Here is a 57,671-nt window from a genome sequence, read left to right on the forward strand (position 1 = left end):
GTCAGTTTCGAGCAACTCGACGCACACTTCACAGAATTGCTGACGGCTACGACCCCGTTGCTTCATCTCTTGGTCACCGGAGTCCACCACGACGACGGCTCGCACACACAGCTCTGGGTCGATGTCCTCCAGCGCCTGCTCGATCTCAGGCAGACTCACACCGGCAATCCGACCCTTCTCCCGCTCCAGCGCTACCCTGCGCTACTGGCCCTGCAGACCATGAACCTGGTTGCTGTCGAGCGCGGCCGGGACGATCTGTTCATCGGGCTGCTCACCGCGCCGAAGTGGGCAGATGTCGGCCGGGAGCCGACACCCTCCTTCGACGTCCTGCATCTGCAGCGTGTTCTTGAGGAAGGAATGGTCAATGGGCTTCCTCAATGGGGAGCCAACCACCCGGGGGGCATTATCCCGGCAGCCACATCATCCGGCACGACCTACAGACCATCTTCGCAGACCACCTCACAGAAAACGGACAATTCCGCAGGCTGGTGGACGACGTCGAATACCGGACGGGGCTCGTTCAGCACGTCCTCAACGTGCCGTTGACAAGCATGTTCCAAGCCAACTCGGGAGAGTTCGTCGGTGAACGCAATCGAACGCCTGATGGCAACACCCCTGCCGAGACGCGCTTTCAGGAGCATATTAAAAGTAAAGAAGACTCTCGGTGGCACACGATAGGGCCCTCCGGGGTTCTCGGCACTGCAACCCTCAATGCCTACCGTGAAGTTTTGCAGCGGCACCACCGCTACTGAAAGCCCGCCAGGAGACCGGGCAGCCGCATGAAGACCCACCCCAACACCTGACATTTCTCAAAGCAGAGCTACACCACGGTCCAGCCCCCGCTCCGCCCGAGGACTGGGGTCGAGCTGATCCGTCCCGGCATTTCCGGAGGGCTCATTGCGTGAGTGCCTCCTCCGGATTGAGGGTGCGCGTCCGATCGTAGTGGAGTTGCTCGGCGTGGTCGGGCGTGAGGTCATGGCAGTAGCTGTGGGGGCGAAGATCAGGCTGATCAACGCCCGAGGCTACGGCCACCATTCTGCCGCATCGCTGAAAGCAATGATCTATCTCAACCTCGGCGGAATCGAGGTCAAGCTACCCACACAAAGGTAAGGAGGGGCACATGTGTGCGTGCGATCAGAGGCGACGCCCACGTCAGCAAAGCGAGGACCGTAGCACCGATGGTGCCCGCGACCAGGCTTTGCGGCACGGTCGTGACGGTGACAGGACCGATCACCGCAGAGTCTCCCGTGGCAGCGAGATAGGGGCTGTACAGTGCGACCAACGATCCGATCACGGTGAGCAATCCCGACACGGCCAGGGCGCCACCGACCGTAAGCATGGCGACACTGTAGGCAAGCGGACGAACAAGCGTCTTTGGCTCACGAAGTCGGACTTCCGGTCGATTCGGCATCGCGCCGGCTTGTAGCGCAGAAGCGCCGGCCCAATCCGTGTGCGCAAGCATGGCTGAGACGACCGGCAGGCCGAGTCCCAACAGGGCGAGTCCTGCTGTCGCGAGCGCTGCTGCGTGTTCTGCGGGAAGGCTTCGGTCGGTAGTCGCTGCCAGGATAGGTGCCGCAAGCAGAGCCGAGACAGCCACCGCCAATACTGTCCGAGTCATCACCGCGGCGACATACGATGCTGCACGCCAGTGCGGGAGGGTCTCTGGCGCAGAAGCTATCGTCACTCGGCTCACATGCGCATTCTAGGTTCAGACCTTCAATCGCACGGTAGACCCAGCTATACCTTGCGTTCACGGTTCAGGTCGACTGACGCAAAGCGCTTGGTGCGTTGAAATGAACAGAATGATCCCACCGGAACCGTCCGACACTGTCCTGCAGCTCCAGGACGTCACACGCACCTTTACCGCTGGCACGAGTGCATTCGTCGCACTCGATCGTGTCACTCTTGGATGCCGCAGAGGTTCGTGGACAGCCATCATGGGGCCTTCGGGGTCCGGAAAGTCCACGCTGATGAACTGTGCCGCTGGCCTCGACAACCCGGACTCGGGTCGAATCGTTCTCAACGGTAGTGACATCAGCGCACTCAGCGACGACACACTGACCCGCCTACGCCGCAGCGACATCAGTTTCGTGTTCCAGCAGTTCAACTTGGTAGCCGCATTGACAGCACTGCAGAACGTCAGCCTCCCGCTCCGGTTGCTCGGCGATTCGCAAGCAGACTCGACAGCACGAGCTGCGCTTGGCGTACTCGGTCTGGCCGAGCACACCGATCAGAAACCTCGCGAACTATCAGGCGGTCAGCAGCAGCGTGTGGCAATTGCTCGAGCTTTGGCAACGCAGCCCAGCATCTTGTTCGCCGACGAACCGACTGGCGCACTCGACAGCGCGTCGGCAAGAGTTGTACTCGGACTCCTTCGCGAGCTCGTCGATCGAGGACAGACAATTCTCATGGTCACGCATGACCCACACGCGGCTTCTTACGCCGATCACGTCGCGTTCCTACGCGACGGGTTGCTGGTTCGCACCCTCGACGGTGCAAGTGCCGCGGACATCGCCTCTACCCTCACCGACGTGGAGGTTCAGCGGTGATCGCGTTGGCGGCTCGCACATTCTTGGATCGATGGACGCTGTTTGTCGGAACGGTTCTCGCGGTTGCGTTCGGTGTTGGAATCGTTCATGCCGGTATGACAATCATCCTCGGTGTGGAGAACGCTGCGCCACCGGTCGATGCGAGTCCAGCCGCAGCCGAGGCATTCCGCCAGGCAGCCAGTGGTGCGAACACCCTCTCCGGATTGACGGTCATGTTGGGCGCATTCTTGACCGTGTTCGTGGCCGCGTCGACAATCGGCTTTGCAGTGGACCAGCGTCGTCGCGATCTCGCAACACTGCGGATCGTGGGTGTCACCGCCGCGCAGATTCGTCGGCTGCTGCTCGGTGAGGCATTTCTGGTCGCGGTGGTGGGTTCGGCCACCGGGATACTCTTGGGGATCGGCCTCACGTCGGTTCAGCGCATGATCCTCATCGGCTCGGGTGTGTTGCCGGTCGAGATCGAGACCCCAATACAGCCCGCAGTGCTCGTACTAGACATCGTTGTCGCGGTAGCGGTCAGTATCTCGGGTGCGTGGGGGAGTGCTCGTCGCGCAACGCGCGTTCGACCATTGGACGCGCTCCGCCGCACCCAAGAGGAGATGCGGGAAATGGGGCGTCGGCGTTGGCTGGTCGCGGCAGTCGCACTGCTGCTTACGGGAGTTCAAGTGTTTTACTCAGCTTCCAGTGGAGGGATTCTGATCCCCTTGCTGTTGGGGCTCGGCATCATCATCACCGCCTCCGCGGCGATGAGTCGCCTTGCGCCCCTACTGGTGCCTGCCGTTGCGGGTCTCGTGTCCGCAATTGCTCCGCGACATCCTGTCTCGGCAACAACCGTTGCCAACCTACGTGATTCAGTACGGCGGACCGCCTCGTGCGCAGCGCCGATGATCGTACTCGTGAGCATAGTGATGGGACTGCAAGGAATTCTCGACACCCAAACCGCAGCAGGAGAGACCGAGAGGGCCCTGCTTCGAGCCGATCTCGTCGCATCTGGGCAAGCATTCGACTACGGACTAGCCGAAGAGATCGACGGTATTGCCCTCGCCGCACCTGAAACCGTTGTCCCCCTCGCAGTCAGACTTGTCCGCAACAACGTTGCCCTGGACGGCCCTGGAACGGTTGTCGCAGTTGATCCGGATCGGTTTCAACAAATCAGGACATTGCCACCGGCATCCGGCAGTCTCGAAGACTTCGGGCCCAACACAATCGTATTCGGTAGCGGACTGGACAGCCTGACAGTCAACGGAGAGTACGACGAGGTATCGCTGCAAGTCGAAGGACGAACCATTCCCTTTGGGCAAGCCGCCCGCCTACCGGAGACGCTGGCCGGCACAGACGGTTTCTACATCGACCGCTCGATTCTCCCTGCTTCGATGCTCGACCGGAACACATCCGTCCTCGTGCAGCTGGAACTGGACGCCGACGTCGATTCGGTTCGCTCCGAACTCGCTGCTCTGGGCGCAACCAGTATCGAAACACCATCGGCCTTGGCGCACGAGGACAAATCGACGAAGGACGGCGAAAACCGGGCGGTGATGGGTGCAATCGTCGGCCTGGGAAGCCTGTATGCACTGATCAGCGTGTTGAGTACCGTCGCGATCTCCATCGGGCAGCGAAGCGCCGAGCTCGCGACGTTGCGATTGTCCGGCATGACGAGACTGCAAGTCCAAGGCTCAGTGGCCGCTGAAACACTCGCATCGACGCTCATCGGACTGCTGCTCGGTGCGGCAGCTGCGATAGCTGCACTGGTCGGGCTGTGGATCGCAACGTTCCGCGCGTACGGCACTCCGGTCATAGCCATTCCATGGACTCTTTTAGTAGGAATCACTGTGCTGACCACGGCGCTCGTCGCTGCCACCTCGATCATCTCGACGCGATCTGTACTTCGCGTCAGCGCGGTCAAGGCGGTCGGAGCCCTGGAGTAGTCGACCTCGCCGTCACCAGTCCTGAGATGAAGAGCCAGCAAACGAGAGGTGGTCACGGTGGCAAGGCGCCCGGTATGGCAGTCGCTTCCCGGACCGCTCACGGTAACTGTGGCGAGATCTGTCTAGCCCGGATCGACGGATTGCACGCGCGCGGCGAATGACTGGGCAGCGGCCGCGTGCATGACACCCCAAGGGACGTGCAAAGAATGAGCTCCCAGTGTCTTCTCGAAGTCCTTGTAGTGCAAGGCTGTCGGCGCGGCCAGATTGAAGGGGCCACGCGCGGTGGTGCTCAGCGCAGACACGATGGCTTCGACCACATCTGCTGTGGCGACTGCGGGCAGCAAGATCGATCGGTCCATCGGGGGGCACGGGCACCTTGTCCACCACCTGACACCGCTCAACCGTTCACCGAATGCGAACGCCCCGCACATCCGTTTCGGATGTGCGGGGCGTTGGCGTCGATCGGTTCAGCTCACTTCAGGTCGAAGCGGTCGTTGTCCATGACCTTGACCCATGCGGCGACGAAATCGTCGACGAAGCGCTGCTGGGCGTCGGACTGTGCGTACACCTCGGAGAGTGCGCGTAGCTGCGAGTGCGATCCGAAGGTGAGATCGGTGGACGTTGCAGTCCACGTCGGCTCGCCCGTCTTGCGGCTCGTTGCCTGGTAAATGTGCTTGTCCGACTCCGATGGTGCCCACTCGTTCTCGAAGTCGAGCAGGTTGACGAAGAAGTCGTTGGTCAACACTCCGGGGCGATCGGTGAACACCCCGTGCTTGCTTCCACCGTGGTTCGCGCCCAGTGCACGGAAACCGCCGACCAGAACGGTGGACTCCGGTGCCGTCAGCCCCAGCATGTAGGCCCGATCGAGAAACAGCACCTCGAGTGGGGTGTCGGAATCCTCATCGGTCGGGATGAAGTTGCGGAATCCGTCGGCACGCGGTTCGAGCCACGAGAACGACTCGACATCGGTGTTCTCCTGTGAGGCGTCCGTGCGGCCCGGGGTGAACGGAACCGTCACAGAATTGCCTGCATCCGCGGCTGCCTTCTCGACGGCTGCAGAACCTGCGAGCACGATCAGGTCGGCCAGTGACACCTTCTTCGAACCCGAGGCCTTGTCGTTGAACTCTGCCTGGATCCGTTCGAGCACCGGGAGTGTCTTCGCCAGCTCGGCGGGCTCGTTCGCCTCCCAGTTCTTCTGCGGTTCGAGGCGAACCCGAGCGCCGTTCGCGCCGCCGCGCATATCGGTGCTCCGGTAGCTGCTCGCCGATGCCCACGCGGTGTTGATCAGTTGGGTGGTCGACAACTCGGACTCGAGAACAGCCTTCTTGAGCGAGCTGATGTCCTGGTCGTCGATCAGATCATGGTCGACGGCCGGAACAGGGTCCTGCCACAGCTGTGCCTCGGGAACCCACGGACCCTTGAAGCGGGAGACCGGTCCCATATCGCGATGCAGCAGCTTGTACCAGGCCTTCGCAAAAGCCTCTGCCAGCTCCTCCGGGTGATCGAGCCAGCGCCGGGTGATCTTGGCGTAGGCCGGGTCCTCACGCAGGGAGATGTCGGTGACCAACATCGTCGGCGCGCGTCCGGGGCCTCCGAACGGATCGGGGATCGTTCCCGCACCGGCGCCATCCTTGGCAGTGAATTGCCATGCGCCAGCGGGACTCTTGGTGAGCTCCCATTCGTAGCCGTACAGGTTCTGGAGGTAGCCGTTGCCCCACTGGGTGGGTGTGGACGTCCAGACGACCTCGAGACCACTGGTGACGGTGTCCTCGGCCTTGCCCTTGCCGTGCCCGTTCTTCCAGCCGAAGCCCTGCTGCTCGATGGGGGCACCTTCGGGCTCGGGGCCGATCTTGTCCGCGGGACCTGCACCGTGGGTCTTGCCGAAGCTGTGACCGCCGACGATCAGTGCGGCCGTCTCCTCGTCGTTCATCGCCATCCGAGCGAACGTCTCGCGGATGTCGTGCGCAGCCGCGACGGGATCGGGCTCGCCCTCCGGTCCTTCGGGGTTGACGTAGATCAGGCCCATCGTGGTGGCGCCGAGCGGCTTGGCCAGCTCGCGCTCACCGGAGTAGCGCTTGTCGGTGCCCAGCCACGCGTCCTCCGGGCCCCAGAACGTTTCCTCGGGCTCCCACACGTCGGCGCGACCGAATCCGAAGCCGAACGTCTTGAATCCCATGGATTCGAGCGCGACGTTGCCGGCAAGGACCAACAGGTCTGCCCAGGAGATCTTGGTGCCGTACTTCTGCTTGACCGGCCACAGCAACCGACGAGCCTTGTCGAGGTTGGCGTTGTCGGGCCAGCTGTTGAGCGGGGCGAAACGCTGCGCGCCCTGACCTCCGCCGCCGCGGCCGTCGAATACACGGTAGGTCCCGGCCGCGTGCCAACTCATGCGAATGAAGAGACCGCCGTAGTGCCCGTAGTCGGCGGGCCACCAGTCACGCGACTGTGTCATCAGCGAGACCAGGTCGGCCTTGAGTGCGTCGACGTCGAGCCCCTCGAGCGCGGCCGCGTAGTCGAAGTCCGCGCCGAGCGGGTTGGACTTCGAGGAGTGCGCGTGGAGGATCGACAGGTCGATCTGTTCCGGCCACCAGTCCTTGTTCGTCATAGGAGCGTGCCGTTTGGGCTTCGGCGACTCGATGACCGGGTTTTCGCTCTCGCTGGTGCTGTCGGTCTCGGTGGCAGGGGTGGGCGGGCGGCTGTCGGAGGTCACAGTGTTCCTTTCCAATTGCGATGTCCGGCGAAGTGATCACGAACGTGATCAGGTATCGAATGAGTCGGCGCAATCGACACCGGCGATGAAAGCCGATGTACTGCAAGGGAAAGGCCTCGCGCAAGTGTGAGGTGGGTGTTCGCCTCGCGCTTGCGCGGGCGAGACGAACCCGCCTCGCGCCGTGGCCGTTGCCTGACTCATGTTCCCCACGATAAACACGTTCAGCGCTTCGCGCGAGCCTTTTCTGGAATTATTCCAAAAAAAGTTTTCGCGCTACGGACACACGACAGTCGGCGGCGTGTCAGTCGTCGCCGCGGGGTGGGGGAGCGACGTCGACGCCGCCCGAGTTGTGCTCCGGACCGGCTGCCGGATGGCCGGCCGGAACTCGGCTACGCGACCTCGCGGCCTCGCTTTCCGCGGGCGTCTCGTTGAACTTGCGACGCCATGCTTCTTCCGGCCGGTAGGGGCCGGGCTTGGGCCGGGCCTTGCCGCCTGGCAGCGCGAGTCGCGCGATGGTGCGGTGGACCATGCCCCACTGCTGCATCAACGGCCCCGAGTTGTAGGGCAGTTGGTAGCGCTCGCAGATGTCCTTGACCTTGGGGGCGACCTCCGAGTACCGAGTGCTGGGCATGTCGGGGTAGAGGTGGTGCTCCACCTGGTAGCTGAGATTGCCGCTCATAAGGTGGAAGAAGGGGCCGCCGTCGATGTTGGCGGCGCCGACGAGCTGGCGGACGTACCAGCCTCCGCGGGTCTCGTTCTCGACCTCCTCCTGGCTGAAGGTGTACGCCTGATCGGGAAAATGTCCGCAGAAGATGATGCCGTGAGACCACACGTTGCGGATGATGTTCGCGGTGAAGTTGGCAGTCAACGTCGACAGGAAGGTGCTTTCGACGCCGCTGAACCGACGATCGAGCAGGCCTTCGATTCGACTGGTATTGCCGAAGCGGCCCGACCGACGCAGGCGCGAGGCGATCCGCGACTTCTTGCTCTCGCGAAGGCGGCCACCACTTCCGAGCTGTGCCAGCGCGAACGCGCCGGCGCTGACGACCGGCCAGCCGACGTAGTCCTTGACGAACTGTCGACGTGCCTTGCCGGCGATGCCCTTGAGATCGCGGGCCAAATCCTTGAGCGGCTTCTCGCGGCGCCGGATGGCCTCGATGTCGAGGTCGTGCAGCGCGACACCCCATTCGAAGAACGCCATCAGGAGCACGTTGTAGAAGGGCTGCGCCAGATATATCGGATGCCACTTTTGGCGCGGATCGATGCGCATGATCTCGTAGCCGAGATCTTTGTCCTTGCCGCGGATGTTGGTGTACGTGTGATGCACGTAGTTGTGCGAGTGCTTCCAGGACTGTGCGGTCGAGGCCGTGTCCCAGTCCCATACGGACGAGTGGATTTCAGGATCGTTCATCCAATCCCACTGCCCGTGCATGACGTTGTGCCCGATCTCCATGTTCTCGAGAATCTTGGCGATGCCGAGGCACGCGGTACCAGCCACCCAGGCGGGCTTGCTGGTGGAACCGAGTAGCAGAACTCTGCTGGCGGCGAGGAGCTGACGCTGCGCTGCGATCACCGAAGTGATGTAGTTGCGGTCCTTCTCGCCCAGGCTCGCGTACACCTCATCGTGGATGGCATCGAACTCTTTGGCGAGCTCGGCGATGGTCTCGTCGCTCAAGTGCGCGAGCGGGTTGGCGGGATCTGCCCTGGTGGTGCCGTCTATGGTCATTCGATATTCCTTTCCAAGTGCGACCGAGTCACAGTTCGATCTCTATGTCGCCCTCTGCGGTGTTGACGCAGATGCGCACCGCTTGCCCGGTCGGTTCAGAGACTTCCCCGTTTCGCAGGTCCCGCAAACGCCCCGTTTTCAGCGTGCCGACGCATGTGTGGCAGATGCCGATTCTGCAGCCGTACGTGAGATCGAGGCCTGCTTCCTCGCCTGCGGCAAGGATGGTGGTGCCGCCGTCGCACTCGACGTCCTTCTCGCTGTTGACGAACCGGATGGTTCCGCCCTCGCCGTCGCCGTGATCCCCACCGATGACCGGCTGGAAACTCTCGTGATGGAACCGATCGAAGTCTCCCTGCTCTTTCCAGTAGGACTTCAGGTCTTCGAGGTGCTCGCCCGGCCCGGAGCAGAATGCTTCTCGCTCCCGCCAATCCGGTACCAACTCGTCGAGTTCCGAGGCCTTCATGCGGCCCTCGTCGCTGGTGATGCGCAGTTCGACCCGCAATCCGGGGTGCTTGGACTCGAGTCTCTCGAGCGTTTGCGCGAACATCAACTGCTCGCGTGTGTGTACCGAGTGGACGACGACGACATCGGTCATCTGATCGTGATGATCGAGGCTGCGCAGCATCGAAATGATCGGGGTGATTCCGCTACCTGCGCTGATGAAGACCATCTTGTCCGGAATCGGTTTCGGCAGCGTGAAGGTGCCCTCGACCTCGCCGAGACGGACGACGTCACCCTTCCTGATCCTCCCGACGAGATAGGGCGAGACCTTGCCGTCCGGCACGAGCTTGGGGCTGACACTGACCAGGCCGTCCACCGGATCGGGATCGGAGGTCAGCGAGTAGGCGCGCCAGTGGTAACGCCCGTCGATCAACACACCCAATCGCACGTACTGTCCCGGGATATGGCCCGCCCACTCGAAGCCCGGCCTGATGAAGACCGAGACGGCCTCGGATCCCTCGGGAACGATCTTCTCGACTTGCCCACGTAGCTCGCGGGTCGTCCACAGTGGATTGATCAGCGCCAGGTAGTCGTCCGGGCGCAGCGGATTGAACAACAACCTGATTGCGCGCAGGAACGACCTGCGAACCAGTGATACCTGGGGTTTTGCCCCGCGCTCTGCCACATATGCAACCTAACCGGCACCGAGTGCCGGGGTGCGGGAATCAGCGAGAAAACTCGAGAAAGTATTCCGAACACTATGATGTGCAAGGGTTTTGGAGTGTGGCAGATCCGTCGAGCGGGCACGTCTGAACATGAGCACGCCAGGCCCCTGGATGAGTGTTCCTCGGCACCTGCAGTACCAAACATGGAAAATGCCGAGAACAAGGCCAGGGCTCGCCGTCCGCTCGACCAGGACGGGAGTGAGAGACTGATTGCGTGGATGTGCGAGTCAAGAACAACGTGAGAGTCGTGGGCGCCGAAAACGGGCCGACGGTCATGCTCGCGCACGGATTCGGATGCGATCAGCACCTGTGGCGCGGGGTGACCCATCTGCTTGGGCCCACCTGTCGCGTCGTCCTGTTCGACCATGTCGGAGCGGGCGCCTCGGACAGAAGCGAGTGGGACGAGGAGAAATACTCCACACTCGAGGCCTATGCCGCTGATGTCGTGACCATCGCGCAGGAACTCGGGTTGCATGGCGCGGTCTTCGTCGGCCACTCGGTAGCGGCGATGATCGGTGTACTGGCGGTCGCCGATCAGCCCGATCTGTTCAGCAAGCTCGTTCTGTTGACCCCATCGCCCCGGTACCTCGACGACACCGACTACCGCGGCGGTTTCAGCCGCGAAGACATAGACGAACTGCTGGAATCGCTGGACAGCAACTACCTCGGCTGGTCTGCCGCCATGGCCCCGGTCATCATGGACAATCCCGAGCGACCCGAGCTGGGCGAGGAGCTGACCGCGAGTTTCTGCAGAACCGACCCGGCGTGCGCCCGAGCCTTCGCGCGCGCAACGTTTCTGTCCGACAACCGCTCGGACCTCGCGCGGGTCACCGTGCCGACGCTCGTCATCGAATGCGCGAACGATTCGCTCGCTCCCCGCGGGGTAGGCAAATACGTCCACGACGCCATCGCCGGGAGTGAGCTCGTCACCTTGGACACGAGCGGTCACTGCCCGCACTTGAGCGACCCCGAAGTCACGGCGGCCGCCGTGTTGGCCTTTGTCGACGCTTCATGAGTGACATCGATCCGCTGCTGCAGGACTCCGCAGAGGACCTGTACGAGTTCGCTCCGTGCGGGTATCTGTCGACGTGGCCTGACGGGACGATCGCGAAAGTCAATGCAACTCTGCTCAATTGGCTGCAATTCGAACGCCGGCACATTCTTGGCCGTCGCTTCGTCGACCTCCTGACCGCCGGGGGCCGGATTCACTACGAGACGCATTTCTTACCTCTGTTGCTCACACACGGCAAGATCGACAGTGCGGCCGTTGATCTCGTGAACTCGCACGGAGAGAAGCTCCCGGTGTTCATCACAGCAAATGTGCGAATGGGCAAGGACGGGGCGCCGGCGCTGATTCGCATCACCGCTCTCGACGCGCGGGACAGGCGCGCGTACGAGCGTGAACTGATTGAGGAACGGCGGCGCGCCGAACTCGAACGCGAACGCGTACAGGTGTTGGCCACCACCCTGCAGCGATCGCTGCTACCACCGTCGCTGACCCCACCGCCGGGCATCGAAGTCGACGCGTACTACCACTTCGCTTCGAACTTCGATGTCGGCGGAGATTTCTACGACTTCTTCCCGCTGACGGATCAACGGTGGGGATTCTTCCTGGGCGACGTGTGCGGGAAGGGCGCCGATGCAGCCGTCGTCACGTCCTCGACCCGATACACCCTCCGCGCAGCAGCAGTGTACGAGCGCGATCCCGTGGCGATTCTGCGCAACCTCAACTCGGTGCTCGTTCGAGAATTCGGAGCCGAGGCATCTCGCTTCTGCACAGTCGTGTTCGGCACTCTGACGTGCCGCGAAGGCGGTGCCGATGTGGAATTGGCCAGTGGGGGTCACCCGCCGGCGCTGGTGTTGCGTGCGGACGGGACCGCCGAGTATGTGGGAACTCCAGGAGGTCAGTTGGTCGGAATTCTGCCGGATGCACGCTTCGTCTCGGCGCGGGTGCGCTTGAGCGTCGGCGACACATTCGTGCTGTACACCGACGGGTTGACCGAAGCGCGAACCGGGACCGGGAGTCACCGATACGACAACGAAGGCGCGCTGCTCGAATTCGCGACCAAGCACGCACCGACTACCGCGTCGGGGATCGTCGGCGCGCTCCGCGAGCTGATGGAGAGCTTCGGCAGCGGGCTCGAGGACGACGCGGCGATCATGGCACTGGGAATCCCGCCGCACGGGAGTCTTTGAACGCATCCCTCCTACGCCGAACAGCTTTACCAGGAGAAATAGCGGAGGTCAGCTACTCGATCCGCCCGAAAGCCACCGCGCCGAGGATGGTGTGCGCGCCGGCGATGGTGCTATCCAACGGCTCGGATGTCGGATCGAGCAACCACTGCTGAGTCATCATCAGCACAGCCCCGACCAGACCCACCGCGAGCGTGCGCCGATTCGGCCCGGCCAGGCCGTTGGCTTTTCCGGCGGACTCGGCGACGGTAAGGACCGCGTCGACAAACACCGAGGTGGTCTGCCGGTAGAGGGCATCGACCTCGGCCGAGACGCCCAGGACTTCGAGCAGCACGATTCGTGCCGATCGGGGATCCTCGGCGATGGTGCCGAAGAAGTTCGACAGCGCCTGCTGGAGAACCTCCTCCGCAGTCATCTCCGTACCCGGTGGCACCGGTAAGGGCGCACGGATGCCGTCGAGCAGCGTTGCCGCCGCCCGCGTATAGACAGCCTTCAGCAAATCCTCACTGTCGGAGAAAGATTCGTAGAAGTATCGTTTGGTCACTCCGGCCGCCCCGCAGATCCGATCGATCGATGCGGTTCGATAGCCGCTGGTGCCGAATATCTCGACTGCGGCGTCGAGAATTTTCTCCCGTCGTTCCTCGCGTCGTCGACCGGGCGGTGATCCCCGGTACGGCCGCCCGTCGGGTTCGTCGATACTCACCCGACGATCTTGGCATTGATTCGATTTCGAACCGTCCTTGACACCGGGGCCCGCCGACTGGAAAGTGACACGTAACAGTTCCCGATCAGGGGGGAACGGAAACTGGAGGCCACGCGCGATGTCGACGCTGTCGAACAAAGTTGTGTTCATCACCGGTGCGGCGCGGGGGATCGGCGCCGAAACCGCCCGCGCGCTGGCAGCGCGCGGATGCCGGCTCGTACTCACCGACGTCGATGCGGTCCCGCTGCAAGAACTGCAGATCGAACTCGGCGCAGTCGCGGTGACCGTCGTCGCCGACGTCCGTGATCTGGATGCGATGAACCGCGCGGTCAAACAGGGGATCGACGCGTTCGGTGGGATCGACCTGGTACTCGCCAATGCCGGCATCTCCAGCTACGGCTCGGTCATGCAAGTCGATCCGGCCACCTTCGCGCGGGTCCTCGATATCAATATCCTCGGGGTCTTCCACACCGTCCGCGCGACGCTACCCAGCCTGATCGAGCGCAAGGGGTACGTCCTGGTCGTGTCATCGCTTGCGGCGTTCGCAGCATGCCCGGGGCTGGCCTCCTACAACGCAAGCAAAGCGGGCGTCGAACACTTCGCCAACGCCCTCCGTCAGGAGGTCACGTACCAGGGCGTCGGTGTCGGCTCGGCCCACATGGCATGGATCGACACTCCGCTCGTGCGGGACGCGAAGAGCGACCTGGCTTCCTTCAGCGAGATGCTCGCGGTGATGCCCGGACCGCTCGGGGCGACCACCTCGGTGGACAAGTGCGTGAACGCATTCGTCGAGGGACTCGACAAGCGCAAGCGCAAGGTCTACGTGCCGAGATGGGTCGCCGTCGCCGAGTTCTTCCGCGGAATCCTCAACTCTGCCATCGGCGATCGTGCACTGCTCGAGCATGTTCCGCGGCTGCTCCCGAAGATGGACGCCGAGGTGGCCGAACTGGGCAGGTCGACGAGCAAACGCAATACCGCACTGTAAATCCACCCGCCCACACGAAAGACGCTCCTGTCGATGACAACAACATCCACCTCGGAAGCCTCGAACCAGACCGGTGTCGAGACGGTCGACTACCTCATCGTCGGCGCGGGACTGTCCGGTATCGGCGCCGCACACCACCTGCAATCGACACTCCCGGACAAGACCTACGCGATACTCGAAAGCCGCGCGGCGATCGGCGGGACGTGGGATCTGTTCCGCTACCCCGGAATTCGTTCCGACTCCGACATGTACACCCTCGGCTACAACTTCCGGCCCTGGGTCGGTGACAAGTCGATCGCCGACGGCGCGTCGATACGCGAATACATCGAGGACACCGCCCGTGAGGATGGGATCGACGCGCACATTCGGTTTCACCACAAGGTAGTCACCGCCGAATGGTCCTCGGCCACCTCGCAGTGGACGGTCCGCGCCATCCGATCCGACACCGGTGAAACAGCGACTTTCGTCGCCTCGTTTCTGATGTGCTGCAGCGGCTACTACGACTACGACAAGGGATACACACCGGAGTTCGCCGGTATCGAGAACTTCGGCGGAACCGTCGTGCATCCGCAGCAGTGGCCGGAGGACCTCGACTTCGCAGGCAAGAGGATCGTCGTGATCGGCAGCGGCGCCACGGCCATCACCCTCGCACCGAATTTGGCGGCCGACGCCGCGCACGTGACTCTCCTTCAGCGCTCGCCGAGCTACATCATGTCTCTGCCGGCGAAGGATCCCATCGCACTGGGGCTGCGGAAAGTTCTGCCCTCGCGCGCCGCGTACTCGGTCACCCGTATGAAGAATGCAGTGACGGCGATCGGCATGTACGTCCTGTGCCAGCGCTATCCAGAGTTCATGAAGAAGCGCATTCGCGCACTGCAAGAGGGCTGGTTACCGAAGGGCTACGACCTCGACACTCACTTCACACCGAACTACAACCCGTGGGACCAGCGACTGTGCCTGGTTCCGGACAACGATCTGTTCCGGGCGATCCGCAAGGACCAGGTCGAACTCGTCACCGACCACATCGACCACTTCACCGACACCGGGATCGCGCTGAAATCCGGCAAGCACCTCGATGCGGACATAGTTGTCACGGCCACCGGACTGAACCTGGTGGCATTCGGTCACGTCACCCTCACAGTGGACGGGCGAGCCGTCGACCTCACCGAGACGATGGCCTACAAGGGCATGATGCTCACCGACGTTCCGAACTTCGCGTTCGTCGTCGGCTACACCAATGCTTCGTGGACACTCAAGGCCGATCTGGTGTCCGACTACATCGCGCGTCTGCTCGAGTACATGGACAAGAACGGCTACCGCGAGGTGCGGCTCGAACGGGATCCGTCGATCGAGGAGGAACCGTTCCTCGATTTCGCTGCCGGGTATGTCCTCCGCGCAGTCGACTCGTTCCCCAAGCAGGGCTCGAAGGCGCCCTGGAAGCTTCGGATGAACTACTTCCGGGATCTCCCGGCGCTCCGATTCGGCAAACTCGTCGACGAGAACATGAGCCTGCGCTGACGAATGCCGTAGCCGAGACGTCACCGAACCGACTGTGACGTAACACCAACCGGGGACCGGACGATTGGTACTCGAACGTTACTCGAAGAACAGCCTGTGCGGTTGGTTGGTTGCGGCCAGGCCTGGCATCATCTGCCTCACGTGTCCGCTCGAGTCGGCGCAAGAAAATCGGTAGTTTCGGGAGTGGAGTGTTCATGGGTATCTCGCGCGGGGTCGTACTGACCGCGGTGGTCACGTTGGCAGCGACAGTCGTGTTGTCCGGCTGTGGAACCGACATCGAAAGCACGGCCGACGTGGCCCCTATCGACTCGAACCCGATTGCCGAACTGCTCAAGCCCAAGCTGACATCCTCCGTCGCCGACGGCGCCGTCGGGTTCTCGCCGGCAGACCCTGTCACCGTGAACGTGGCCGACGGCAAACTCGCGCGGGTCACCATGCTCAACCCGGAGGGCGAACCGGTCTCCGGGGCCATTTCGCCCGACGGCTTGACGTGGAGCAACACCGAGCCGCTCGGCTACGACCGGCAATATCGGATTCAGGCGGACGCCTACGGACTCGGCGGTTCCACCACTACCGTCAGCTCCTTCACCACGAGCCAGCCGGGCAACTTCACCAAGCCGTACGTGATGCCTTTCGACGGTGCAGTCGTCGGTGTCGGTCAACCCGTTGCCGTTCAGTTCGACGAGAACATCACCGACAAGGTTGCCGCCCAGAACGCGATCGAGGTGACCACCACGCCGGCCGTCGAAGGGGCGTTCTACTGGGTCAACAACCGCGAGGTTCGCTGGCGGCCGCAGAACTACTGGGCGTCGGGCACCCGGGTCGAGGTCGACGTGAAGGTGTACGGCCGCGACCTCGGCGGCGGAATCTTCGGTCAGGAGAACGCGAGCACCTCGTTCACCATCGGTGACGCCGTCGTCGCCACCGCCGACGACAACACCAAGCAGGTCACTTTCAACGTCAACGGTGAAGACGTCATGACCATGCCGACGTCCATGGGCAAGAACAGCACACCCACCGACAACGGCGTCTACATCATCGGTGATCGTTTCGAGCACCTGGTGATGGATTCGTCGACCTACGGCGTGCCGGTCAACTCTTCGTCGGGATATCGCACGCCGGTCGACTGGGCCACCCGGATGTCCTACAGCGGCATCTTCTTCCACTCGGCGCCGTGGTCGGTCGGCCAGCAGGGCTCGGTCAACGTCAGTCACGGTTGCCTCAACCTCAGTCCCTCGAACGCCAAGTGGGTTTACGACAACACCAAGCGCGGCGACATCGTCGTCGTGAAGAACACCCTCGGTGGCACGTTGTCCGGAGTGGACGGTCTCGGCGACTGGAACGTGCCCTGGGAAGAGTGGAAGGCCGGCAACGCCACCTCGATGTGAGCGAGGCCGGACCGTTCGGTCAGTCGACTTCAGGGCTCTGGTAGCGGGTGGGATCGATACCGAGCGTCTTCAGGTAGGCGAGCGGTTCGACACTGGACCCGTTGTTCCTGACTTCGAAGTGCAGGTGTGGGCCGGTGGAATTGCCGGTGCTCCCAACGGTGCCTAGCTGATCGCCCGCTTGAACGGTGTCACCGACGTTGACGGCGAGCGTGGACTGGTGAGCGTAGTAGGTGACCGTGTTACCGCTCTTGACGCGGACCAGGTTGCCGTAACCGTCGCCAGCATTTCCGGCCTGTTCGACGGTACCGCCGGTGACCGCGTAGACCGGTGTCCCCGACGGGGCGGCGAAGTCGACGCCCTGGTGGAACTGGTTGCCGTTGCCGGTCGGGCTGTTGCGGTTGCCGTAGTGCGATGAAACCCGGTAGGTCTTCGGTGGCAGCGGAAGGATGGATCCGCCCAGGCCGATGGCCGGGGGAGCGAGATCGATCTCGGGTACCGCCTCGGTTGTGTCGGCATCGGGAGCCGTCCCGAGTTCCGAATCGAGGATTGCGGCTGCGACCTCGTTGATGAGCACGCCCGTCGCGTCCAGGACGGCAGCGAGGATCGCTGCGCGCTGCGCAGCGTCGGGCATCGGGAACGATGCTGCGGGGAGTTCGATGGTCGGCTGCGCCGCGGCAGTGGCGGGATTGATCAGACCCGTCGTGCCCAGGCATAACGCAGCCGACAACACCGAACCCGCGATGACCCTATGAACTCTTCGACCCACTGAAATGTCTCCTCGTCTCTGCCCGACTTGCGTATCCCTCGTGGGGCTTCGAACTGCTGATGGCGCATTTCGGGGCGCGTCGAATCGACGCTGCGAGTTCACAGCTTCAACATCGGTACTTTTCTTCCCCAAAAGTGCCGTTTGTAACCGTACGTCACATCAATCACATAAGAAACTCTGGTTCGCGAATTACATCATCGTAATTCGTTGTGGGACTTCGCCGTCCGTGCGGGCACTGGTGCCGACGGGGTAGTGCGGGCGCTCTTTCGCGGTGAGGCGACTCGACTGGACGGCGCGGGCGCACAGCAAAAAACCCGGCCTCCGCGAGGAGACCGGGTTTCTTGTTCAGGTGGGGTGAGTGACGGGACTCGAACCCGCGACCCCCAGGATCACAACCTGGTGTTCTACCAGCTGAACTACACCCACCATAACTACGTCAGCTCCGCCCTCTCGGGCTTTCGCATCAGCAGCGGAGGTAATACTAGCGGTTCGAATTGCCAGTAGCGAATCGCCCTCAGGAAGGGGTGTCGAGACCCTCGACGACGGCTGCGATGTCGCTGGTCGACGGGCCCGGGGGAGTCGCGAAGACAGTCTGGCGGTAGTACTGAAGTTCCTTGATCGATTCCTGGATGTCTGCCAGCGCGCGATGCGCCAGACCCTTCGGTGGCTGACCGAAGTACACCCGCGGGTACCAACGGCGCGCCAGCTCCTTGATCGAGCTCACGTCGATCATGCGGTAGTGCAGATACGTGTCCAGCTCACTCATGTCCCGGGCGATGAAATTTCGATCGGTGCCGATCGAATTGCCGGCCAGCGGGACCGTCCGCGCAACGGGGACATGTTCGCGGATGTAGGCAAGGGTCCGCTGCTGCGCTTCCTCGAGGGTTACGGTCGAGGCCCGTACCTCCTCGGTCAGCCCCGACTTGCGATGCATCTTCTTCACCACGTCGGGCATGTTCGCCAGCGCCTCGTCATCAGCGTGAATGACGATGTCGACACCCTCGCCGAGCACATTCAGGTCGCTGTCGGTGACGAGCGCCGCAATCTCGATGAGTTTGTCCTTCGCCAAATCCAGGCCGGTCATTTCGCAATCGATCCACACAAGTTTGTCCTGCACAGCTCACACCCTAATCCGACCGCGTACGCCGCTAAGGTTTGCGGTGTCGATGCGAAGGCAGAAGCCACGGGAGGAACAGCAGAAGATGATACTCGATCCGGAGTCCTCGGCCGAGAAAGCAAAAGTCGCCAGGGCCGCGGCCGTCGAAGCCGCCCGTGTCGCCGCCGAAGCTCTTGCTGCCGCCGAAGCCGCCGAAAACGAGGCCGCTCGCGCTACCGCGGCATCATCGATGCGGCCCGACGGCGCCGCCTCGGAGCCGACAGGCATCGCTCGCGAAATCGCGGCGGGATACGCCTTCGACGGTGCTGCCCTCGAACTGGGTTCGGTCGTATTCGACGGCACTGCCGACCCTGGCGCCAGGATTCGCATCCCGCTCGCCACGCTCAATCGACACGGACTGGTTGCGGGGGCCACCGGAACAGGCAAGACCAAGACGCTCCAGGGCATCGCGGAGCAGCTCTCGGCCGCAGGCGTTCCAGTCGTCATGGCCGATGTGAAGGGCGATCTGTCCGGGTTGTCCGCACCTGGCATCGACAACGAGAAGATCCGCGACCGCGCCGCCGCCACGGGCGAAACGGACTGGCAACCTACCGGATACCCCGTCGAGTTCCTCTCATTGGGCACAGATGGGATCGGGATACCGGTGCGGGCGACCATCACGGCGTTCGGTCCCATCTTGCTCAGCAAAGTGCTGGGACTGAACAAGACTCAGGAGTCCACGCTCGGTCTGGTGTTTCACTGGGCCGACAGCAACGGGTTGGCACTGCTGGACCTGAAGGATCTGCGGGCCGTCATCGCACACCTGACCTCTGACGAGGGCAAGGCAGACCTGAAGGGCATCGGGGGAGTGTCCACGGCGACAGCGGGTGTCATTCTGCGAGCGCTGGTCAACCTCGAAGCCGACGGCGGGGACACGTTCTTCGGCGAGCCCGAGCTCGAGACCGAAGACCTTCTGCGTCTCGACGGCGCCGGGCGGGGCGTCATCTCGCTGTTCGAGCTTGGTTCGCAGGCAGCGCGTCCGGCGATGTTCTCCACCTTCCTGATGTGGGTTCTCGCCGATCTGTTTCAGACGCTGCCGGAGGTGGGCGATGTCGACAAGCCCAAACTCGTCTTCGTCTTCGATGAGGCGCATCTGCTCTTCGCCGACGCGTCCAAGGCGTTCCTCGAACAGGTGGAGCAGACCGTCAAGCTCATCCGGTCGAAGGGAGTCGGCGTGATCTTCTGCACCCAGCTGCCGACCGATTTGCCGAAGGAGGTTCTCTCACAGCTCGGTGCGCGCATCCAGCACGCGCTGCGCGCCTTCACACCCGACGACGAACAAGCTCTGAACAGAACGGTGCGTACGTATCCCACTACCGATGTCTACGACCTGAAGAAGGCACTGACCTCGCTGGGGACAGGCGAAGCAATCGTGACTGTCCTCGCCGAGAACGGTGCCCCGACTCCAGTGGCCTGGACCAGAATTCGGCCCCCGCGATCGCTGATGGATACCGTCGGAGAAGGCGCGATTCTCGCGGCCGCCGCGTCGAGCACATTGGACTCGCGGTACCGCATCACTGTCGATCGCGAGTCTGCCTACGAGAAACTGACGGCCCGACTCGCGACCGCGCCGAACGAGGCAGAGAAGTTCGATATCCCCCCGCTACCGCCCGAGGGGCCATCGGCCGCGGAGCGGATCATGGCCAATCCAGCGGTGGAGAGTTTTCTGAGATCTGCGGCCTCCGCTGCGGGACGAGAGATTTCGCGGAGCATTTTCGGGACGGGCCGCCGCCGCCGTAGGTGAGTGGAAATACGTGTCCCACTATGTATTTCCACTCACATGCGCGAAGCGCCTACCCGCCGAGCTTCTTGTAGAAGCTGCCGACGATAGGAGCGGAGATCGCCCTCGGGCTGTACTGCCCGGCGACCGACATCCCCTTGCTCAGCAGCCCGGGGACGACGCGCATCTTGTTCTTCGCGAGCGAATCGAGCGAGAGTTTCGCGGTGTACGCACTGTCGATCCACAGGAAGTCCGGCACCAGCTTGTCCACGATCGACGCGTCGGCGGGGTCCGGAGTTTCGGTGCGCACCGGCCCCGGCGCGAGCAGGGTGACGTGTACGCCGCTGTCGGTCAGCTCGAGGCGCAGTGACTCGGAGAACGTGTTGACGAACGCCTTCGTCGCGGCATAGGTGGCGTTGTTGGGGATCGCCATGTTGCCTGCGGCAGATCCGGTGATGAGGATGCCGCCGCTACCTCGGGCGATCATTCCGGGTAGGACGGCGAGCGTCAGATCGTGTACTGCCACGGCATTGAGCTCCACCTGGGCGCGCTCGTACGCCGGGTCGAGCCCCGCGACCGGGCCGAACGTCGCAATCCCGGCGTTGTTGCACAGGATGCTGATCTCGCGATCGGCAAGTTCGGCGGCGAACGGCTCACGCGCCGCACGGTCCGACAGATCCACTACGCGGATTTCGACGCTCACGCCGTGCGCGGCTCGTAGTTTGGTTGCCAACGTTTCCAGTAGCTCGCCGCGACGGGCGGCGATGATCAACGAGTGACCTCGGGCCGCCAGCTCGGTGGCCAACGCCTCACCGATTCCGGAGGATGCGCCGGTGACTACGGCTCGGGCTTCGGGTGCAGGACTCGGCAGGCTCACGGTCAGCCAGGGTAGTGGATGGAATCAGATCTTCGCCGCGAGACGGGTGCCCTGCTCGATCGCGCGTTTGGCGTCGAGCTCAGCAGCGACGTCGGCACCGCCGATGACATGCGTGATCGTCCCGGAGGCCGTCAACTCGTCCACGAGATCACGTACCGACTCCTGACCAGCGCACACAACGATGGTGTCCACGGCCAACGTCCGAGGACGCTCGTGATCTTCACCGAACGTGATGTGCAGACCATCGTCGTCGATGCGCTCGTAGTTCACCTCGGTCAGCTGGTGTACGCCCTTGGCTGCAAGTGAGGCCCGGTGCACCCAACCGGTCGTCTTGGCGAGCCCGGCGCCGATCCTGCCCTTCTTGCGTTGCAGCAGGTAGACCTCGCGCGGTGAGGGCGCCGGAACCGGCGTCGTCAGTGCCCCGGGGGCTGCCTCCAGTTCGGTAACGCCCCACTCCTGCTTCCATTCCTTCAGATCGAGGGTGGGCGAGGAGTCGGTGGTGAGGTACTCGGAGATGTCGACGCCGATGCCACCTGCGCCGATCACCGCAACCCGATCGCCGACGGGCTTTCCCTCTTCGACGAGCTCGGCGTACGAGAGCACCGATGGATGATCGATGCCGGGGATGGAAGGAATGCGCGGGACCACCCCGGTTGCGAGGACGACCTCGTCGAACTCGGCCGCCAGCAACTCCGCTGCGGTGACCCGGTGGCCGAGTCGAACCGTCACGTCGGCCTCGGCGAGTGCGTTGGTGAAGTAGCGAATGGTCTCTGCGAATTCTTCCTTGCCCGGAATGCGTCGAGCGATGCCGAACTGCCCGCCCAGTGCAGCGCGTGCTTCGAAAAGGCTGACCGTGTGTCCGCGTCGCGCAGATTCGAGCGCGGCCGATAGTCCTGCGGGCCCGCCACCGATGACGGCGACCTTCTTGGCGCGGCGCGTCGGGAGCAGCTCGAGTTCCACCTCGCGGCCCGCCCGAGGGTTGACCAGGCAGGACACCGTCTTGTGCGCGAACGCGTGATCGAGGCAGGCTTGATTGCACGCGATGCAGGTGTTGATCAGCGCTGCCGCGTCGGCCTCGGCTTTGCGAACCCAGAACGGGTCGGCCAGCATCGGGCGCGCCATCGAGATCAGCTGCGCATCGCCGCGCGCCAGGATGTTCTCCGCGACATCGGGCATGTTGATGCGATTGGACGCGGCGACGGGAATGTCGAGGTGTTTGTCGAGCTTGCCGGTGATGTCGGCGAACGCCGCCCGCGGCACCGATGTCACGATCGTCGGCACCCGCGACTCGTGCCAGCCGATGTCGGTGTTGATCATGTCCACGCCGACGCGTTCCAATTCCTGTGCGAGAGTTGTGATCTCGTCCCACGTCTGTCCGCCGTCGACAAGGTCTGCCATCGACAGCCGGAAGCTGATCAGGAAATTCTCACCGACCGCCTCGCGGATCTTTCGTGAGATCTCCACGGCGATTCGACGCCTGTTCTCCGGGGAACCACCCCACTCGTCGCGCCGGCGGTTGGTGCGTTCGGCAAGGAACTGATTGAGGAAATATCCCTCGCCACCCATGATTTCGACGCCATCGTAGCCCGCACTCTGCGCGAGCCGAGCGCAGCGAACGAAGTTGCGGATCTGCCAGCGCACCCCTCTGGACGTGAGTCGACGGGGCCGAAAGGGATTGATAGGGGCCTTGATCGAGGACGCGGATACACTCAGGGGCTGATACGAGTAACGACCCGCGTGCAAGATCTGGAGCGCGATCTTGCCGCCCTCTCGATGCACGGCTTCGGTGATCCTGCGATGTCTGCGCGCCTCGATGCGGTTGGTCAATTTGGCGCCGAGGGGGAGTAGCCAACCGGTACGGTTCGGTGCGTAGCCGCCGGTGATGATCAGTGCCACACCGCCGCGGGCACGTTCGGCGAAGTAGGCCGCCAATCGGCCCGTGTTCCACGCGCGATCCTCGAGACCGGTGTGGATGGACCCCATGATGACACGGTTGCGGAGGGTGGTTGCACCTACGTCGATAGGGGACAACAGAATTGGGTAGTTCGTGGGACCTGTCACAGCTTCTCCAATACTTCGTTGCACCATTGTGCGTACCCCTCCTCGACGCGGATCCCACCGCGTAAGACGAGATACTGATGCAATGCGGGCCCGTCGAGATCACCGGGCGAAGGAAAGTCACGTTTTTCGATGAGTCGGTACATTTCGAGCCGCTCCTCGTGGACGGAGCGGTGACGGCGGACCTCGGCTTTCAATGCCTGGAGGTCGCCACTGGTGGCTCCGCGGATTTTGACGGCGAGTTCCTCGCGCAGAGCGCTGGGGTCGGTGGGCGCTGCGATCCAACGATTGAGTTCGTCCTCGCCAGCCGGGGCGACGACGAACACCTTCTTATCGGGCCTGCCGTCTTGCGGGACGGTCTCGCCGACCACCCAGCCGGCGTCTTCCATTCTGCGTAGGACGCGGTAGATCTGCTGGTGCGTGGCGCTCCAGAAGAACCCGATGGATTTGTCGAAGCGCTGCGCGAGTTCATAACCCGAGCCCGACAGCTCGGTCAACGAGACGAGCAACGCGTGTTCCAGGGCCACACCGAAGAGTATGACTGCAACGAGGTGTGTATGCAACCAGGTGCATAGTTGAGTCGCACAGTGACCAGGCGCCGCACCAGCGAATCCCACTAGGCTTCGCCTCATGAACGCAGACGTGGTGGGTGTCGCGACCACGCGAAAGCAGGTCTTCGCGTGGGCCATGTGGGATTGGGGATCGGCAGCGTTCAACGCCGTCATCCTGACCTTCGTGTTCTCGGTGTACCTCACCGACGCGGTCGGCGACGACCTCCCAGGGTCGATCTCGGCAACGTCGTACTTCAGCTGGGCGATCGGTCTCGCCGGTGTCGTCATCGCCGTCCTGGCACCGATCTCCGGTCAGCGGTTCGACGCCAGGGGAAGGCGCAAGCGCTCGCTGGCTCTTCTGACGGGATTGACCATCGCGACGATGGCCGGTCTCTATTTCGTCAAGGACGACTATCACTATCTATGGCTGGGGCTGGTCCTCCTCACCGCCGGGTCCATCCTCTTCGAACTGGCGAGCATCCCTTACAACGCGATGCTCCGGCAGGTCTCGACGCCGACCAACATTGGTCGGGTATCCGGATTCGGTTGGTCGATGGGGTATTTCGGCGGGATCGTGCTGCTGCTCCTGTGCTACGTCGGCTTCATCGCCGGAGATGGAGACACGCGCGGTCTGCTCGGCTTGACCACCGACGACGGTCTCAATATTCGGCTTGTCGCGCTGCTCGCAGCCGTCTGGTTCGCGGTCTCAGCCATCCCGGTTCTGCTGTCGGTGCCCGAACTGCCCGCCACCGGCGTCGACTCCGGGGCGGCCAAGGCGGGCCTCGTCGAGTCCTACCGGGTGCTCTTTCGCGACCTTCGTCAGCTCTGGGTCACCGATCGCAGAAGCGTCTGGTTCCTCGGCGCGAGTGCGCTCTTTCGCGACGGATTGAACGGCGTCTTCACCTTCGGCGCGATTCTGGCCGTGAGTGTGTACGGGATCAGCGCCGCTGACGTGCTGTTGTTCGGCATTGCCGCGAACGTCGTTGCGGGCGTCGGAGCTGTGACGGCCGGGCGCATCGACGACCGCGTCGGCCCGAAAGCGGTGATCGTGTTCTCCCTCGCCTCGATGATCGCGGCGGGAATCGTATTACTGTTCGTCTCGGGGCCGACCCTGTTCTGGGTATTCGGTCTGATCCTCTGCCTGTTCGTCGGTCCCGCTCAATCATCGTCGCGTTCCTACCTCGCGCGGCTCGCCCCACCGGGCCGGGAAGGGCAGTTTTTCGGCCTGTACGCCACGACCGGGCGCGCGGTGTCCTTTCTCGCCCCAACCCTGTTCGGTCTCTTCGTCTGGATGTTCGACGCCGACCGCGCCGGTATCGGCGGCCTGCTCGTCGTCCTCTCGATAGGGCTCGCTGCACTGCTCGCGGTGCGGCCGCCGGACAAGGCCGCGACGGAGAAAGCCCGCTAGGCAGCGCGGACGCGCGCGATGATTTCGGCCGCGAGGCGGGCGGGCGCTTCCTCCGGGACCCAGTGCGAGATGCCGTCGAGTTCGACGAAGGAGTACTCGGCCGAGGTGAACTCGCCGCAACGTTCGGCCGCGGCGCGGCCGATGGCGGAATCGCCGTTGCTCCACACATACGTGGTCGGAACCTTCACTGGGCCCAGTCGGCCGAACTCACTGGTCATCGCTCGGTACCACTCGAGGGCCGCGGTCAGAGCGCCGGGCTCGCTCAAGTGCGCGACGTACCGATCGTCGGGGCTGTTGCTTCCGAACATGGCGCGAAGGCGCTGGGCATCGTTCTCGAGGAGGACTTCCTCGGCCTTGCCCTCCTGCCGGAGCAGGTTGATGTACGTCGAGCGCTCTCGCTGATCGGCGTCCTCGCGCAGGGCCCATCCGAACGCCGCCGTGTGCGGCACGGAAACCGCGGTGAGCGAACGTACGTACTCGGGATACTCCACTGCCGTCTGCCAGGCGACGGCCGCGCCCCAATCGTGTCCGACGAGATGGACCGATTCCAGGCCGAAGCCCTTCACCAGGCCGATCACGTCCTTCACGAGCAACGCCGAGCGGTAGGCCGCGGTGCCGACCGGCCGGGCGCCGGGGGAGTACCCGCGCTGGTTGGGGGCGATGGTGCGCAGACCTGCCTCGGTCAGGTGCGCGACAACTCCGTCCCAGCAGAGGAACGTTTGCGGAAATCCGTGCAGCAACAGCACCGGTGTCCCGTCCGCCGGGCCTGCCACCGAGACATCGAAGGTCAGGTCGTCGACGGTCATCGTGGTTGTGCTCGGCATGCGCGCCCTTTCAGTTGCGTTTCGGTCTCCAGGCTCCCATGCCGAGGACGATCAGACGCACCTGCTGCTCGGTCTTTCGGAGAAGTTCGCGTTCGTTCTCGCTGCCTGGCCGGTCGATCTCGAGCAAGCCGACCGTCGCGGTCAGCATCGTCGACACGATGAGGTCGGCTGCCATTTCCAGATCGGCAATGTCCCAGGTCTCGAGCCCCGGCATGCGTGAGAGGTCGATGGTCAACTCGCTGACGAACATCCGCAGCTCGGTGGCAAAGGCCTTACGAACCTCGGCGACGCCGCCGTACCGTTCACGGGCCAAGAAGCGGAACTGGTCCTCGTGGCTACGCACTTGCCGAACCAGGATTCGCAGCGATTCGGTGGCGTTCTTGACGCTCGGATCCTTGCGTGCATCGCGCAGCATCTGTCGCAGCATGCGCATCGAATCCTCGACGAGCGCTACGCCGAGGTCTTCCATGGATGCGAAGTGGCGGTAGAAGGCAGTGGGAACGATGCCGGCCGAGCGTGTGACCTCACGCAGACTGACGCTGGCGAGCGAGCGGTCGCGCAGCAGGTCCAGGGTGCCATCGATCAGCGCCTGCCTGGTGCGCTCCTTGCGCTCGGCGCGCGTGCCTGTCTCCGTCACGCCGTCGAGCTTATTGCTGTCCACTTTGTTGCTGTGCACTGGTTGCATACCTCCGGTTCCGAGGTTCGGCCGCATTCAATGTGACGTCAGTCACTACATATTCTTGCATGTCACGCATGTCACATTGGCGTTGACAGTTCTGGGTGCCGATCTGTCACACTCATTCTAGTGCACATACGTACACTGAAACGGATTCGTCATTTCGACCGAACTCGGGAGGGCATATGACACTCCAGCAGCAACCGCGCCAGGGCGGTGTTTTTCGCAAATTCTCATTGCTATCGCTGATCGAAGCCATGGCGACGCCGCATCAGCTGGACCGCTACCTCGAGCTCGTCGACCCGATGACGACCGTTCGCGATCTGCGCGCCGAGGTAACCGCCGTGCACCGATCGACCGCTGACACAGTGACGCTGACACTGCGGCCCACTCATCAGTGGCAAGGTTTCCAAGCCGGCCAATTCGTGCAGGTAGGCGTGGTGATCGACGGTGTCCGTCACACTCGCTGCTACTCGCCCGCATGCTCCCAATACCGCAACGACGGACGCATCGAGCTCACCGTCAAGGCTCATCCCGAAGGACGCGTGTCGCAGTACCTGCACCGTCATGCGCATACGGGACTCGTCGTCAGCCTCTCGCAGGCCGACGGCACCTTTCACCTGCCCAGCCCGAGGCCGGATCGCATTCTGCTCGTCAGCGGCGGAAGCGGAATCACCCCGGTGCTGTCGATGCTGAGGTCGCTGCTGGACGAGGGGTACAGCGGCGACCTCACCTTCCTCCACTACGCGTACACCGAAAACGACGTTTCGTATCGGCAAGAGCTCGCCGACATCGCGGCCGAGCACGACAACGTCCGGATCGTTCTCGCCTATACCGAGCAGAAAGAGGGCGGTGACCTGCACGGCTTCTTCGGGACCGAGCATCTCGACGCCGTCGCGCCCTGGTACGCGGACGCGGAGACGTTCCTGTGCGGGCCGCCGGGGCTGATGCGCGGCGTCAAGACCCTCTATGCGGACCTCGGTCTCGGTGAACGGCTGCACCTGGAGGAGTTCGCGCCACCGACGGTGGAAATCTCCGAGGACGTCGACGGTGACGTGTCCTTCACCGAGAGCAACGTCGTGGCGGTCAACTCGGGGCGCACGCTGCTCGAGCAGGCCGAGGATGCCGGTCTGACGCCCGCCTACGGGTGCCGGATGGGAATCTGCTTCACCTGCACGTCGGTCAAGACCTCCGGATGCACCAAGAACGTGCAGACCGGCGAGACGGACAGCGAGCCGGACAAGAAGATTCAGCTCTGCGTCTCGGTTCCGGTCGGCGACGTCACCGTCGAGATCTGACGTCCCCGGAATCGCCGCAACCCGATCGCATCCGAAGAAACGCCAACATCGATCCGAAACGGAGAGTGTTTCAATGTTCGGAATACCTTTTCCATCAGTCTCTTTGCCCCTCTTCGGCACCAGCGCCAAGTCCGAGGAGCGGGCCCCCACGGTCCTTTCGTACGAGCAGGTCCAGGAGTTGGGCCGTGAACTCGACGAACTGCGCGCCCGTATCGTCGCAAAGCTCGGTGACGAGGACCGCGAGTACATCTACAAGATCGTCAAGACGCAGCGCGGATTCGAGATCGCCGGCCGCGCAATGATGTACATGCCGTTCCTGCCGCCCGTGTGGCTGGCCGGCGTCGGCGCACTGGGAGTGTCGAAGATCCTCGACAACATGGAGATCGGGCACAACGTCATGCACGGTCAGTACGACTGGATGCGTGAGCCCGGCTTCAACTCACAGGTGTTCGAGTGGGACACGGTGTGCCCGGCCGATCAGTGGAAGCATTCGCACAACTACATGCACCACACGTTCACCAACATCGTCGGCAAGGACCGCGATATCGGCTACGGAATTCTGCGGATGGACGAGGGGCAGAAGTGGAACCCCTACTACCTGGGCAACCCCGTCTACGCGTTCCTGCTGATGACCTTCTTCGAGTGGGGCGTCATGCTCCACGATCTCGAATCGGAGAACATCATCCAGGGCAAGCGCAAGTGGCACGACGTGAAGCCGCTGCTGCAGGGAATGTGGCGCAAAGCCGGGCGTCAGGTGCTCAAGGACTACCTCATCTTCCCCGCACTGTCCGGGCCGTTCTTCGTCTCCACGCTGGTGGGCAACGTCGGAGCGAACCTCATGCGCAACCTGTGGACGTACTCGATCATCTTCTGCGGTCACTTCCCGACCGGAGTGCAGACGTTCACCGAAGAGGAAACAGCCGACGAGTCGCGCGGCGAGTGGTACGTGCGGCAGATGCTCGGGTCCGCGAACATCGAGGGTTCGCCCCTCTTTCACATCATGTCCGGCAACCTCTCGCACCAGATCGAACACCACCTGTACCCCGACCTGCCGGCGCATCGCTACCCGGAGATCGCCCCCGAGGTCAAGGCGCTGTGCGAGAAGTACGATCTGCCCTACAACACGGGCGGATTCTTCCAGCAGATCGGATCGGTGTGGGGCAAGATCTTCAAGCTGGCCCTGCCGAACTCGCTCACCGGATCCGATTCCACGGTCGGTGTTATCGTCGAGCGCAAGAAGGTCGCTGCGTAGATGACCGCCAAAGCCGGTAGGGGCGTCGATGCCGCCGAATCGGACAACGAATCAGGGGTGATCGTGGTGGTAGGCAAGTTCGAGCGCAACAAGGACACCGTGCAAGAGATGACGGAGTCGGCGGCCAATCACGTCGGCAAGATCGCCGTCATCATCGCCGGCGCGGTCCGCGACGTCACCCGGGAAATCGGTGACTGGGTTTCGGACGGAATCGAAATGCGCGAGGCAGCGAAGAAGGCAAGTGAGGACAGGCCTGTCGGTCAAGTCATCAACGGCGAGTTCGAGAACCGCTGACGTTCGAGAACCGCTGACGTTCGATTTCTGCGGCTCTAGGAGCCGCCGAAATCACACGTCCTACCGAGGGCCACCCGTTGTACGACGGGTGGCCCTCGGTTTCGTACGGGGCGAGGGTTTACGCTTCAAACAAACTTGATGAAGGTTTTTTGCACCCTTTTCGAACCCATGGACGTGATGTGGGTTACTGTTACGGCACGATTCACGCAAGCGGTAGGAAAGGCGGCTCGACATGCGGGTTGAGACCTCGATCGCACATTCTCCCAACACGGCTCAGGTTCTCGATCGGCGTCGGCCCGAGCGTCAGCGGCCATCCGGCGATCGGACGTCGGTGCTCGGCGCGACAACGGCCTTGGAGTCGCTTTGCGGGAAGCTCGTCGGCGCAAGCTGCCGCGCCGAAAGACTGCCCGCACGAGAAGAACTCGACGAGGTACGGCGGGCGGCGCAGAAGCTGGCACGTCAAGCTGTCAGTCTTCGAGACGCACAGCGAGCCGTCCACGAGGCCGTCAGCGCAGGTTTGAAGGGGAGCGTCGACGGCGCCCGAGGGTCGAATGTCGTCGACAGTGCGGTTTTCATGATGCGTGTGCTCGAGCTGCTCGGCAATGCAGTGTCCTCGGCCTACATCGATCAGTGCCAGTTGGATTCGGGGTCCGCCGGAAGACGGGTCACGCAGCTCGTGGAGTTGCTGACGGCCGATGATGCCGACGCGCGCATGGTGGGTGAACGACACGGGATCGACATCGCCGCCGCGTACGACGTCGTCGTCGTTCAGTTCGTCGGGGAAGTCGACAGCAATGCACTCGCAGCCGCTGAAACCGCACTGACGGCACACAGCGCCGGGTCCCGACCTTTGACTGCGTTGAACAAGCACGGTGGAACGGTCCTGGTGCCTTGCGATGCTGCGGGCGAGGTGGACGACATTGTCGTGCGCCTGTCCGCGAAGACGGGAGTCGACATCGTTGCGGCTACCGCCAAAGCAGCACCCGGCGCCATGGCAGATGCGGTGGCGCACTGTCGCGAACTCGTCGAGCTGGCAAGATCGCTCGGTAAGGAACCCCGGTTGTACCGGACCTGCGACCTCGCGCTGGAATACCAACTCTCACGTCCGGGCCCAGGCCGGTCCAGGCTGCGGTCGGTCATCGCACCGCTGGCGACATTCCCGGAACTGCTGCACACGCTGCGTACGTTCATCGCGAACGAGGCCAACCGTCGCGTCAGTGCCAAAACCCTCTTCGTGCACCCCAACACCGTCGACTACCGCCTCAAGCGGGTCGAGCATCTCACCGGTGTGGACCCACTGAGCTCGGCGGGCTTGATGTCGCTACATGCCGCGCTGGTCGTGGATTGCCTGGCGCGCGCGAACGGCGCCGGTTCCGCTCTCCCGGCGTCCGTCGCGGAAGCCTCGTAGCGATCGGTCTTGCTTGCGAGGCCCAGCCGTCACACAGGCAGGTGTGGGTACTCGGCGGCTCGATGCTGAAAGGCGAGAATATTCGGGTTGGCGACTGTTCCTTCGCGGATCTCGATCGACTTTCTGATCGTCTCGTTCGCGTCCCACGCTTCGGGGCCAGACAGAACCACACGAATGAACGGAAGCAGCGACTCGCTGATCTCCCACGTCGCGGAGTCCCACAGATACGACGGGCTGTGATCGACGGCGTAGTACCGGACGTTCTCGCCCACGATGAACATCGGATCGGTGAACGATGTAGGCCGCGCCCACTCGAACCCCATGCCCTCGTCGCACGAGACATCGACGATCAGTGTGCCCGGAGCGATCGAATCGAGATCGGCGTTCCGGAGGAAGGTCAACGGCGCGTTCGGGTCCTGCAGAACACAATTGACGATGATGTCGTGGTCGCCGAGAAACTGCGACAGTGGGACTCGGCCCTGGTCGGTGAGTGCTCGACTCTGCCGAGGGTTCTCACCGTCGAGATCGAAATTGACGATGCGCGCCGAGTGGATGGGTGAGCTGACAGCTGTCACACCGCGCTGAGTGAGAACGTCGACCTCGTGTATTCCGTGCGCATTGAGAGCGGTTACCGCTCCGCGCGCAGTCGCGCCGAAGCCGATGACCGCGGCGCGGAGGCGGCGTCCGTAATCTCCGGTGCTGCCGATCAGTTGCAGGGCGTGCAGCACCGAGCAGTAGCCGGCCAGTTCGTTGTTCTTGTGGAAGACATGCAGGCTGAAAGCGCCTTCGGCGGTCCAATGGTTCATTGCTTCGAACGCCATGAGCGTCAGTCGACGGTCGATTGCCACCTGGGTGAGGGCCGCGTCCTGAACGCAGTGCGGCCACCCCCACAGAACCTGTCCGACTCGCAACGCCTCGAGGTCGTGAACCTGAGGCTTGGGAAGGAGGATGACATCGCATTCCTCGATCAGCTCGGCGCGAGTGCGAACCCCTCCACTCGAACTGGCGATGCGGGCATCGGAAACTCCGAAGGGCTCGCCGTAACCGGCCTCGAAGTAGATCCGGGATCTGATGTCCTCGGAGATACGATCGAGGTGAAGTGGATGAATCGGGAGGCGGCGTTCGTTCGGCTTCGATGACCGTGACGTGACGCCGAGGGTGGACTGGTGCACTGTGGCCCCTTCGGTTGTCATCAAGTCAACCACGAAGCAGACGCCGTGCTCGACGAGTTCACCACCGCTCGGCCCTCGTCTCGCTGCTTGCAGTCGAGCCGTTCGAGTGTGATGCGGTCGAGCGGGTACACTCGTCCACCGTGCTCGGGCGCGGTCGAGAGACCGGGCCGGGGCGAAGCCTCCGTAGCTCAGGGGATAGAGCAAGGGCCTTCTAATCCCTTGGTCGCAGGTTCGAATCCTGCCGGGGGCACTCACGACCGGGAGGCACTGTGCGCGATGTCCTCGCTGATCTCGTCGCAATCTGGCGCGGCGGTGGCACAGCAGGTCTGGCAACGGTGGTTCGCACGTTTCGTTCGGCACCGCGACCGGCCGGTGCCTCGATGCTGGTCGCACTCGAAGGTTCGGTGAGCGGTTCGGTTTCCGGTGGCTGCGTCGAGGGCGCGGTGTTCGACATCGCGACAACGGTTGCCGCCAACGGTATTCCGGTACTCGAACAATTCGGAGTGTCCGACGAAAGTGCATTTGCCGTCGGGCTGACCTGCGGTGGAACACTCGAGGTTTTCGTCGAAGCGGTGTCATCGTCGACGTTTCCGGAATTGGGCTTTGTTGCCGAGGCGATTTCGGCGGACCAGCCCGTGGCAGTGGCAACTGTGATCGCTCATCCGAATCCGGCGCGGATCGGTCGACACCTGATTCTCGACCGGAGCGGGTCGACCGGCTCGATCGGCTCTGCGCGCAGCGATGCGGCGGTGACCGACGACGCACGAGGACTGCTCGCTGCGGGCGGGACCGCTGTACTCACCTACGGGCCGGACGGTGAACGGCTCGGCGATGGGATGGAGATCTTCGTCGCAAGCTACGCACCGCGCCCTCGGATGCTGGTGTTCGGCGCGATCGACTTCGCGGCAGCGGTGGCCGAACAGGGCGCTTTCCTCGGCTACCGGGTCACCGTGTGTGATGCACGCCCCCTTTTCGCAACTCGGCAGCGATTCCCGTCAGCGGCCGAGGTGATCGTCGACTGGCCTCACCGCTACCTCGCTGGTGAACTCGCCGCGGGCGCGGTCGATCGACACACAGTCGTGTGCGTGTTGACACACGACCCCAAGTTCGACGTGCCGGTGCTCGATATCGCGTTGCGTCAGGGGTTCGCCTTCGTCGGGGCAATGGGATCGCGGGCCACGCACGAGGACCGGCTCGCACGGTTGTCCAGCGCCGGTCTCACCGCGGCGCAGCTCGCCGGGTTGTCCAGTCCGATCGGTCTGGACCTCGGGGCGCGCACCCCGCAGGAAACAGCGGTCTCCATCGCTGCGGAGATCGTCGCCAGGCGCTGGGGCGGAACCGGTGAACCACTCGCGGCACGTCGCGGCCGAATTCATCGAGACGAACTAGGTACAGAGTGACGTGTCGTAGGACATAGCGGGATCGATTATCGGTCCGGTGCGAGGACCTCCTACTCTGGACGGCATGGCAGCACCGCACGTGGAGACCACCGAACCGGCTTCGACGACGCCGCCGGGGCAGGCGTCGGGCTCCGTTTTCGCCACCGCAGGACTGATCGCGGCCGTCGTTGCTGCACTGGTCATCAGCTTGTCTGCCTCGGACGCACTCGTGCTGCTCGGAATTCCCGACCCCGGTCCCGCGACCACCTACGGACTTCCCGCCGTTCGTGCTGCCGGTGAGATCGCCGCAGCGATTGCAATCGGCTCGTTCCTGCTCGCTGCCTTCCTGGTGCCGCCGCAGAAGAGCGGTGTGCTCGACGTCGGCGGATACCGAGCGGTTCGCACCGGATCCGTCGCGGCCATCATCTGGGCCGCATGCGCCCTCGTCCTCGTGCCACTGACGCTGTCGGACACATCCGGGCAGCCCTTCACCGTGGCAATCCAGCCGAGCAACCTGTGGGTGGCCCTCGACCAGGTCGAGATCGCCAGCGCCTGGCGCTGGACCGCCATTCTGGCCGTGGTTCTCGCGATCGGATCCCGGGCCGTACTGAGATGGTCCTGGACGCCACTGCTTCTCGTCCTCGCGCTCGGCACGATGATGCCGATCGCCGTCACCGGTCACTCGTCCTCGGGTGGGTCACACGATGTGGCCACCAACAGTCTGATCTTGCATCTCATCGCGGCCACACTGTGGGCGGGTGGGTTGTTCGCCGTACTGGCGCACGCACGGCGCCGCGGGGCTTACACCGATGTCGCGACTCGGCGGTTCTCGGCCATCGCCACCGTCTGCTTCGTCGTCATGGCGGCGTCCGGAGTCATCAACATGCTGGTACGGGTGTCGGTGTCCGACCTGTTCACCACCGTGTACGGGCGGCTGGTACTCGCCAAGATAGTTGCTCTCGTCGTTCTCGGTTTCTTCGGATGGGTACAGCGCCGACGCTCGCTCCCTGCGCTGGCAGCGAATCCCGAATCGCGGGGGGCGCTTGTCCGCTTCGCCGGTGGCGAGGTGTTGGTGATGGCCGCGACCATCGGTTTGGCCGTTGGGCTCGGACGGACGCCTCCGCCGTCGAACATCGATCTCGATCTTTCGCTGACCGAAGCGTCTTTGGGCTACGACCTCGACGGGCCTCCCACCGTGGCGCGACTGATGTTCGATTGGCGCTTCGACCTCATCTTCGGGACCGCCTCGATCGTGCTCGCCGTGCTGTATCTACTGGGTGTTCGCAGGCTTCGTAAGCGCGGTGACGCATGGCCGATGGGGCGCACGGTGGCCTTCGTGCTGGGCTGCCTGGTGATGCTGGTCTCGACGTCCTCCGGTGTCGGCAAGTACTCGCCCGCCATGTTCAGTGTGCACATGAGTGCCCACATGGCGCTGTCCATGCTGGTGCCCGTCCTGCTCGCACTCGGCGGTGCGTTGACGCTCGCTCTACGGGCATTGCCGGTCGCAGGCAAGGACGGTGTTCCCGGTCCCCGTGAATGGCTGCTCCAAGCTCTGCACAGCCCGGTCTCGAGATTCCTGACGCATCCCATCGTGGCGGCGGCGCTCTTCGTCGGCGGCTTCTACGCGCTGTATCTCGGCGGGGTGTTCGGGTCGGTCCTCGACAGTCACACCGCGCACTTGCTGATGAATGCGCACTTCATCCTCAGTGGCTACCTCTTCTACTGGGTGGTCATAGGCGTAGATCCGTCGCCGCGACACATCGAGCCGATCACCAAGCTGGCGATGGTGTTCGGATCGCTGCCGTTCCACGCGTTCTTCGGTGTGGCGCTGATGAGCATGAACACTGTGATGGGTGGCTGGTACTACCGTTCGCTCGGTCTGGACTGGAACGCCGACCTCATGGCGGATCAGAAGCTGGGTGGTGGCATCGCCTGGGCGACAGGTGAAATTCCACTCGTGCTGGTGATGCTTGCGTTGCTGATTCAGTGGTCGCGTAGTGACGATCGGACTGCCAAACGTTCGGACCGCGCAGCGGACCGGGACCACGACGCAGATCTCGCCGCGCACAACGCAATGTTCGCCGAGCTTGCGCGTCGTGATCGAGGCGACGGGGACTGAGCCTCGTCGTGTGCGTCACTGCTCGGCGGTGATCTTCGCCAACAGTCTTTGCAGTTCGGCTCGCTCTGCGGTGTCGAGTGCGTCGAACAGTTCGACGCCGACCTTGCTCCGTGCCGAATCGATGGCGCGCAGGCGGGCTCGACCGGCCTCGGTCAACGAGACCAGCACCGCCCTGCGGTCTGCGGGGTCGTCCTCGCGCGTGACGAGATCGGCAGCCTCGAGCGAATCGACCACGTCCGTGGCCGATCGCGCCACGATTCGAAGATGGTCGGCGAGGGCGCGAAGCCGCATGGGTTGACCTGCGCGAGCGAGAACGTGCAGTGCCCGGCTCTGCGAGGGGTTCAGGCCGAACGGCTCCAGCGCAGCCATGTGTGTGTGACGGATCCTTCGCGCCACCGCCATGAACGAGTCGGCGAGGTTCGGATTGTCTGCGGCGTGCATACCCGTCAGCATAACGCCGTTGTCGACAACCTCATAATGAGGTAACCTCTGCTTATGTTGCTCATCGATTCAGGAGGCCTACTTGGCAAGACCACCCACGAACCCGCCATCGACTACAGCTGACCCCGCGCCCGTCCGACGGGTCCTGCGTCTCTTTCGCCCGTATCGCGCGCGCATCGCCGTCGTCACGGCGATCATCGTCTTCAGTGCCGTCATCGCACTCGCGTCCCCGTTTCTGCTGCGCGAACTGCTCGACCACGCCATACCCGATCGCGACGTCACCCTCGTCACGCTGATCGCCCTGGGCATGATCGCAGTCGCAGTCATCACCAACACCCTCGGTGTCCTACAGACCTGGCTCTCCAACATCGTGGGCCAAACACTCATGCACGACCTCCGTGTGTCGGTGTACGCCCACCTGCAAAAGCAGTCGCTCGGATTCTTCGCCCGCACCCGTACCGGAGAAGTTCAGTCCCGCATCGCCAACGACATCGGTGGCATGCAATCGGTCGTCACCAACACGGCCACGTCCATCGCGCAGAACGCCACCACCGTCGTGGCCACCGTGGTGGCACTGTTTCTGCTGGATTGGAAGCTTGCGCTCTTCTCGCTCGTCATCCTGCCGGTATTCGTTCGTATCGCCCGCCGCATCGGAAACGAGCGCCGGAGGATCTCGGGCACGCGGCAGCGGTTGCTCGGTGAGCTGTCGGTGCAGATCGAAGAATCACTTTCGGTCAGCGGAATCCTGCTCGGCAAGACCACCGGATCGTCGAGCGTGCTGACCGAGCAGTTTGCGCGGCGGTCGGACGAGGTCGCCGACGTCGAACTCGCGGCGATGATGGCAGGCAAGTGGCGGATGGCGAGCATGCAGATCAGCTTCGCCGTCATGCCCGCGCTCGTCTACTGGTTCGCCGGCATCACCATCGGCAACGGGAGCGCGCTGACCGTCGGAACCCTGGTCGCGTTCACGACCCTGCAGACCCAACTCTTCCGTCCCACCATGCAGTTGTTGAACACCGGCGTGGAAGTGCAGAGTTCGCTCGCCCTGTTCGGGCGCGTCTTCGAGTATCTCGACCTGCCGATCGACATAGCCGAACCGGTCCAGCCGAAAGCGCTCGACCGCAACGACGTTCGCGGAGATGTTCGTTTCGACCACGTGGACTTCGCCTATGCCGGCGCGAACCAGTCGACGCTGCACAACATCACGCTCGATGTTCCGGCCGGAAGCACCCTCGCTCTCGTCGGGTCGACCGGATCGGGAAAGACGACACTGGGATACCTCGCAGCACGGTTGCACGATCCGACACAGGGCCGAGTGAGCATCGACGGCATCGACCTGAGGGATCTCGCGACCACCACGGTCGCAGACCTCGTCGGCGTCGTCTCGCAGGAGACCTACCTGTTTCATGCGACGATTCGCGAGAACCTGCGCTTCGCCAAACCCGAGGCCACCGACGCCGAAATCGAGCACGCCGCAAAGATCGCGCAGATCCACGATTTCGTCTCCGCACTCGACGACGGCTACGACACCCTCGTCGGCGAACGCGGATACCGGTTCTCCGGCGGTGAGAAGCAGCGTCTCGCCATCGCGCGGACAGTACTGCGCAACCCGCCCATCCTGGTGCTCGACGAGGCGACCAGCGCATTGGACAATGCAACCGAAAGGGCACTGCAGGTAGCCCTCGACGAACTGATGAAAGATCGCACCACCATCCTCATCGCCCACCGACTCTCGACCGTCCGGGCAGCCGATCGCATTGCCGTACTCGACCACGGACGTGTCGTCGAATCCGGCACGCACGAGCAGTTGCTGACTTCGGCAGGCCGGTACGCCGAACTTCTCCGATCCTCGCAGGACGATCCCGCCGAACCGGACCCATCTCGAGTCGCCGCGTAGCGTCGGCACCGAAGACCGAAACCACAGGGGGACGGGTGTTCGTCACTATCGCCGGTTCCGTAGCCGCCGAGGCCATCGTGAAGAAGTCGAGATTCCTCGCTCTCATCGAGCGTGCGGAGTCCGAGGACGCGGCTCGCCGAGTGGTCGCGTCCGCGCGGTCGGCACACCCCGGAGCAGGTCATCACTGCTCCGCTTTCCTCATCGGCGATATCGCAGGCGCGCGGATCGAGCGCAGCAGTGACGACGGAGAACCGACAGGGACGGCCGGACACCCGATGCTCGAAGTGCTTGCCGGGCGTGATCTGACCAACGTCGTCGCCGTCGTGAGCAGATACTTCGGCGGTACCAAACTCGGTACCGGGGGACTGGCGCGCGCGTACTCGGGAGCAGTAGCGCAGGCGCTGACCGATGCCCGGCTGGTCCGGCGGGAGAGGCGAGAACTCGTACGCGTGGAGTTGAGTCACACCGACGTCGGTCGAATCGAATCCGAACTCCGCACGCGCGGAGTAGAGGTGGTGTCGATCGAGTATCTCGCGCGCGCTGCGGTCACCTTCTCGACGGTGAACCCCGACCTGCTGGAGGGACTACTCGCGAGCTCGACGGCGGGGGAGGCCCGGCCCGAGCGTCTCGGTTCGCAGTACGTCGACGTCGCCTTGTAGTCAGCAGCCCGTAGCACGGACGCCCGACGACAGGGCCGCGAAATCGGCCAGTTTCGGCACTTTGTCCACAGCCTTCGCCTCTATCCACAGATTCCGCTCGCGGCCGTTTCGCGTCTCGTTTTCGAGGCAGAGTTGGCACACGGGTCGAGCACCGTTCGACCGAAACAGGCGAGGGGGAACAACATGTACGAGGCGCAATGTGCAGTGGTGGGGACCGTCATCACCAATCCGGTCAAACGGTCGACCGCATCAGGCGACGAGGTGCTGAGCTTCCGGATGGCGAGCAACGCCAGACGCCAGGACCGTGCGACAGGTGAATGGACGGACGGCGGCACACTCTTCCTGACCGTGACCTGCTGGCGGAGGCTCGTCAAGGGCGTCGGAGGCTCGCTGATGAAGGGTGACCCCGTGATCGCGTACGGGCAGCTCAAGACCAACGAATACACGACGAGGGAAGGCGTCGAACGCTCCGGTGTCGAGATGACCGCCAGCGCGATCGGCCCGGACCTGGCCCGCTGCATCGTCACGGTCGCACGCGCGAGGCCGGTGCAAGCCTCGACTGCGGGCGAGGATGTCGACCGGGAGAACAGTGATCAGGAGAACGACGGGGCAGCGGGGTCCTTCGAGGCGAATGGAGACGGCGACAACGACGAGTTCGGATTGTCCGACTCGGAGGTGGCTGAGGACGTGGAGGTGGGCGTCGGGTAGCACCGTGCTGCCGTGTCCGGACCCGTCGGCGAAGAGTCGGGTCCGGACGCGCGGCTGGTGAGCGCGCTGTGTTCGCAGCGAATCGGGCGATGGTGTCGGTGACGCTCCGGACCGATAAGCTGGCCGGCATGGCGGAATTCATCTACACCATGAAGAAGGTGCGCAAGGCGCACGGCGACAAGGTCATCCTCGACGACGTAACGATGAGCTTCTATCCGGGAGCGAAAATCGGTGTCGTCGGCCCCAACGGCGCCGGCAAGTCGAGCATCCTCAAGATCATGGCGGGGATCGATCAGCCCGGTAACGGAGAGGCTTTCCTCGCGCCCGGCGCGTCGGTGGGCATCCTCATGCAGGAGCCGATCCTCGACGACTCCAAGAATGTCCGGGAGAACGTCGAAGACGGGCTCGGCGAGACGATGGTGCAGCTCAAGCGCTACAACGAAATCGCCGAGCTGATGGCCACCGATTACTCGGACGAGCTCATGGAGGAAATGGGCGATCTGCAGGAAAAGCTCGATCACGCCGACGCGTGGGAGATCGATTCTCAGCTCGAGCAGGCGATGGATGCTCTGCGTTGCCCGCCGCCCGAGTCGCCCGTGACCAACCTCTCCGGTGGTGAGAAGCGCCGCGTCGCACTCTGCAAGCTCTTGCTGAGCAAGCCGGATCTTCTGCTCCTCGACGAACCGACAAACCACCTCGACGCCGAGTCCGTGCTGTGGCTCGAGCAACACCTCGCTGCGTATCCCGGCGCAATTCTTGCCGTGACACACGACCGGTACTTCCTCGATCACGTCGCACAGTGGATCGCCGAGGTGGATCGCGGTCACCTCTACCCGTACGAGGGCAACTACTCGACCTATCTGGAGAAGAAGGCAGAGCGCCTCGAGGTCTCGGGCAAGAAGGATCAGAAGCTGCAGAAGCGGCTCAAGGACGAACTCGCATGGGTTCGCTCCGGCGCAAAAGCCCGGCAGGCCAAGAGCAAATCGCGTCTGGCTCGCTACGACGAAATGGTCGCCGAGGCAGAGAAGACCAGGAAGCTCGATTTCGACGAGATCCAGATTCCCAACCCGCCGCGGCTCGGCGACATTGTCGTCGAGGTCAAACATCTCGACAAGGGCTACGACGGTCGGGTCCTCATCAAGGACCTCTCGTTCACCCTTCCGCGTAACGGCATCGTCGGTGTCATCGGCCCCAACGGTGTCGGCAAGACGACGCTGTTCAAGACCATCGTCGGACTCGAAGAACCGGACAGCGGAGAGGTCAAGATCGGGCAGACGGTCAAGCTCAGCTACGTCGACCAGAACCGCTCCGGAATCGACCCGAAGAAGACAGTCTGGGAGACCGTCTCCGACGGACTCGACTTCATCACCGTCGGGACTTCAGAGTTCCCATCTCGCGCCTACATCAGCTCGTTCGGGTTCAAGGGACATGACCAGCAGAAGCCGGCGGGAGTGCTTTCCGGTGGTGAGCGCAACCGTCTCAACCTGGCGATGACGCTCAAGCAGGGCGGAAACCTGATCCTGCTCGACGAACCGACCAACGACCTCGACGTCGAAACACTCGGTTCGCTCGAGAACGCACTGGAAGAGTTCCCCGGTTGCGCAGTGGTCATCTCGCACGATCGCTGGTTCCTCGACCGCACCTGCACGCACATCCTGGCGTGGGAGGGAGGCTTCGGCGACAACGAAGCAGCCTGGTACTGGTACGAGGGCAACTTCGAAGGCTACGAGGAAAACAAGGTCGAGCGACTCGGACCCGATGCGGCTCGCCCGCACCGCGTCACGCACCGCAAACTGACCAGGGACTGAAGTCTTTGTCGGGCAAGGTATTCGAGTACTCGCTGCAGGTTCGGTGGAGTGACTCGGATCGACTCGGGCATGTGAACAACACCCGTTTTGTCGAATACCTGCAGGAAGCGCGGGCGCATTTCATCACGCAAGTTCTGATGGAAGCAGTGGGCAGCAGGGGAGCGACGGTCGTGCGCAGGCTGACCGTCGACTTCCTGCGGCCGATTTTCGACGAATCGGGTCCGCTCGTCATCGAGGTGTCCATCTTGCGCATAGGCCGGACGTCGTTCCAGGTGAAGCAGCGTGTTCTGGATGTGAGCGGCGCACTGTGTTCCGAGGCGGAGGCAGTCATGGTGGCTTTCGATCTGGAGTCTCAAACGCCGCGTGCGCTGACAGATCGAGAGAAGTCGGTCCTGGCCGAATACGAAATCGCCGGCTAGGCCCCTCGAATAGGGCGGTTCCGGAGATAGGCTCGTCCGGGTGGCGGCGAATCGGGACACGTTGCCGCACGGACTTTCGCCGCGACAACCCTCACAGGGAGTGATTCGAGAACATGCCGAACTCGTCGGACAGGCACACGGCGGATACGCGCACGGTGGACAGCGGTGCGACGGATGGGGATTGGACGAGGGGACTTTCGGAGGAGCTGGTGGCCTCGCTCCCCGAGGTCAAGGCCGCCTACTTCGCACATGTCGACCTCGATGATCTCGACAGCTCCATCCCCGAGCCCGAGCTGGGCATGTTTCGACTGCATCTTCAGCTCGCGGCGCACAGAGGCGAGGGCGAGGCGAAGGTCCGCGTCCACGTTCCCGACGACGCGGCGAGCGGCGCGGCAACCGGCGTTGCGCTGCAGATCGTCACCGATGACATGCCTCTACTGGTCGAGTCCGTGGTCTCGCAGCTCTCCCGACTCGGCGTCGAGATCACCGATGTAGTTCATCCGATTCTGTCGGTGGCTCGCACCGCTGAAGGGGTCCTCGTTGCGGTCGCGCCGAGCAACGGTGCCTCCAGCTCTCTCGGTGAGTCGCGGTCTGTTCGAGAGTCGTGGATGCACGTTCAGCTCGAATCCTCGGTCTCGGAGGAGATCCTCGACCGCCTCGGCGATGCAATCGTCGAGGTGCTCAGCGACGTTCGCACAGTCGTCACCGACACCGATGCCATGCGCGCGGTCCAGAGTGACGTGGCGGCAGCAATGGACAGTACGGCGCAACAGCGTGGCGAAAGCTCTGCTGCCGAATTGACCGATGCGGCGAGGCTGCTGAGGTGGCTCGCCGACGGCCACTACACGCTGCTCGGCTACCGCCGATGCAACGTCACCCGGGATGCCGAAGGTGATCTGCGTTCGGAGCCGGATGAGACGAGCGGCCTCGGAATGCTTCGAGACGACGACCGACTCGTCGCCGACTCGTGGGCGCTGAGCGACCGGTCCGCGATCGTCGACCTGACCCAGGGCTCGAGCCCGGCGAGAGTGCACCGCGCGGTGTACCCGTACTTCGTTACGCTGTTCGACTCCGAGGCACCGGAGTGGGGTGAGCATCGGTTCGTCGGCGTCTTCACTGTGACGGCGCTGCACGAGAACGTCTTGGACATCCCGGTGATCGAGAATCGTGTGCGCACGGTCATCGAACGGGCCGGGTTCGATTTGGCTTCGTTCTCGGGGCAGGCAATGCTCGAGGTGCTGCAGTCGATGCCTCGGTCGGAGCTGTTCGCAACTCGTGTCGATGCACTGTACGAGCGGGCAACTGCGGTGATGGCCATGGGACGCAGACGCAAGGTCAAGGTGTTCCTGCGAGCGGATTCGGGCGGCGCCTTCGTTTCCGCTCTGGTGTATTTGCCACGTGATCGCTACACCACACGGGTACGACTGGCGGTACAGAACGCTTTGCTCGAAGAATTGCGCGGCACGGGGCTCGACTACACCGCGCGCGTCACCGAATCCGATCTGGCCCTGTTGCATGTGACGGTGCGGCGCAGCGCCGACGAAGACGTGCCCGTCGATCTGTCCTCGGCGAACATCGCCCGTATCGAGGGGCTTCTGAGCGAGACGATCAGAACGTGGGAAGACGGACTGAGCGAGGCGGTCTCGCTGAGCGAGGACACCGATCGGGTGGTTGCCTCTCGCTACGCCGAGGCCTTGCCCGAGGCCTACAAGCAGGATTTCACCCCCGAACGTGCCGTGTTCGACATCGCACGGTTCGAGTCGTTGACCGACGGTGCGATTGACATGCAGCTCTACCGCAACGACGACTCCGACGTGGGTAGCTGGAGATTCAGTCTCTACATCGGTGGACGTGGTGTGTCGCTGAGCCAAGTCCTCCCGGTGTTGCAGAGCCTCGGCGTCGAGGTGGACGACGAGCGCCCGTACCCGGTGGTTCGACCGGACGGAATACAATGCTGGATCTACGATTTCGGTGTGTCCGCATCTCGCGAGATGCTGATCACCGCAATCGACGACGATCTGCACGCGGAGCTGCAGGGTGCCGGCGCTCCCGACCGGGAATCGCGCGTGCAGCTGCGATTCACCGATGCCTTCACCGCGGTGTGGCATGGCCGCGCGGATGCCGACCGGTTCAACGAGCTGGTGATGCGTGCCGGACTGGATTGGCGGCAGGCGCAGGTGCTCCGGGCCTACGCGAAGTATCTGCGCCAGGCGAACTTTCCGTACAGTCAGTTCAACATAGAGGGCGTGCTACTCGCGCATCCTCATACCGCCCGGTTGCTCGTCGGGCTCTTCGAGGCTCAGTTCGATCCCGATCGCGAGTCCAAGGAGCGTTCGAAGGAACTGCGCACCGAACTCGGTTCTCTCATCGACGACGTGATCAGTCTCGATGCAGATCGCATCCTCAGGGCGATCTTCGAGCTGATTCGCGCGACGCTTCGAACCAACTTCTATGTCCTCGACTCCGAGGGCGCGCCTCGCGAATTCCTTTCCCTCAAACTGGATTCGCAGCGGATCGCCGAATTGCCCAAGCCAAAACCCACCTTCGAGATCTTCGTGTTCTCGCCCCGGGTCGAGGGTGTACATCTTCGTTTCGGTGAGGTCGCCCGCGGTGGGTTGCGATGGTCCGATCGGCGCGAGGACTTCAGGACCGAGGTCCTCGGCCTCGCGAAGGCTCAGATGGTCAAGAACGCAGTTATCGTTCCGGTGGGAGCCAAAGGCGGATTCGTCGTCAAGCGGCCGCCTGCGGTGACCGGTGATGCGGCGACCGATCGTTCGGCTACAGCAGCGGAAGGCCAGGCGTGCTACCGGTTGTTCATCGCCGGTCTGCTCGATGTCACCGACAACTTCGAACGTGCAACGGGGACGGTGATTCCTCCGAAGCGTGTGGTGCGACGCGACGGCGACGACACCTACCTCGTGGTCGCCGCGGACAAGGGCACGGCGACCTTTTCCGATATGGCCAATGCTGTTGCGGCGGAATACGACTTCTGGCTGGGCGACGCCTTCGCCTCCGGTGGGTCGGCAGGCTACGACCACAAGGCCATGGGTATCACGGCCAGGGGTGCATGGGAGAGCGTCAAGCGGCACTTCCGTGAGATCGGAACCGACACTCAGACTCAAGACTTCACGGTTGTCGGTGTCGGCGATATGAGCGGCGACGTCTTCGGAAACGGAATGCTGCTGAGCAGGCACATCGGTCTCGTCGCCGCCTTCGACCACCGCCACATCTTCCTCGATCCCCATCCGGATCGGGCCACGAGTTACGCAGAACGTGAGCGGCTGTTCTCGCTCCCGCGGTCCTCCTGGGCGGACTACGCTTCCTCGGCTATCTCCACTGGTGGAGGGGTGTGGGAGCGGACGGTGAAGTCCATTCCGATCAGCCCCGAGGCCAGGGTGACGCTCGGCCTCGACGACAGGGTCACCTCGATGTCGCCACCGGAACTGATGCGCGCGATCCTTCAGGCGCCGGTCGATCTGTTGTGGAACGGCGGGATCGGCACCTACATCAAGGCCTCGACCGAAACGAACGCCGAGGTCGGTGACAAGTCGAACGACGCAATTCGAGTCGACGGCAACGAAGTTCGCGCAACTGTCGTCGGTGAGGGCGGCAACCTCGGAGCCACAGCGCTGGGGCGAATCGAATACGACAAGTCGGGCGGTCGCATCAATACCGACGCCGTCGACAACTCGGCCGGTGTCGACTGTTCCGACCACGAGGTCAACATCAAGATTCTCCTCGAATCGGCCATCGCCGACGGCACGCTCGACCGTGATGATCGTGACGAACTGCTGGCGTCGATGACGGACGAGGTTGGACGACTCGTGTTGTGGGACAACATCATGCAGAACGAAGTGCTCGGAACCTCGCGGCGCGACGCGCCTGCCCTGGTCACCGTGCATCGACGCGTCATCAAGGATCTCGAAGTTCGGCGGGGGGTGGATCGTGAACTCGAAGCACTTCCGAGTGACTCGGACCTTCGTAAGCGCAAGCACAACAATCGCGGACTGACCTCACCGGAGCTGGCGACGGTGATGGCCCACGTCAAGCTGGGGTTGAAGAGCGACCTGCTGGCCAGCGAACTGCCCGACAGTGACGTGTTCGCGCCGCGGCTGCCCAAGTACTTCCCTGCACCTCTGCGGGAGCCGTACGCGCACGCCATCACCTCGCATCCGCTCCGTCGGCAACTCGTCGCAACCGCCTTGGCGAACGAGACGGTCGATTGCGGCGGCATCACGTTCGTCTACCGACTTGCCGAGGATGCCGGGGCCACGGGCACCGACGCGGTGCGCGCTTTTGCCGCGGCGACAGCGATTTTCGATCTCGACGCGTTGTGGGACGAGATCAGGTCGGCCGATCTCACCGCGGAGTCCTCGGATGCACTGTTGCTCGAATCGCGGCGTGTACTCGACCGCGTTGCGCGGTGGCTGTTGGCCAACCGGCCGCAGCCACTCGCCGTCGGAGCCGAGATCAGCCGTTACGCAAGAAAGGTCGCCTTGCTCAGGGGTCGGGTGAGTGGATGGATCGACGGCCATCAGGCCCGAGATCTCGACGACAGGGTCTTTTCTGCGGTCGAGCGGGGTGCGCCGCATGCCCTCGCCGCCAAGGTGTACCAGTTGCTGGATATCTTCTGCCTTCTCGACATCATCGACGTCGCGGACATCACCGATCACGACCCCGCCGAAGTGGCCGAGCTGTACTTCGCGCTCGACGCGCACATCGGCATCGACTGGTTGTTGACGTCGGTATCAGGCCTGGCACGGGGGGACCGCTGGCATTCGTTGGCGCGGTTGGCACTGCGCGATGACCTCTATTCCTCGCTCCGCGCCATCACCAAGGAAGTACTGCTCGGTGGTGAACCGCACGAGAGTGCCGCGGAGAAGATAGCGGAGTGGGAATCGACCAACTCGTCGAGACTCGCTCGCGCACGCGCGGCTCTCGGCGAGATCGCTGAATCCGGGCCGCTGGAGCTGGCCACGCTGTCGGTTGCGGCCCGCCAAGTCCGCAGTATGGTTCCCTGACTGCGGACCACGAGAGAAGGAAGCAACGTTGTGAGTGTGCCCGAGGGCCATCTGTCGGACAAGCGTGCGCCGAACGAGCGCATAGGATTTCACACCAGCGTCGATGTCCGCTGGTCGGATATGGACGTGTACCAGCACATCAACCACGCCAGGATGGTGACGCTTCTCGAGGAAGCACGCATTCCGTGGCTGCTGGTCGATGGTAGGCCGACCGCCGATCTCCGCAACGGAGCGGTGATTGCGGATCTGCACGTCAAGTATCGGGGACAGCTGCGGCACGAGGACGGTCCGCTGGACGTGTTCATGTGGGTCGACAAGGTGCGCGCAGTCGACTTCGTCTGCGGCTACGAGGTGCGCGCGCAGGGCAAGTCTCTCGATACTCCTGCGGCGATCGTCGCCTCGACTCAGATCGCGGCATTCGACATCGACGCTCAGCGGCTGCGCCGGCTGACCAACGAGGAACGCGCGTACCTCCAGAGTTGGCAACGTGTTTGAGCGAACGCTTACTGTCCCGGACGCAGTCGAGCGCGAGAACCTCACTGCCTTCCTGACGAAGGTCGTTCGGCTCGACGAGGCGGCGGTGGTCCGACTCCGTGCCAGATCGGACGGCCGCCTCTCGGTATGGGCCCCGACAGGATTCGATTCGCTTGCAGTGCGGGTGATCTCGGGGACTGTCGTGCCCGACGACACCTCGGCCGGGGCGGATCAACTCCTCGCGGCACTGGCAACCGTCTCCGAAGGCGTGGTGGACCCCGGTTTCTCGATGGATTCCGCCTGGCGTGGCGCGCTACCACCGGACCATGGTTTCGAGCACGTCGACGACGTGCCCGCGCGGGTACTGATAGACCTCGCCCAACGCGGTGCCCGCCTGGCGAAGGAGCACGGCAGTAGTCACGGTCCGCCGGTCTCGCTGCTGGACCAGAAAGTCCTGCACGTCGAGGGGGCCAACGAAACCGTTCCCATCACCATGCGGACGGTATTCGCGCTCACTGCAATGGGATTCGTTCCATTCACCGGGCACGACGCTCTTTCGTCGGAGGCCGATCTCGCTCGTATCGACGAAAGCGAGAAGGTTCGCGTACGCGCCACTGCGGTGTGGCTCCGTCTCGACGCGCGCTACGGCTCGGTATTCAGCCGACGCTCCAACCCGTTGTCGCTGACCGTCGAGCGCTGACAAGACAGGCTCAAACGAGCCAGGCAGCGGTATCGGGCGGAAGGTGGCCGTCGACCAGCGGCGCGCTGGACATCAGTACCTCGCCGGGGGGAAGCGGAATGGGTACGTCCGTCGCGTTGAGCGCGCAGATCAGCCCACCGCTCCTGCGAAAGGCGAGGCAGCCGGGAGGGCTCCCGTACCAGTCGATTCCGACCCCGGTGAACTCCGGACGAAGTGCGCGCAGCTCGAAAGCGGACCGATACAGGCTCAACATCGAGTCCACATCCTCGAGTTGCTGCTCGACCGTCAGTGACGCCCATTCGACGGGCATGGGCAGCCACGTGTTCGGCGAGGAACTGAAACCGAAGGGCGGCTTCGAGTTTTCCCAGGGCAGGGGCACACGGCACCCGTCGCGGCCGCGCTCGGTGTGGCCGGAACGCTCCCAAACGGGATCCTGCAGTGCGTCGTCGGGCAGATCTGCATTGGGCAGTCCCAGCTCGGCCCCGTTGTAGACGAACACCGCACCGGGCAAGGCAAGTTCCAGAAGGAGCATCGCGCGGGCACGAGCATGTCCTCTGCTGCCGCCGCCATATCGGGTGACCTCGCGCACGACGTCGTGGTTGGACAGTGTCCACGTCGGTGTGCCGTCGACGCGGGCGACCGCATCGAGGGAGTTCGACACCGCATGTCGAATCTCGTTCGCATCGAACGCGGCCTCGGCCAGACGGAAGTTGAACCCGAGGTGCAGTTCGTCGTGGCGGATGTATTCGCTGAACCGAGCGTTGTCCTGGACCCAGATCTCGCCGACGGTGACGGCATCAGGGAATTCGTCCATGACCTTGCGAATCTGGCGGTGAATGTCATGAACGGCGTCGTTGTTGAACCGCGGGTCGTCGTCGTCGTTCTTCATCAGCTCGTTGAGGTCGAGATTCATATCGATCAGCTCGTCGGGCTTGGCCATGCCGTGCGCGACATCGATGCGAAAACCGTCCACGCCGCGGTCGAGCCAGAAGCGCAGGGTCCTCGCCAGATCCTCGAACACTTCGGGGTTGTCCCAGTTCAGGTCCGGCTGCTCGGTGGTGAAGATGTGGAGATACCACTGGCCGTAGGAGCCGTCCGCTTCCCGCACTCGAGTCCATGCGGGACCGCCGAAGATGCTGGGCCAGTTGTTGGGTGGCTGCGAGCCGTCCTCACCCTTGCCGTCGCGAAAGATGTACCGCGCCCGCTCCGGACTGCCGGGCGCAGACTCCAATGCTGCCACGAACCACGGGTGTTGGTCGCTGGTGTGGTTGGGCACCAAGTCCATGGTGACCTTGATGTCGCGTGCATGCGCCTCGCTGATCAATGCGTCCATGATGTCGAGGTCCCCGAACAGCGGGTCGATGGCCCGCGGGTCCGAGACGTCGTAGCCGTGATCGGCCATGGGGGAGCGCATGACGGGGCTCAACCAGATCGCGTCGATGCCGAGTAGCTCGAGGTAGCCCAATTTGTCCCGAACTCCGCCGAGGTCGCCGACTCCGTCGCCGTTCGAGTCCGCGAACGACCGGGGATAGATCTGGTAGAAGATTGCGTCCTTCCACCAGGGTGCGGTTGCCTTGCCCATCGGATCGGTCACAACTGGCAAGTCTGCCAAACGTAGGAGCGGGAGCGTAAACAGGGACGCCGATGTAGTGGCTCATCACATACCGATGTTTCGGTTTATCGGACCGAAACAGTCGATTAGTCCGTTTGATGAGGTACCGTTCCGGTTCGAACCGACGCGAGAGGTGCGACATGCCGATGTCCGAACGATCGATCGAAGCCGTACGCCTGAGTGAAGTGTTGTTGCACGCCGACCCCATCGACTCGGACTGGATTCTCGACGGGCAACCCGAGGCGCGATCGGCCGAATGGTCACGCAGTGTCGACGGAACCACGACGACCAACGTCTGGGACTGCACTGCGGGGCGCTTTCGCTGGTTCTTCGCCGTCGACGAGATCGTGCACATCATGGACGGATCGGTCACGGTCTCGTCCGAGGATCACCCAGCCCGCACATTGGTCGCCGGCGACGCCGCGCTCTTCCGCGCCGGAACCTGGTCGGAGTGGCACGTCGAGAACTACGTGCGCAAACACGCGATCCTGCGGCGGCATCTGCCGACATCGATGTCCTTCGCGCTTCAGTTCGCCGGCAACGTTCGCGGCGCGCTCAGGCGAGCCAAACAACTCGGACGCACCGACGCTGCCGCGTCCACTACCGCTGGTATGCGGTCCGGTTCACAGAGCTGAATTGACCATCGAGTTGGCAGCCATCTCCATGTAATCAACCAACTGGGCCCGGTGGCTTGCGTCGAGCACCGATTCGTCGATCGACGCTATCGCGATGTGCATGCAGCGCAGCCACGCGTCACGTTCGAGTGGGCCGATCGTGAACGGAGCGTGTCGCATCCGCAGGCGGGGATGACCGCGTTCGTCCGAGTACGTGCGCGGCCCACCCCAGTACTGCTCGAGAAACATCCGCATGCGCCGCTCTGCGGGAGCGAGGTCCTCCTCCGGGTACAACGGCCGGAGGATTTCGTCGTGCTCCACCTGCTGGTAGAACGTTGCGGTCAGTTTGCGAAAGGTGTCCGCGCCGCCGACCGCGTCGTAGAAGGTCTGCTGCGGTTCGGTCATCATCGGTTCTTTCCGCTCGGTGTCGCTGTCTGTCTCATTGCGCTGTCTGTCTGGCAACTGTGTCTGATCGTGTTGTTGCCGTCGGGTACGAGTCTGTCACTTCGTCAGGTCGGGGATAGGGCCACCCATGCGTCCCTGCGGGTACGGGGCCTGCACACCCGCGTCGACGAACGCTTGCAGAATCTCGCGGTGCAACCGGCGCTGAACCGCCCACTGGCGACCCGGTCGTACCTTGACCGTGATGCGGATGGTGACTGTGTCCGCACTGACCGCGTTGACGCCGAGCATCTCCGGATCGCCGAGCAGGTCTTCCTCGAACACGCCGGAGGTCACCACATCGTGTGCGGCTTTCTCGGCGACTGCGCACGCCTCGGCCACGTTCGCCGTGTGAGCGACGGGTAGGTCGAGTACCGCGACCGCGAATCCCTGACTCATGTTGCCGACACGAAGCACTTCACCGTTCCGGCAGTACCACACCGTCCCGTTGATATCGCGGATCGTCGTTACCCTCAGGCCGACGCTTTCGACGGTGCCGACAGCTTCACCGAGATCGACGATGTCGCCGACGCCGTATTGGTCCTCGAGCAGCATGAAGATGCCCGAGAGGAAGTCGCGCACCAGGTTCTGGGCGCCGAAGCCGAGCGCAACGCCGACGATTCCGGCAGACGCGATGAAGGGCGTCACGTTCACGCCGACGACGTCGAAGGCGGAGAGTACGAACCACGTGAGAACGACGACGGAGACGCCGGACTTGAGTACGGAGCCGATCGTGGTCGCGCGCTGTCTGCGACGTTCGCTCAGTATCGAGCCCTGCAGAGAACTTGTCGCGCGCTCGCGAAGCGGGCGCAGCAACATCGGTGACCGTTCGGACGTGCTGGCGCTTCGCTTGGTGAAACGGTCGATCAGTCTGTGCAGTACCCAGCGGAGCGCGATCGCGAGGAGGAGATAGCCGAGAACCTGCAGGGGCCGGTTGACCAGCCAATCCCGACTCGTCTCCGTCAGTTCGAACGACCTCGAGTCGATCGCGAGTGCAGTTGTGTTCAGGACAGAGTTCGGAGCGGATAGAAACACTTTCAAAGTCTACGGACGACGCGCAAACTTGCCACCCGCCTTCTTCGACCGCCGTGAGTTGGCCGCGCGTTAACCGTCCGGCCACGGTATTTATCGAGAAAAGGGGTGTGCACACCCGCCTGTTTCGTGTTCCACTGTCACACGTGTTCCGCGCAAGCCATGCGCGGGCGCCGACTCTTCAGGAGAACACCCATGAAGAACAAGCAACACCGTCACCGACAACTCCTGCCCAACGATGTCCACGACACCGCAGACCAGCGGCAACGGATATCGGGGGGCTCTCCGCTACATGTTGTCTCTCCTGGCGAGGACAGTGTCCCGGCTTGGGTAAAACGCCGCGTCCTGCTTCTCAACGCCACCTTCGAGCCGCTGACCGCTCTTCCGATGCGTCGCGCAGTTGTTCTTCTCGTCTGCGAGAAGGCGGACGTCATCCACGACGACCCCTCGGGACCGTTCATTCGCTCGGCGGACTTCTCGGTCCAGGTACCGTCCGTCATCCGACTCAGAACGTTCGTTCGAGTTCCTTACCGCGCCCGTGTCCCGATGACACGCGCTGCCCTGATGCACCGTGACCGATTCCGCTGCGCCTATTGCGGCGCCAAGGCCGAGACCGTCGATCATGTGATCCCACGAAGCCGCGGTGGGGAACATTCCTGGGAGAATTGCGTCGCGTGCTGCGCGCCCTGCAACCACCGCAAAGCAGACAAGATGCTCAGCGAGCTCGGTTGGACGCTGAGGGCGCAGCTCGTGCCTCCCAAGGGGCCGCACTGGAGGTTGCTCGCGAGCAACAAGGAACTCGATCCTTCCTGGCTTGCGTATCTCGGTGAAGGTGCTGCCTGACCCGGCGTCGCTCTCGAGCGCAAAGTCGACTAACCTCACATTCTGTGAGCATCCTCGAGACATTGCTGATATTCGGCGTGATTCCGCTCGCGATCATCGGAATCATCGGCGCTCTGTCCTACCTCTCCGCCAAGCAGCCCGGCATGAACATCACGCCGTACAAGCTGTCGGACAAGTGGACGCGCGACCCGATTCTGTGGAGCGCGACCGACGAAGTGACACCACACGGTGGACACGGAGACTCTCACGCATCGACGACTGACTTGATCGGAGGCTCGGCAAGTGGCAAGTGGTGATCTGGTCAAGAGCAACATCGACGCGGACGTCCTGCCCTACGGTGCGGCGCTGACCGGTAGCGGACGAATTTCGGCGGTCTTCCCGTTCGGCACGTTGAATCCGGAACTGCTGCCCTTCGAGACACCGGACCTGGTGGCGTTGGACGATGCACTCATCGAAGCCACGCGTGCAACTCAGATCCGTTTCAACATCTACGTCGGCGACCTCGGTGCCGACGCCGCATCCGGAGCGGACGAGGTCTTTCCGCATACCCCCGATGCGATCCGTTCGATCCTGATCGCTGTGGATCCCAACAGCAAGGCCATCGAGATCCGGAGCGGCAGCCGCGTCAGCGACCGAGCCAATGATCGCGTCGCCCAACTCGGTATCACCGCTGCAGTCGGCCCCTTCCGCGACGGAGAACTGATCGACGGGCTCGTCAGCTCGGTCCGCGTCATGGCCGCAGCTATCGTCAGTCCCTGACGCAGACAACTTCAGCTCAACGCACTGCGCCGTTCGACCGACTCGGTCGAACGGCGCAGTGCGTTGTTCTCTACCGCACGGGCGTCAGCTTGCGTCGAACTTCCGAGCAGCCAACGAGCGCACAACCCCGGCGCGCCCCTCGATGACAAGACGACGAAGAGCCGGCGTCAAGTCCTTGTCGAGGAATCGATCCGCCGTGGCAACCGACTCGTCGCTGATCGACCAGGATGGGTAGAGGCCGATGACGACCGTCTGCGCCACCTCGCTGGAGCGACGTGCCCAGACGTTCTCGATGGCGCCGAAGTAGCGATCCACGTATGACGAGAGCAGCTCGGACTGCCCCGGACCGGCGAAGCCGCCGATGATCGCTCGGGCGGTGGTGTTGGGCACCGAATCGTCCTCGACGACCGTCGTCCACGCTTGTTCTTTGACCTCGCTGTCGGGGCGGATCGCGCGTGCCGCTGCGGCGGAGCGTGCGCCCGCGGCGGTGTTGTCCCGCTTCGCCTCGGCGTCGATGACCGGTGAATCCACGCCGTCGGCGTCGATTGCTCCGGCCGCCGCGAGCGCGGAGACCAGACGCCACCGCAGATCGGTGTCGACCTCGAGTCCGTCGAGGTTCTGGCCGGCGACATCACCGTCGAGCAGTGCCTGCAACACCTCGACGTGGCGATCCGCGAGAGCCGTACCGGTCAGAGTGTTGATGAAGGCCAACTGATGATCCGAACCAGCCTCCGCCGAACGGGCGAAAGCGAGGACCGAATCGGCGAACTCCGGCTCGCCGTGCTCCTTGGCCCAACTCGGCTCCGCGTATGCGGTGATGGCGGTCTGAGCCTGCAGCAGAAGCCGCTGCATGACCCCGACCTCGGTCTCGGTACCGATTCCGCTGAGCACCAAACCGACGAAGTCGCGAGCCTTCATCTCGGCCTGCCGAGTCATTTCCCAGGCAGCCGACCACGCCAACGTGCGGGGGAGTGGCTCTGCGATGTCACCGATGCGAGCGAGAAGCGTCGACAAAGACTCCGGGTCGAGACGCACCGAGCAGTAGGTGAGGTCGTCGTCGTTGACCAACACGAGCTTCCCGCGCGAAACACCTACCAGCGCTGGCACCTCCGTACTTGCAGAGGCCTCGAGATCGATTTCGACCCGCTCGGTGCGAACCAGTTTGCCGTCGGCGTCGTCGTAGATGCCGACGGCGATGCGGTGCACCCGATGTTCACCGGCGCCGGGTTCCGCACCGCCCTGTTCCACGGCGAAGCGAGTGAATTTTCCGTTCTCGTCGACCTCGAAGTCGGGGCGAAGGGTGTTCAGGCCCGTGGTTCGCAGCCACTGGCTGCCCCAGCCGGATAAGTCTCTTCCCGAGGACTTTTCGAGCGCCGCGAGCAGGTCCGAGAAGGTCGCGTTGCCGTAGGCATGGTCGACGAAGTAACTACGCAGACCGGAGAGGAACTCCTCCTTGCCGACGTACGCCACCAATTGCTTGAGAACGCTCGCGCCCTTTGCATAGGTGATGCCGTCGAAGTTGACCTCCACGGCCGCGAGATCGGGAATGTCGGCGGCGATCGGATGTGTGGAGGGCAGCTGATCCTGGCGGTACGCCCATGCCTTCTCGACGTTGGCGAACGTCGTCCAAGCGTTGCTGTATTCGGTTGCCTCGGCCTGGCACAGCACCGAGGCGAACGTTGCGAACGATTCGTTGAGCCACAGATCGTCCCACCACGTCATCGTGACGAGATCGCCGAACCACATGTGAGCCATCTCGTGGAGAACTGTTTCGGCGCGACGCTCGTACGACGCGCGTGTCACCTTGGAGCGGAAGACGTAGTCCTCCAGGTAGGTCACGGCACCGGCATTTTCCATGGCACCGGCATTGAACTCGGGCACGAAGAGCTGGTCGTACTTGCCGAATGCATATGGGGTGCCGAAGTTGGCGTGGTAGAAGCCGAAGCCCTGCTTGGTTTCGGTGAAGAGTCGCTCGGCGTCCATATGGTCGGCGAGCGAGGCTCGGCAGTAGAGGCCCAGCGGTATCGTCCCGTGGTCGTCGGAGTATGAGTCGGTCCACTCGGCGTACGGGCCGGCGATCAACGCGACCAGGTAGGTGCTCATCAGCGGTGTCGTCTCGAACACGTGCTCACCCTCAGCGGGATCGACGGCGTGCGCGGCGTTGGAGATCACTTTCCAGCTCGAAGGCGCGCGCACCTTCAACTCGAACGTCGCCTTGAGGTCGGGCTGGTCGAAGCAGGCGAACATCCGCTTGGCGTCCGCAGTTTCGAATTGGGAGTACAGGTATACCGAGCCATCCGAGGGGTCCACGAAACGATGCAAGCCTTCACCGGTGTGGGAATAGACGCAGTCGGCCACGACAGTCAGTTCGTTGTTCTCGGCAAGATCGGGCAGCGTGATGCCCGTCTGCTCGTCGTACTCCGCCACATCGAGGTCGACGCCGTTCAGCGTGGCGGACCTGATGCCCGCGGCGACGATGTCGACGAACGTCGAGGCGCCTGGCGTCGCCGTGAACGTGATGGTCGTGGTGGATATGAAGGTCTTCTCACCGGGATTGCCGGCCCCATCGGTGAGGTCGAGTTCGATTGCGTAGTCGGATCGGCCGAGCACGTTCGACCGTTCGGCAGCCTGGTCGCGGGTCAGGTTGGGAGCAACCACTTTGCGTATGCACCTTCTCGAAGTAGGAAACGTTGTATTCCACACATCCCACCACGTCCGCCGGAAAGCATGGTGGTCAAGGGATACGGTGGAATGTGTGGGGGGTTACCACGGTTGGCACTTTCGGAACCATCCTCGCCGAACGAAGGAGTTTTCACGTGACCGAAAAAGGACAGAAGGACACCGCGGATTTCTGGTTCGACCCGCTGTGTCCTTGGTGCTGGATAACATCCCGCTGGATCCTCGAGGTCGAGAAGGTTCGCGATATCGACGTCAACTTCCACGTGATGTCTCTGGCCGTTCTCAACCAGGGCCGCGATCTTCCGCAGGAGTACGCGGAGATGATGGAAAAGGCGTGGGGACCTGTCCGCGTCGCCATTGCTGCCGCTGAGTCCGAGGGTGAGAAGGTCCTGCCCGCTCTCTACACGGCCATGGGAACGCGCATCCACAACGAGGGCAACAAGGACTTCGCAGTCGTCATCGAAGAGTCCCTGGCCGAGCTCGGATTGCCCGCGACCCTCGCGGATGCCGCCGACAGCTCCGACTACGACGACGCGCTCCGTACGAGTCACCACGCGGGCATGGACAAGGTGGGCCCCGATGTGGGTACCCCGACCATCCACGTCAACGGTGTCGCGTTCTTCGGACCCGTTCTCTCGCGCATTCCACGCGGCGAGGAAGCCGGGAAGCTGTGGGACGCATCGGTCATCTTCGCGGAATTCCCGCACTTCTTCGAGCTCAAGCGCACCCGGAACGAGGATCCCGCCTTCGATTAGGCGCTTCGCGCATGTGCGCGGAAATACATAGCCTGCTATGTATTTCCGCGCACATGCCTCAGGCCACGATGCGGTCGGTGGCGTCCTCCGTCCCGAAGACGCGGTGCTCGCTGCGGCCGAAGCGCCATGCCGACCAAGCCGCGGCGGCGGCGTCCAAGGCGTCGTCGAGCGCGGGCCCTGCGGGGAGTTCGGCGAGGCCGTCGGCGAGGTTGCCCGGATCGATCCAGGAGTCTAGGCCCTTCATCCGCTGGCCCGCCCCGCGTCCGGACTTCTTCGATGCGAACGCGGTTCCGGGCTGCATGACGCGAAACGAACATTCCGGATGAACCTCGACGATGCGTTCACGGTCGAAGCGGGCCTCGTGCCAGGCCCGAATTCCGGGCAAGAGAAACCACGTCTGCTTGCTGATCGCCTTGCCCGTCGACGCACGGGAGATGGCGCAGGCGTCCTCGTAGGACTGCGCGTGCAGTACGGCAGCAGTGGGGGTGTGAAAGATCGAGGATCGAGCCGGTCCGAGGAAGCGCTTGGCTTCGAGCTCGCTGACCCGGTAGCCGTGCGACGGCATCGACAGTGGCATATCGACACCGACCGAAGCGCAGTGTCCGGTCCTGTCGAGAATCGACTCGACATCTGTGGCCACCTCCCACGTCATCGATGTTCCGTCGAAGAGCGCGATGACCCATTCGCCTCTCGCGCCGTCGATTCCGGCGACCACGTTCTGCGAGTGGAAGTTCACCTGTCAGACTCTATGCATGCGCGTATACCTGGGTGCAGACCATGCCGGTCTCGAATTCAAGAATCAGATCATCGACCACCTCACGGCAACTGGGCACGAACCGGTCGACTGCGGCGCGTTCGACTACGACCCGGTCGACGATTACCCCGCATTCTGCATCGACGCCGCTCGCCGCGTCGTAGCCGATCCGGGTAGCCGCGGGCTCGTCCTCGGTGGCTCCGGCAACGGCGAGCAGATCGCCGCGAACAAGGT

51 protein-coding genes and 2 tRNA genes (2 of these 53 only partly in view) are annotated in these 57,671 nt (G+C 63.4%); 32 read left to right on the top strand and 21 right to left on the bottom strand.

All coding sequences use genetic code 11. From position 1 onward, the window contains the following. On the top strand, positions 1-546 hold the 3' portion of the coding sequence (locus J1M86_RS26190) for a hypothetical protein (protein WP_241259398.1). 126 nt of this gene lie to the left of the window's left edge; 546 of the gene's 672 nt are visible here — the last part of the coding sequence; its start codon lies off the left edge, out of view; its stop codon occupies positions 544-546. 396 nt (positions 547-942) lie between these two features. Then, entirely contained in the window at positions 943-1,110 is a 168-nt protein-coding gene (locus J1M86_RS01205; RefSeq protein WP_206508678.1) for a hypothetical protein, read from the top strand. Here J1M86_RS01205 and J1M86_RS01210 read toward each other — a convergent pair. Continuing rightward, positions 1,088-1,693: a hypothetical protein gene (locus J1M86_RS01210; protein ID WP_206508494.1), complete on the bottom strand. Its 606-nt coding sequence runs from the start codon at positions 1,691-1,693 to the stop codon at positions 1,088-1,090. The two genes, J1M86_RS01205 and J1M86_RS01210, sit on opposite strands and share 23 nt — an antisense overlap. A 100-nt stretch (positions 1,694-1,793) precedes the next feature. Here J1M86_RS01210 and J1M86_RS01215 point away from each other — a divergent pair, with 100 nt between their 5' ends. Together J1M86_RS01215 and J1M86_RS01220 are read left to right on the top strand one after the other, a co-directional pair. Next, on the top strand, positions 1,794-2,549 hold the full coding sequence (locus J1M86_RS01215) for an ABC transporter ATP-binding protein (RefSeq protein ID WP_241259399.1): 756 nt from the start codon (positions 1,794-1,796) through the stop codon (positions 2,547-2,549). After that, a complete protein-coding gene (locus tag J1M86_RS01220) occupies positions 2,546-4,474 on the top strand; it encodes an FtsX-like permease family protein (RefSeq protein WP_206508496.1) in 1,929 nt (642 codons plus the stop codon). The genes J1M86_RS01215 and J1M86_RS01220 overlap by 4 nt, the downstream gene beginning before the upstream one ends. 122 nt (positions 4,475-4,596) lie before the next feature. Here J1M86_RS01220 and J1M86_RS01225 read toward each other — a convergent pair whose 3' ends face one another. From J1M86_RS01225 to J1M86_RS01240, 4 genes are all read right to left on the bottom strand, one after another. Beyond that, positions 4,597-4,833, bottom strand: a complete 237-nt coding sequence (locus J1M86_RS01225) for a hypothetical protein (protein ID WP_206508498.1) — start codon at positions 4,831-4,833, stop codon at positions 4,597-4,599. Positions 4,834-4,946: 113 nt separating this feature from the next. Continuing rightward, positions 4,947-7,184: a catalase/peroxidase HPI gene (gene katG, locus J1M86_RS01230; RefSeq protein ID WP_206508503.1), complete on the bottom strand. Its 2,238-nt coding sequence runs from the start codon at positions 7,182-7,184 to the stop codon at positions 4,947-4,949. A gap of 301 nt (positions 7,185-7,485) precedes the next feature. After that, positions 7,486-8,910: an acyl-CoA desaturase gene (locus J1M86_RS01235; protein WP_206508508.1), complete on the bottom strand. Its 1,425-nt coding sequence runs from the start codon at positions 8,908-8,910 to the stop codon at positions 7,486-7,488. Positions 8,911-8,938: 28 nt separating this feature from the next. Continuing rightward, a complete protein-coding gene (locus J1M86_RS01240; protein WP_206508510.1) occupies positions 8,939-10,036 on the bottom strand; it encodes a ferredoxin reductase in 1,098 nt (365 codons plus the stop codon). A gap of 254 nt (positions 10,037-10,290) precedes the next feature. Between J1M86_RS01240 and J1M86_RS01245 the strand changes: the two genes are divergently transcribed. Together J1M86_RS01245 and J1M86_RS01250 are read left to right on the top strand one after the other, a co-directional pair. Then, positions 10,291-11,091 carry an alpha/beta fold hydrolase gene (locus J1M86_RS01245; protein WP_206508512.1) on the top strand — a complete coding sequence of 267 codons (801 nt, stop codon included), beginning with the start codon at positions 10,291-10,293 and terminating at the stop codon, positions 11,089-11,091. After that, positions 11,088-12,272, top strand: a complete 1,185-nt coding sequence (locus tag J1M86_RS01250; protein WP_206508514.1) for a SpoIIE family protein phosphatase — start codon at positions 11,088-11,090, stop codon at positions 12,270-12,272. The genes J1M86_RS01245 and J1M86_RS01250 overlap by 4 nt, the downstream gene beginning before the upstream one ends. A 52-nt stretch (positions 12,273-12,324) precedes the next feature. Here the strand turns inward: J1M86_RS01250 and J1M86_RS01255 are convergent, their stop codons facing one another. Beyond that, positions 12,325-12,972 (bottom strand): TetR/AcrR family transcriptional regulator, encoded by a 648-nt coding sequence (locus tag J1M86_RS01255; RefSeq protein ID WP_269417543.1) that lies wholly within the window; start codon positions 12,970-12,972, stop codon positions 12,325-12,327. 118 nt (positions 12,973-13,090) lie between these two features. On the opposite strand from J1M86_RS01255, the gene J1M86_RS01260 reads away from it, so the two are divergent. The 3 genes from J1M86_RS01260 to J1M86_RS01270 all read left to right on the top strand — a co-directional run bounded on the left by J1M86_RS01260 (position 13,091) and on the right by J1M86_RS01270 (position 16,863). Continuing rightward, on the top strand, positions 13,091-13,957 hold the full coding sequence (locus tag J1M86_RS01260; RefSeq protein WP_206508518.1) for an SDR family oxidoreductase: 867 nt from the start codon (positions 13,091-13,093) through the stop codon (positions 13,955-13,957). Between the two features lie 33 nt (positions 13,958-13,990). Next, positions 13,991-15,475 carry an NAD(P)/FAD-dependent oxidoreductase gene (locus J1M86_RS01265; RefSeq protein ID WP_206508520.1) on the top strand — a complete coding sequence of 495 codons (1,485 nt, stop codon included), beginning with the start codon at positions 13,991-13,993 and terminating at the stop codon, positions 15,473-15,475. A 194-nt stretch (positions 15,476-15,669) separates the two neighbouring features. Then, positions 15,670-16,863, top strand: a complete 1,194-nt coding sequence (locus J1M86_RS01270; protein WP_206508522.1) for an Ig-like domain-containing protein — start codon at positions 15,670-15,672, stop codon at positions 16,861-16,863. Between the two features lie 19 nt (positions 16,864-16,882). Here the strand turns inward: J1M86_RS01270 and J1M86_RS01275 are convergent, their stop codons facing one another. The 3 genes from J1M86_RS01275 to orn form a co-directional block, all read right to left on the bottom strand. Next, positions 16,883-17,629: a M23 family metallopeptidase gene (locus J1M86_RS01275; protein WP_206508524.1), complete on the bottom strand. Its 747-nt coding sequence runs from the start codon at positions 17,627-17,629 to the stop codon at positions 16,883-16,885. A 350-nt stretch (positions 17,630-17,979) separates the two neighbouring features. Further along, a tRNA-His gene (locus tag J1M86_RS01280) sits at positions 17,980-18,055 on the bottom strand. An 88-nt stretch (positions 18,056-18,143) separates the two neighbouring features. After that, a complete protein-coding gene (gene orn / locus J1M86_RS01285; RefSeq protein WP_075839390.1) occupies positions 18,144-18,746 on the bottom strand; it encodes an oligoribonuclease in 603 nt (200 codons plus the stop codon). Positions 18,747-18,831: 85 nt separating this feature from the next. On the opposite strand from orn, the gene J1M86_RS01290 reads away from it, so the two are divergent. Beyond that, entirely contained in the window at positions 18,832-20,529 is a 1,698-nt protein-coding gene (locus tag J1M86_RS01290) for a helicase HerA-like domain-containing protein (protein ID WP_206508652.1), read from the top strand. Between the two features lie 49 nt (positions 20,530-20,578). Here the strand turns inward: J1M86_RS01290 and cmrA are convergent, their stop codons facing one another. The 3 genes from cmrA to J1M86_RS01305 are packed head-to-tail and all read right to left on the bottom strand — an operon-like array spanning position 20,579 to position 23,967. After that, positions 20,579-21,382, bottom strand: a complete 804-nt coding sequence (gene cmrA / locus J1M86_RS01295; protein ID WP_075839389.1) for a mycolate reductase — start codon at positions 21,380-21,382, stop codon at positions 20,579-20,581. A gap of 24 nt (positions 21,383-21,406) precedes the next feature. Further along, positions 21,407-23,443 carry an NADPH-dependent 2,4-dienoyl-CoA reductase gene (locus tag J1M86_RS01300; protein WP_307786496.1) on the bottom strand — a complete coding sequence of 679 codons (2,037 nt, stop codon included), beginning with the start codon at positions 23,441-23,443 and terminating at the stop codon, positions 21,407-21,409. After that, positions 23,440-23,967 carry a PadR family transcriptional regulator gene (locus J1M86_RS01305; protein ID WP_075839388.1) on the bottom strand — a complete coding sequence of 176 codons (528 nt, stop codon included), beginning with the start codon at positions 23,965-23,967 and terminating at the stop codon, positions 23,440-23,442. The genes J1M86_RS01300 and J1M86_RS01305 overlap by 4 nt, the downstream gene beginning before the upstream one ends. Positions 23,968-24,070: 103 nt before the next feature. Between J1M86_RS01305 and J1M86_RS01310 the strand changes: the two genes are divergently transcribed. After that, on the top strand, positions 24,071-25,399 hold the full coding sequence (locus J1M86_RS01310; protein ID WP_206508528.1) for an MFS transporter: 1,329 nt from the start codon (positions 24,071-24,073) through the stop codon (positions 25,397-25,399). Here the strand turns inward: J1M86_RS01310 and J1M86_RS01315 are convergent. Beyond that, complete coding sequence (locus tag J1M86_RS01315; protein ID WP_075839386.1) at positions 25,396-26,223, bottom strand: alpha/beta fold hydrolase; 828 nt, start codon at positions 26,221-26,223, stop codon at positions 25,396-25,398. The two genes, J1M86_RS01310 and J1M86_RS01315, sit on opposite strands and share 4 nt — an antisense overlap. Positions 26,224-26,233: 10 nt before the next feature. After that, complete coding sequence (locus J1M86_RS01320) at positions 26,234-26,860, bottom strand: TetR family transcriptional regulator (protein WP_075839415.1); 627 nt, start codon at positions 26,858-26,860, stop codon at positions 26,234-26,236. A 224-nt stretch (positions 26,861-27,084) separates the two neighbouring features. On the opposite strand from J1M86_RS01320, the gene J1M86_RS01325 reads away from it, so the two are divergent. The 4 genes from J1M86_RS01325 (at position 27,085) to J1M86_RS01340 (ending at position 31,151) form a co-directional block, all read left to right on the top strand. After that, positions 27,085-28,197 (top strand): ferredoxin reductase, encoded by a 1,113-nt coding sequence (locus J1M86_RS01325; protein ID WP_206508530.1) that lies wholly within the window; start codon positions 27,085-27,087, stop codon positions 28,195-28,197. A gap of 73 nt (positions 28,198-28,270) precedes the next feature. Then, entirely contained in the window at positions 28,271-29,449 is a 1,179-nt protein-coding gene (locus J1M86_RS01330; RefSeq protein WP_075839385.1) for an acyl-CoA desaturase, read from the top strand. A gap of 66 nt (positions 29,450-29,515) precedes the next feature. Further along, entirely contained in the window at positions 29,516-29,743 is a 228-nt protein-coding gene (locus J1M86_RS01335; protein WP_075839414.1) for a hypothetical protein, read from the top strand. 232 nt (positions 29,744-29,975) lie between these two features. Further along, positions 29,976-31,151, top strand: a complete 1,176-nt coding sequence (locus J1M86_RS01340) for a CdaR family transcriptional regulator (protein WP_206508532.1) — start codon at positions 29,976-29,978, stop codon at positions 31,149-31,151. 29 nt (positions 31,152-31,180) lie between these two features. On the opposite strand, the gene J1M86_RS01345 is transcribed toward J1M86_RS01340, so the two are convergent. Then, the gene (locus J1M86_RS01345; protein ID WP_206508534.1) at positions 31,181-32,344 is read right to left on the bottom strand and encodes a N(5)-(carboxyethyl)ornithine synthase; all 1,164 of its coding nucleotides are present in this window, start codon (positions 32,342-32,344) and stop codon (positions 31,181-31,183) included. Positions 32,345-32,500: 156 nt separating this feature from the next. Here J1M86_RS01345 and J1M86_RS01350 point away from each other — a divergent pair. The 3 genes from J1M86_RS01350 (at position 32,501) to J1M86_RS01360 (ending at position 35,821) form a co-directional block, all read left to right on the top strand. After that, positions 32,501-32,573, top strand: a tRNA-Arg gene (locus J1M86_RS01350). Between the two features lie 19 nt (positions 32,574-32,592). Then, positions 32,593-33,723 carry an XdhC/CoxI family protein gene (locus tag J1M86_RS01355; RefSeq protein WP_206508536.1) on the top strand — a complete coding sequence of 377 codons (1,131 nt, stop codon included), beginning with the start codon at positions 32,593-32,595 and terminating at the stop codon, positions 33,721-33,723. Positions 33,724-33,787: 64 nt separating this feature from the next. Then, positions 33,788-35,821, top strand: coding sequence for a cytochrome c oxidase assembly protein (locus tag J1M86_RS01360; protein ID WP_206508538.1), 2,034 nt, complete (start codon positions 33,788-33,790; stop codon positions 35,819-35,821). Between the two features lie 15 nt (positions 35,822-35,836). On the opposite strand, the gene J1M86_RS01365 is transcribed toward J1M86_RS01360, so the two are convergent. Next, positions 35,837-36,262: a MarR family winged helix-turn-helix transcriptional regulator gene (locus J1M86_RS01365; protein WP_075839413.1), complete on the bottom strand. Its 426-nt coding sequence runs from the start codon at positions 36,260-36,262 to the stop codon at positions 35,837-35,839. An 82-nt stretch (positions 36,263-36,344) separates the two neighbouring features. Between J1M86_RS01365 and J1M86_RS01370 the strand changes: the two genes are divergently transcribed. The 8 genes from J1M86_RS01370 (at position 36,345) to J1M86_RS01405 (ending at position 47,948) form a co-directional block, all read left to right on the top strand. Further along, positions 36,345-38,159 carry an ABC transporter ATP-binding protein gene (locus J1M86_RS01370; RefSeq protein ID WP_241259401.1) on the top strand — a complete coding sequence of 605 codons (1,815 nt, stop codon included), beginning with the start codon at positions 36,345-36,347 and terminating at the stop codon, positions 38,157-38,159. Positions 38,160-38,194: 35 nt separating this feature from the next. Continuing rightward, positions 38,195-38,818: a YigZ family protein gene (locus J1M86_RS01375; RefSeq protein WP_206508540.1), complete on the top strand. Its 624-nt coding sequence runs from the start codon at positions 38,195-38,197 to the stop codon at positions 38,816-38,818. Between the two features lie 183 nt (positions 38,819-39,001). Then, on the top strand, positions 39,002-39,526 hold the full coding sequence (gene ssb / locus J1M86_RS01380) for a single-stranded DNA-binding protein (protein ID WP_230555560.1): 525 nt from the start codon (positions 39,002-39,004) through the stop codon (positions 39,524-39,526). A gap of 128 nt (positions 39,527-39,654) precedes the next feature. Beyond that, on the top strand, positions 39,655-41,334 hold the full coding sequence (ettA, locus tag J1M86_RS01385; RefSeq protein ID WP_075839412.1) for an energy-dependent translational throttle protein EttA: 1,680 nt from the start codon (positions 39,655-39,657) through the stop codon (positions 41,332-41,334). Positions 41,335-41,339: 5 nt separating this feature from the next. Then, positions 41,340-41,753: a thioesterase family protein gene (locus J1M86_RS01390; RefSeq protein WP_075839381.1), complete on the top strand. Its 414-nt coding sequence runs from the start codon at positions 41,340-41,342 to the stop codon at positions 41,751-41,753. A 113-nt stretch (positions 41,754-41,866) separates the two neighbouring features. Next, a complete protein-coding gene (locus J1M86_RS01395; RefSeq protein WP_206508542.1) occupies positions 41,867-46,774 on the top strand; it encodes an NAD-glutamate dehydrogenase in 4,908 nt (1,635 codons plus the stop codon). 30 nt (positions 46,775-46,804) lie between these two features. Then, positions 46,805-47,269, top strand: coding sequence for a thioesterase family protein (locus J1M86_RS01400; protein ID WP_269417562.1), 465 nt, complete (start codon positions 46,805-46,807; stop codon positions 47,267-47,269). Then, positions 47,262-47,948 (top strand): hypothetical protein, encoded by a 687-nt coding sequence (locus J1M86_RS01405; RefSeq protein ID WP_075839380.1) that lies wholly within the window; start codon positions 47,262-47,264, stop codon positions 47,946-47,948. The genes J1M86_RS01400 and J1M86_RS01405 overlap by 8 nt, the downstream gene beginning before the upstream one ends. A gap of 10 nt (positions 47,949-47,958) precedes the next feature. On the opposite strand, the gene J1M86_RS01410 is transcribed toward J1M86_RS01405, so the two are convergent. Next, a complete protein-coding gene (locus J1M86_RS01410) occupies positions 47,959-49,530 on the bottom strand; it encodes a glycoside hydrolase family 13 protein (RefSeq protein WP_206508655.1) in 1,572 nt (523 codons plus the stop codon). Between the two features lie 176 nt (positions 49,531-49,706). Here J1M86_RS01410 and J1M86_RS01415 point away from each other — a divergent pair, with 176 nt between their 5' ends. Further along, positions 49,707-50,195: a cupin domain-containing protein gene (locus J1M86_RS01415; RefSeq protein WP_206508544.1), complete on the top strand. Its 489-nt coding sequence runs from the start codon at positions 49,707-49,709 to the stop codon at positions 50,193-50,195. On the opposite strand, the gene J1M86_RS01420 is transcribed toward J1M86_RS01415, so the two are convergent. Continuing rightward, positions 50,184-50,579 (bottom strand): globin, encoded by a 396-nt coding sequence (locus tag J1M86_RS01420; protein WP_206508656.1) that lies wholly within the window; start codon positions 50,577-50,579, stop codon positions 50,184-50,186. The two genes, J1M86_RS01415 and J1M86_RS01420, sit on opposite strands and share 12 nt — an antisense overlap. A gap of 96 nt (positions 50,580-50,675) precedes the next feature. After that, a complete protein-coding gene (locus J1M86_RS01425; protein ID WP_139318135.1) occupies positions 50,676-51,650 on the bottom strand; it encodes a mechanosensitive ion channel family protein in 975 nt (324 codons plus the stop codon). A 192-nt stretch (positions 51,651-51,842) separates the two neighbouring features. Between J1M86_RS01425 and J1M86_RS01430 the strand changes: the two genes are divergently transcribed. Genes J1M86_RS01430 through J1M86_RS01440 form a run of 3 tightly spaced genes read left to right on the top strand, consistent with a single transcriptional unit; the run spans position 51,843 to position 53,249 of the window. Then, the gene (locus J1M86_RS01430; RefSeq protein ID WP_187346754.1) at positions 51,843-52,490 is read left to right on the top strand and encodes an HNH endonuclease; all 648 of its coding nucleotides are present in this window, start codon (positions 51,843-51,845) and stop codon (positions 52,488-52,490) included. A gap of 44 nt (positions 52,491-52,534) precedes the next feature. Further along, the gene (locus tag J1M86_RS01435) at positions 52,535-52,786 is read left to right on the top strand and encodes a hypothetical protein (RefSeq protein WP_075839376.1); all 252 of its coding nucleotides are present in this window, start codon (positions 52,535-52,537) and stop codon (positions 52,784-52,786) included. Then, the gene (locus tag J1M86_RS01440) at positions 52,773-53,249 is read left to right on the top strand and encodes a DUF5130 family protein (RefSeq protein WP_206508546.1); all 477 of its coding nucleotides are present in this window, start codon (positions 52,773-52,775) and stop codon (positions 53,247-53,249) included. Before J1M86_RS01435 ends, J1M86_RS01440 begins: the two co-directional genes overlap by 14 nt. 84 nt (positions 53,250-53,333) lie before the next feature. Here the strand turns inward: J1M86_RS01440 and pepN are convergent, their stop codons facing one another. Next, complete coding sequence (gene pepN, locus J1M86_RS01445) at positions 53,334-55,907, bottom strand: aminopeptidase N (protein WP_206508548.1); 2,574 nt, start codon at positions 55,905-55,907, stop codon at positions 53,334-53,336. Positions 55,908-56,065: 158 nt separating this feature from the next. Between pepN and J1M86_RS01450 the strand changes: the two genes are divergently transcribed. After that, entirely contained in the window at positions 56,066-56,683 is a 618-nt protein-coding gene (locus tag J1M86_RS01450) for a DsbA family protein (protein WP_206508552.1), read from the top strand. A 58-nt stretch (positions 56,684-56,741) separates the two neighbouring features. On the opposite strand, the gene J1M86_RS01455 is transcribed toward J1M86_RS01450, so the two are convergent. Beyond that, positions 56,742-57,419, bottom strand: a complete 678-nt coding sequence (locus tag J1M86_RS01455) for a DUF429 domain-containing protein (protein ID WP_307786497.1) — start codon at positions 57,417-57,419, stop codon at positions 56,742-56,744. 16 nt (positions 57,420-57,435) lie between these two features. Between J1M86_RS01455 and J1M86_RS01460 the strand changes: the two genes are divergently transcribed. Further along, positions 57,436-57,671 carry the start of a ribose-5-phosphate isomerase gene (locus J1M86_RS01460; protein ID WP_075839409.1) on the top strand. 259 nt of this gene lie beyond the right edge of the window, so only the first 236 of its 495 coding nucleotides appear in the window; the start codon lies at positions 57,436-57,438; the stop codon falls past the right edge of the window.

It is taken from the genome of Rhodococcus sp. KRD197, assembly GCF_017168235.1.
Taxonomy (GTDB): domain Bacteria; phylum Actinomycetota; class Actinomycetes; order Mycobacteriales; family Mycobacteriaceae; genus Rhodococcoides.

Excerpts from the sequence above, each read along its gene's own strand:
- J1M86_RS01260 (WP_206508518.1), top strand. The coding sequence starts at position 13,091 with ATGTCGACGCTGTCGAACAAAGTTGTGTTCATCACCGGTGCGGCGCGG.
- ettA (WP_075839412.1), top strand. The coding sequence starts at position 39,655 with ATGGCGGAATTCATCTACACCATGAAGAAGGTGCGCAAGGCGCACGGC.
- J1M86_RS01270 (WP_206508522.1), top strand. The coding sequence starts at position 15,670 with ATGGGTATCTCGCGCGGGGTCGTACTGACCGCGGTGGTCACGTTGGCA.
- J1M86_RS01265 (WP_206508520.1), top strand. The coding sequence starts at position 13,991 with ATGACAACAACATCCACCTCGGAAGCCTCGAACCAGACCGGTGTCGAG.
- J1M86_RS01310 (WP_206508528.1), top strand. The coding sequence starts at position 24,071 with ATGAACGCAGACGTGGTGGGTGTCGCGACCACGCGAAAGCAGGTCTTC.
- J1M86_RS01410 (WP_206508655.1), bottom strand. The coding sequence starts at position 49,530 with ATGGGCAAGGCAACCGCACCCTGGTGGAAGGACGCAATCTTCTACCAG.
- J1M86_RS01315 (WP_075839386.1), bottom strand. The coding sequence starts at position 26,223 with ATGCCGAGCACAACCACGATGACCGTCGACGACCTGACCTTCGATGTC.
- J1M86_RS01415 (WP_206508544.1), top strand. The coding sequence starts at position 49,707 with ATGTCCGAACGATCGATCGAAGCCGTACGCCTGAGTGAAGTGTTGTTG.
- ssb (WP_230555560.1), top strand. The coding sequence starts at position 39,002 with ATGTACGAGGCGCAATGTGCAGTGGTGGGGACCGTCATCACCAATCCG.
- J1M86_RS01325 (WP_206508530.1), top strand. The coding sequence starts at position 27,085 with ATGACACTCCAGCAGCAACCGCGCCAGGGCGGTGTTTTTCGCAAATTC.
- J1M86_RS01365 (WP_075839413.1), bottom strand. The coding sequence starts at position 36,262 with ATGCACGCCGCAGACAATCCGAACCTCGCCGACTCGTTCATGGCGGTG.
- J1M86_RS01235 (WP_206508508.1), bottom strand. The coding sequence starts at position 8,910 with ATGACCATAGACGGCACCACCAGGGCAGATCCCGCCAACCCGCTCGCG.
- J1M86_RS01360 (WP_206508538.1), top strand. The coding sequence starts at position 33,788 with ATGGCAGCACCGCACGTGGAGACCACCGAACCGGCTTCGACGACGCCG.
- J1M86_RS01430 (WP_187346754.1), top strand. The coding sequence starts at position 51,843 with ATGAAGAACAAGCAACACCGTCACCGACAACTCCTGCCCAACGATGTC.
- J1M86_RS01225 (WP_206508498.1), bottom strand. The coding sequence starts at position 4,833 with ATGGACCGATCGATCTTGCTGCCCGCAGTCGCCACAGCAGATGTGGTC.
- J1M86_RS01395 (WP_206508542.1), top strand. The coding sequence starts at position 41,867 with ATGCCGAACTCGTCGGACAGGCACACGGCGGATACGCGCACGGTGGAC.
- J1M86_RS01215 (WP_241259399.1), top strand. The coding sequence starts at position 1,794 with ATGAACAGAATGATCCCACCGGAACCGTCCGACACTGTCCTGCAGCTC.
- J1M86_RS01250 (WP_206508514.1), top strand. The coding sequence starts at position 11,088 with ATGAGTGACATCGATCCGCTGCTGCAGGACTCCGCAGAGGACCTGTAC.
- J1M86_RS01345 (WP_206508534.1), bottom strand. The coding sequence starts at position 32,344 with ATGACAACCGAAGGGGCCACAGTGCACCAGTCCACCCTCGGCGTCACG.
- J1M86_RS01290 (WP_206508652.1), top strand. The coding sequence starts at position 18,832 with ATGATACTCGATCCGGAGTCCTCGGCCGAGAAAGCAAAAGTCGCCAGG.
- J1M86_RS01330 (WP_075839385.1), top strand. The coding sequence starts at position 28,271 with ATGTTCGGAATACCTTTTCCATCAGTCTCTTTGCCCCTCTTCGGCACC.
- J1M86_RS01340 (WP_206508532.1), top strand. The coding sequence starts at position 29,976 with ATGCGGGTTGAGACCTCGATCGCACATTCTCCCAACACGGCTCAGGTT.
- J1M86_RS01420 (WP_206508656.1), bottom strand. The coding sequence starts at position 50,579 with ATGACCGAACCGCAGCAGACCTTCTACGACGCGGTCGGCGGCGCGGAC.